Raw genomic sequence first — 57,671 nt, 5'->3', positions numbered from 1 at the left:
CGCGCTGACCTTGGTGTCGGCGGCCGGTGCTTTCACCGTGCATCCTATTGCGGTTCTGGCGATCCTCGCAGGCGTCGTTCTGGTCACGCTGGTGTTTCAGGCGGCGGACTGCTATCAAGTCTCCATCATGCGTACGCTGCTGCCGCAGCTGACGCGTATCACGATCGGCCTCTCTCTGATCTTCGGAGCCTTCTTTGGGGTTCCGCTCCTGTTCGATTACACGCCAGCACTCCCTCCGGATTGGCTCGGACTCTGGTTCGGCATGACACTCTTGGCGCTACTCGGCATGCGCCTCGGTCTCGCCTTTCTGCTGCGTCACTGGACCAGAGCCGGCCGTCTGGAGCATCGTGCGGTCATCGTGGGCGGAGGCGAGGCGGCTGCCGATCTAATTCGCGACATCCAGAAGCAGCCGATCCACGCGACACGTATCTGCGGAATCTTCGACGACCGCAAGAACGACCGATCGCCGGCCATCGTCGCGGGATACCCGAAACTCGGCAGCGTCTCCGATTTGGTCGAGTTTGCCCGCATCGCCCATGTCGACATGCTGATCGTGACGATCCCGATCAATGCGGAGCAGCGGCTGCTCGAATTTCTGAAGCAACTCTGGGTACTGCCGGTCGATATCCGTCTCTCGGCACATACCTCCAGTTTGGATTTTCGCGATCGTGCCTCCTCCTTTATCGGGGGTGTACCCTTTGTCGACGTGGTGGACAAGCCGGTCGCGGACTGGGATGCGATCGTCAAGCGGACCCTGGATCTGGTCGTCGCCATCGCCGCCTTGATCCTCTTGTCACCCATCATGCTTGCGACTGCGCTCGCGATCCGGATGGATAGTCCCGGCCCCATTCTCTTTCGGCAGAAGCGCTACGGGTTCAATAATGAAGTGATCGACGTCTTCAAATTCCGGTCGATGTATCACCACCTCTCCGATCCACACGCAAAGCGCGTGGTCTCCAAGGGCGATTCACGGATCACACGGGTAGGTCGTTTCATCCGAAAGGCATCGATCGACGAGCTCCCCCAGCTTTTCAACGTCTTGAGTGGGGAGTTGTCGCTCGTCGGTCCCCGCCCCCATGCAGTGAACGCACACACCGACGAACGTCTCTGGGAGCAGGTCGTGGAAGGCTATTTCGCCCGCCACAAGGTCAAACCGGGCATCACCGGATGGGCGCAGATCAACGGCTGGCGCGGCGAGGTCGACACGCCCGAAAAGATTCATAAGCGGGTCGAGTACGATATCTACTACATCGAGAACTGGTCGATCCTATTCGATATCTACATCATGGCCAAGACGCCTTTAGCGCTCTTCAACACCGAAAACGCTTATTGACCTTGCACCGGGGCTCTACCGGAAACCCAGGGCACGAGACTGAGGTGCGGATTTTCGGGAGCCGATACCGGGACTGGCTCGGGTCACACCCAGCTCAGCCAATCTCTGCCATCATCGCCCCCACCTTCAGAGCCGACGCGCCTCGGCGGTATCCACTGTCTGGAGTGTTTTGGCCAATCCCGCCACTGCTGCACCGATATTGCTGAGCTCCGCCGGCAAGATCAGGGTGGTCCCGGACTGGGCGATGCGTCCGAACTCGCGTACGTACTGCTCGGCGATGCGCAGACTCACGGCATCCTTCCCGCCGGGCTTCTCGATCGCGGCGGCGATCCGTTCGATCCCGATCGCGGTCGCCTCGGCGAGCATCTGAATCTCACGCGCCTTGCCCTCGGCCTCGTTGATCTGCTTCTCCTTTTCGGCTTCCGAGAGATTGATGACCTGGATCTTCTGGCCCTCGGAGATATTGATCTTCTCTTGACGCTCGCCTTCCGAGCGGGCCACCACCGCCCGGCGCTCGCGCTCGGCACGCATCTGCTGCTCAAGTGCGTCGGTAATGGTGCCCGGCATCACGATGTCCGCGATCTCGTAGCGCATGACCTTCACGCCCCAGGGCTGCGCGGCCTCGTCGAGGGCGCTGACGACCTCTACGTTCAACCTGCTGCGTTCCTCGAAGGTTCGGTCCAGCTCGATCTGACCGATGATGGAGCGCAGCGTTGTCTGCGCCAGGCTCATGGATGCGAATCGATAGTCCGTGATGCCGTAGCTCGCCGACTGGGGGTCGATCACCTGAAGGTAGAGGACCCCGTCCACGCTTACGGCGATGTTGTCCTTGGTGATGCACTGCTGCTTGGGGACATCGAGCGCCTCCTCCTTCAGGGTGTGCCGGTAGGCGACCCGATCGACGAAGGGGATCAGGATATGGAATCCAGCATCCAGGGTGCGCGAATAGCGCCCCAAACGCTCGATGATATAAGCCGAGCGCTGGGGGACGATCTGTGCCGTCTTGGCCAACGCGATCACGATCACCGCCACCGCGACGAGCGAGATCAGGGTGCTGATGCTGAAGTACATGTCGTCCATCGTGCCGTTTCTCCTCTAAACCGCAAGCCGCGCTCGCGGATACTGCGAAGCGTCTGTCGGCGCTATTTCGACGAGACAGGAAGACCGACCTCGCCGTAACGACGCGCCTCACTCCTAGACTCAGGGCTCGGTCGTGCTCGGAGGCTTTGCGCTGACGTGCAGGACAAGTCCTCGCCGGCCGGTGAGCCAGACCGGGTCGCCCGCACGGATAGGATCCACCGACTCGGCATTCCATCGAACACCATTGAGGGTCACGAGACCCGCGCCCTGCGCGAAATCGGTCTGCGCCCGTGCTTGCGTGCCGTCGGGCAGCACCTCGCTGCCGCTCCCGCCGGTCTCCACCTGCCCCCGGAACCAGGGCTTGAGGCGATGACGCGCGAGCAACAAAAGCCCGGCGCCCAGCACACCGAAGAGCAGGATCTGAGCGGGCGGAGCGATCGGGACATCAAGAAACAGCAGCAGTCCGACCAGCAGTGCTGCGATACCGAAGAACACGGCAATCACGCCGGGCAGCGCGAGCTCGGACAAGATCAGCAGGACACCGACCAGGATCCAAAGGGAGGCGGGGGTAAAGGTCCAGTCGATCATGGGTAAGGCTCGGGCCGTTTGCTCCATCCGTTATACCGAGCGAACTCTACCATCCGAACGAGCGATTGGCATACGTCGATTCCTCCCGATCGCAGATCAATCGAGATCCGGTGTGTGGCCTGTCGCGATGAAGACGACACGCTCGGCGAGATTGGTTGCCCGATCCGCAACCCGCTCGTAGTTGTGGGCGATCGACAGGAGCGAAACGCCGACTCGCGCGTCCTCCGGGTTGGTTCGAATCCAGGCGAGGATCTCTTCGATCAGAACCCGTTCCGCGCTGTCGATCGCAGCGTCGCGCGCGGCGGCGGCGCGTGCCATCGCCTCATCGGCGTCAAGAGCATAGGCGTTCATCGCCGCGACGAACATCGCAGTCGCCGCGTCGCCGAGATCCACACATAGCTCCACCGGCCCCCTGGGAAGCGAGCGAGGCTCGCAGCGCACCAGAATACGCGCGATGTCGGCGGCATAATCGGCGATCCGCTCCATCTCCGAGATCATCTCCAAAGATGCGCCGATCAAGCGTAGATCCGATCCTGCCGGTCGGTAGGCCGCCAACACGACGAGCGCCTGCTGCTCGAGTACACGGCGCTCGTGATTAATCTCGGCATCCCCGGAAACAATCCTGCGTGCCAAATCGAGGTCATGTCGACGCAGGACGTCGAGCGAGCGCTGCAGGGCCTCTCGGACCTGCTCGCCGAGGGCGAGGATGCCCGCCTTCAAAGCCTCGCGTTTCTTGTCCAACAACAGGTTGAAATTCGACATGGTCACTTCTCCGTCAGGGTTCGATCGGGTCGGGACTGCACTGGCGCTCCTCGAATCTAACCGGAAAATCTGACGATTTCGTGACCGGTAACTTCTCAAAATGTAGTGGCAACAGTTCCAGTAAGCTACGACAATAAGCTACCGTACAGCACGCAATTCGACTCCTGACATCATCACCTGTCGAGCATGACCGACCCGAATCCACTGCCGGTGATTGGCGAAGCAGAGCGTACGCCGCTGGTCGAGTCGTTGCTGGGGCGGATCGAGCAGCTGCTTGACGAACAGCGCCGGCAGGCCGAGCTCATCGGGCAGTTGCGCGACGAGGTCGCGGACTTCATCGTTCAGGAACTGCGCTTCACCCCGCACAACACCCGCTGTCGTCTGGACGTGTGGCAGACCCCGGGCAGTTCGCGATCCTGCTGCGTGCCCTGTGTCGGGTACACGCCGAACGGCTGGTGCACAAGCTCATCCCCCTCAACGACCACCAGCGTGCCGACCAGGCGCGGGTGCCCGGCGAGATTTGGGCTCTCTTTGCCGACCTCAAAGCCTATCTCCGCAACCCCGATCCGGCCCTGCGCCCCACGCTGGAGGCGCGCTTCGATGCGATCTTCACCCAGCGCACCGCCGATACCACCCTCGACCGCACCCTCAAGCGCGAGCGGGCGCTGGCCGCTTCGGCGACGCCATGAGTTTTTGAGAAGTTACCGGGCTCGGCAGTAACCTGCTGATCGAGAAAGAACTCACAGTAGGAGGCCAAGACCCCCCGGCATTATTCGCCACCCCGGATTGTGCCGCAGGGTATGCGGTGTGATTTGGAGCAAGCCGAGCACATCGCGGCAGCCGAAGCACGGCTGTCGGCGAACGATTGCTCGAACACCTGCGTGGCAACGACCAATCGGCCACCTCGGGTCGCGGCTGAGCTGTCTGGTCCGAAGCGGTGCTTGATCGTCTCGGCGATTTCCAGCCGATCGCCGAGCGCAAAGCGGGCATGAAACAGGGTGGCCTGGGCGTCGGGATGGTTGGCGTTCCAGGTCTGCCAGGCGGCCATCGCATCCGCCACGGTGTTGCCCACCCAGACCGCGCAACCGCCGCCCTGGATGGTCGCTTCCAATCGTTGAAAGACGGCGGCTTCATCCGTTAGCGGATCGATCGACCGCATTGTCGGAGCGCGCCGGGAACGCCCAATCCTCCGGAAGAAATAGCCGACGCATCTCAAGGGCAAACTGTTCCGCGTCATGCCGCACGGGATCAGCGGGAAAATGGTGCAAGACGCTTGCTTTGAGGCCGTCATTCCCCGAATTTACCGATGTCATGGATGGCGAGGAGAAACGTGAGGCACTGCGACAGGACGCCGGGGTCGATGCCGGACAGGACGGCCATTTTTTCCAGCCAAGCCGGCTGATGCCGCAGAAGCACTTGTCCGCAGGCGGCCACGTCCAGACAGTGGTAGACCAGGGGATGCCACTTCGGCTCTCCGTCGAAATGCCGGTCCGCTTTCCCCCAATACCGAAAATAGGTGTCTGAGGATTCCATCGGCAGCACTCCCTACTGTTACGCCGGGTCAGATTACCCCTGCACAGGCTCATTTCGTGAGCCTGCCGCGTCAATTGTCCTTTTTTCCGGAACGGTAGTAGGTCTCGGGCAGGGGCGGCGTACGACCCATGTGGGTCGATGTTGTCGAAAGGCCCCGTGCGGTCGGTCGATGGTACCTGACGAAGCCGAGATGGCACATGCAGTTCCGGCTCGGATCTTATCGAAGGCGCCTGACTCAACCGGTGCATCGCGATGACGGGGGATCCGGCGTGCGTCGCCCGGTGGGTCCCCGATGCGGGACAGGTCGATCAATGGATCTGTATCCGCGCCGATCTCTTCAGCTGAAGGTTTCAATCTCCTGCTCCAATTCGCCGCGGCCCGGACGGGCGACGGGGAGCTTCAGGCAGCTCAGGAGCTCCATAAACTCGGCCACATCCATCCCTGCGAGTCGTGCTGCTTGTCCGAGGGAGATCGTTTCCTCGTCGAACAGGCGCGTCGCAAGTCTTATCGCCAGTCCGCCACAAAGGAGCGACTCATCGAAAGGGACCGCAATGAAGATCGGCTCTCCGTGCTTGGTCACGACGAACAGACGCCCGGATTTGGCTTCGCGGACTAGATTATCGGCATGCTCCCGCAGATCGCGGATCGATAAAATTCTCAAGGATGAGTGCCTCCGGGTATGCTCCGAACATTGATGAAGGGCTAGACGCGGCAGGGCACCATATTCCAGCAGCCCTGCCGAATGGAACGCTATGGCCTCACGAATCTCGGCCTGCAGCCCGGAATATCGGATGGGCGCATCGGGGCAGACGGAAGGGTATGCGCCACGTGCCGGCGTTGTCCGCAAGGCGCTCGCACAGTACGAGGTGTTGGCGCCAATCTGCAGACGTTCCGGGATGCACATGCCCGGCAGACCTGTAGGGGCGAATGAATTCGCCCCTTGGCAGGGAGATCCTTTCCCGGAGAACACCTTAGTCGTCATCGTTCTGCTGCTCCTCGTCCTTGGTCAATGAGCCGATCAATCTGGCGTCTTCATGGTTGAGGCTCACCGCGTTGCGGTCAGCAGTCCCTGAAATATCTCGAAATGTTCCGTTTCTCTCGGGCGAGCGATCTCTCGATCGATGCAGGAACTCCTCCAGCATCTTCTCGTCGACGGGCTCGCCCTCGAATGCCATGCTCCGCGCCACCTTGCGCGGGATTTGGCTCAGCCGAATCCGACGTTGTTCCTCTGCGGTCAGCTTGTGCCACGCGGCAACAATCGCTTTCCAATGGTTCGATGCCACTGGATTCCTCCATCAAATGGTCCGGGAGAACGCATGCACCCTCTGGGCGCCGACGCACCCCGGCTCAACCGGTGCATCCTGATGACAGGGCGATCCGACGTGCGTCGCTCGTTGGGTCGCCGATGTCGGATATGGCGATGAAGCGCTGGGCAAATCCGCTCATGTCGGCCGCCTCTTGGGCGTTCCGTTTTGTGTATAGAATGCGTTCATTCTCATCCAGTGCGACGTAGATGTCGATAAGGAACGAGTCAGAAATAAGGTAAACAACGAGTAGAGTCGTTTGTCGTTGTCGTAGAAACGATGCAATTCGGCGTGCGAGAGCACCCAGGGCGCTACGATAACCCCGACAACGACAACGACAACGACAACGACGCGACAAGCATTCCCTAATGGACTCGTTTAACTTATGAGTGAACCTTTCCTAAAATCCAATTGGAGAGAGAAGCGCTTAGGCTCCGTCTCTTCCTCGAACACGAACAGTAGGGCGTTGCCCCGAACCGCGTAGACTTGAGCGCGTGATCCTTCACCCGTCACGGGAGGCATCGATGCTCGGAGAGTTGCTGGAGCCGCTGAGAGGCGAGGGGGTCTGTCTGAGGCCGTTCGTCCCTGCCGACGCAGAGGAATTCGCCTGCGCTGCGCGCGAATCCGCAAGCTCGGTCGGGCGCTGGATGTCCTGGTGCCACGAGGGTTTCTGTGTCGGCGAGGCGCATTCCTGGTTCGCGATCTGCGCAGCGGAGCTCGCGGCCTGCTCGGCGGTGGAGCTGGGGATCTTCGCGGTGGATGGCGGCGAGGTGCTCGGGGGCATCGGTCTGAATCATTTCATCGTCGAGCACAACCTCTGCAACCTGGGGTATTGGGTGCGCGCGTCGCGGCAGCGGGAAGGGATCGCGACACGCGCGGTGCGCACGATGGCGAGGTTCGGCTTTGCGGATCTGGGGTTGATGCGGATCGAGATCGTCGTTGCCGAGGGGAATGTGTCGAGTGTCGGCGTTGCGCGCAAGGCGGGTGCGCATTACGAGGGGTTGGCACGCAACCGGCTGGTCGTCGGCGGGGTCTCGGTTCCGGCCTGGATGTTTTCGATGGTGCCGGATTCTGTCGGTTGCTCGCAATGACCGACGGGGTCCGCTGCGCGTCGGTTGTGGTGTTGACGCTCTGGTTGGCCGCCTCGGCGCTGTCGGCGGGGGCAGCTCAGGATGTCGTTTCGATCCGTTCGGGCGATCGTCTCTGGGGGATCGCGGACCGGATCGCGGCCGAGGCGGGGTTCAGTCGCGATCAAGTGATGATCGCCCTGCTGGAGTCGAACCCGGACGCCTTCTCGCCCGCGTGCAATGTCAACGGGGTCCTGCGTGTCGGAGCAGTGCTGCGGGTGCCGTCTGCGGAGCGCATGGGTGCGCTGGATGCGGCGGCGGCCCGACGGAGCATCGAGCGTCAGGCGCGCGAGTGGGCGGAGCATCGCCGCAGCGGACGGGCGTTGGTGTGTTCGGCGGTTGTCGAGCAGCCTGTGCCGGAGTCGTCGTCGCCCGCGCCCGTGGATGGTCCTGGACAGCCGGACGTGGCGACACCGAGGGATGTGATCGACGAGCCGGATCGGTCGCCTTCGCACTCACCGACAGGATCCGATCGCTCTCCCGCGGTTCCGCAACCGACACAGGCGCCGGAACAAGTGCCTGCGACGGCGACGATAAACCCGATGCACGCGATCGAGCCCCGCCGAACCGGCGACGACACCTGCCCCTGCCCGTCGGATCCTGTCGGAGCCGAGCCGCCGGATCAGGCTGGATCGGCGCGATTGCCGCTTGCCGAGTCCACCCGCGTCGTCGGCGGTGAGCCGCCGCCGCACTTGCCGGAGGGGCCGCTGGCGTCGTTTTGGGTTCTGATTCCGCTGGTGCTGGGGTTGCTGGCGATGTCGCTGGTCCGACGCAGGCCGCGCGTTGCTGCGCCGCTGCTCGATCGATCCGGCATGGCGGCCGTCGCGGGCGCCGGCCTGCCCGGCGACGCAGCGGCCTTGCCGCCACGCCGTCTGCCTTTCCTGCTCGCCTTGAAGGACGGCGATCTCGTCTTTCTGCTGCTGGCGGCGCTGGCCGGACTCCTCGGTGCGCTGGTCACGGTCGTGTTTCGCGAGGGGATCCATGGTTTGGAATGGCTGCTGGTCGGCCACAGCGGCAGCCTGGTCGAGATGGCGCTCGGTTTGCCGCCATGGCAGCGTCTGCTGCTGCCGGCGATCGGCGGTTTGGTCGCCGGCTTGATCCTGGAGCAGATCGGCGGGCGACTGCGCGGGCGGACGACGACCGATTATATGGAGGCGGTTGCGGTCGGCGACGGCTGGATCAGTGTCCGACAGAGTCTGGTGAAGTCGGCCTCGTCGCTGGTGACGGTAGCCTCGGGTGGCTCCATCGGGCGCGAGGGTGCGATGGTGCAGCTCTCCGCCATGGTCGCCTCGACCATCGGGCGGGTCGCACGCTTTCCGCGTGATCGCATGCGTCTGCTGGTGGCGGCCGGGGCGGCGGCGGGTCTGGCCGCGGCCTACAACGCACCGATCGCGGCGACCCTGTTCGTCGCGGAGATCGTGCTGGGCTCCATCGCGATCCAGCACATCGGCCCGCTGATCGTCGCCGCGGTCATCGCGAGCGTCACCGTCCACGACATCATGGGGTACGCGCCCATCTACGAGATCCCGGCCTTCAGTCTGGTGAGCGACTGGGAGCTCGGTCTCTATGTGCTGCTGGGGATCGTCGCGGGCCATATGGCGCCGATTTTTCTGGGTCTGTTGGGGCATTCCCATCGGGCCTTCGCCAGGTTGCCGATGCCGCTCTCCGGGCGAATGGCGCTCGGCGGGCTCGTCGTCGGGGCCATCTCGATGTACGAGCCCGCGGTCTGGGGCAATGGTTACAGCGTCGTGAACACGGTGCTGCACGAGCCCTGGGTCTGGCAGGCGCTGCTGACCGTGATGGTGCTGAAGATGATCGCGACCGCGGCGACGCATGGCTCGGGCGCCGTCGGCGGGGCATTCACGCCGACGCTCTTCGTCGGTGCGCTGCTCGGCGTGCTCTTCGGTACCGCGGTCCACGCGGTCCTGCCGGTCGGCACTGGACCGTCGAGTGCCTACGCGGTGGTCGGCATGGGGGCGATGCTCGCGGCGACGACGCATGCCCCGTTGATGTCGATCCTGATGGTCTTCGAGATGACGATGGATTACGAGATCGTTCTGCCGTTGATGCTCGCCGTGGTCACGGCCCATTACACCGTGCGGCGGTATGTGGATGTGGCCCCGATGTATGCCGAGTCGCTGCTGCCGCGCGAGGCGGATGCGCGTGGAGGATGAATGGCCCCGCCGATTGGGGGCGGTTTCAGCCGGGGCTCTCGGCGCGGAGCGCCAATCGATGCGTGACACCGCCGGAGCGGCGTCACGAGTATTCTCCAGCGAATTGAATGAAGACGATGTCCGGAAAATCCCACACCCGTAGGTTGTGCTGACGATAGGAAGCACAACTTGCGCCGACGGTTGGTTGTGCCTCGCACGGCTCGGCACAACCTGCGGTGCTCACAGCATGAAGCGCTCCGATGCCCAACTTGGCATCCGGTTTCCGGACCTTGCCTAAATCGCCTAAACCGCGTCGACTCCGAGGTTCGTTGGTTGGCCCGAGACCGATTCGAGCCGCAAACCCTACCTATAGAAGCCGGACGCGGTTTAGTCAGGTCACCACCAAGGCCCCCAGCCGCCCCAAGAGTCCCAATCCATCGAGGCCATCTCGTTCTCCTCGGCGATCTCCTGTTGGATACCGATCGCCCGATAGCGGTCATACGCCGCCTCGGTGCCGACATAGAGGCACTGGCAGTCGGTCGCGTCGGCCCAGAGGAAGCGCAGGGCGCCGTCCGGGCCCGTCGTGCGGGTGAGCTTGCGTTGGGGCAGCGCCGTGACCTTGGCCATCTGATCCGGTGTCTTGGCTAACTGCATCTGGAAGCCGGCGGCGGCCAGCGTTCGCTCCGTGCTCTGGGTCTCCGATTGCTGGATCGCGGCGCAGCCGCCCATGGTCAAGAGTGCGGAGATCGCCAAAGCTCCGCCTGTATTGATCATGCTGGTTCTTCCGAAACCGAGTTTGTCTGCGTTCATTCTCGGACCAATGCTCCTTGTCGATGAAAGGGTGTTTCCTCGCCGGAGACGAAACCGGCTTGGCAGCCGGCGGGGAATACGCGAGCCGTTGTTCGCAAAAGAGGTCAACAACGGTGCCCTTCGGGCCGCCGAGGGTGCTGTCGGGAAGGGTCTCGGCGGCCAAACGACGCTAGTCCCCGAGGTCGCTTCTTGTCAATCGCGGGAAAGACCGGGCGATTTGATGAGGTGCAGTTTCGGCTTGCTGTCGGTGAGGCTGATCGAGACGCTGAACGGCTGAATCACGGCGGAGAGCTCGCCGTTGAGCAGCGATTCCTGCATCTTCAGGTCGGCGAAGAGGACGAGCGGGCCGGCGCTGAGCCGCGCATTCCAGAGATGGATACTCTCCTCGCGCAGCCGCACCCTGGCCGTGCCTTTGACGTCGGGCACGGTGAGCAGACGTCCGAGCCAGTCGCGCTCGCGGGCTTGGGCGACGAAGATTCGGGCCAGCAGGCCGGTGTCGCGCATGCCGAGTGCCAGCCGGGATTCGAGCCCGAGCGGCTCGGTCCAGACCAAGCGGGCCTCGTCGAGCCGCAGCTCTGCCCACCAATCGGCGGTCTCGCTGCCGTCGGGCTCGGTCAGCGTCATCCCGTCGAGCCGGATGCGCGAGCCGGAGGCATCGAAGGTCATGGACGCGATGTCGCCCTCGCGTAGCCGGGCCTCCAGCACGAGGTTGCCGCCGAGCTCTTGCATGTCCATGCGCAGGCGCGTGTCGCGGCTCTGCAGGTTGATCTCGCCGTCGGCTTTTTGACCGTCGAGATTGAAGAGCATGCTCAGGTCCGCGCTGCCGGAGAGCAGCGCGAGGCCGGCGTCTTTCGGAAGCATCGATCCGCCCTTCGCCGCGGACCCGCACGCCGTGCTCGCGCGGCAGAAAGTTGTCCAGAAAGCCGAGTTGGGTGACGCGTCCGTCGAGCGCGATCCGGCCTTGCAAGGCCCGGTTGGGCTTGTTCGCCGCATCCAGCCAGTCGGTGAAGCGGGCTTCCTTGATGTCCAGAATGGTGCGCAGTCGCTCCTTGCGGGCATCCCCGGTGGCGTGCAGCTCGACGCGGGAGCCGGAGAGGTCGAGTGCGCTGCTGTCCAGGCGCAGGTTCTTCAGTTCAAGGTCGAGGCGCAGGCCGCCCTCGACCGTGGTCTCGAAAAGCTCGCCGCCGATGCCCTCGCCCGTGAGCTGCAGCCTGCCGCTGGTCTGCTGCGCGTCGAGTCGGACCAAGCCCTCGCTCAGGGCGCTGCCGCCGCGAAATCGAAAGGGCGCCTGTTCCGGAAGATAGCGGTCGAGTACGCCGACATCCGGCATCCGGGCGCCGTCCCAGCGCAAGGTCACGCGGGCGGAATCGGTCGAGAGGTCGGCCAAGGCTTGTCCGGACGGCGCGGGTGTTTCGATCTCCAATGCGATGCGCGCCGAATCGAGCAGAGGTCGGGGCTCGTCGCGGTGCCGGAGGCTGGCTTCGGTAAAGCGGGTCTCCAGCGTCAGCCTCTCGCCCGCGTCCCCGTCCAGCCACCGGGCATCGAGTGCGCCGGCGCCGCCGATCTCGAAGTCCAGAAGACGGGCGCTCAGCGCACCGGCCTCGACCGTCAGACGGCTGCCGCTCGCCGGTTGACTGTCGATGATGTTCAGCTCGGTGAGCAGGGTGCCGCTGCCGTCGAGTCGGATGCCGCGGCCCCCCAGCGTTTGGCCCAGAAAGGCGTCGAAAAAGCCGAGGTGATTGATCTCGCCCGAGAGTCGGAGCCGCCCATCGACGGGGAGCGGATCCGGGAGGCGATCCATGGCCCGCAACTCGGCGACGGGGCGTGTGAGCCTGAATCTGGCCTCGTCGAGGCTGAATCGGGTGATCAAGGGGGCCGACTCCTGCGGTTGCGCGCCGGCGATCGCCTCCAGGTACAGCCGAGTGCCCGAGAGATCCAGTGTCTGATCGGTCGGGTTCAGACCGTTGATGCGCAGGTCGAGATCGAGCTTGCCCGCGACGTCGGTCTCCAGCAGGGTGAGTCGGACGTCGTCGCCATGCAGGTCGAGCGCGCCTTGCAGCCGGTCGTCCTCCCAGGTGAGGACGGCATCGAGTCCGGCCAGCCCGCCGCGCTCGGCCACCGGGCTGCCCGGCGGGAGATAGCGCGAGAAGACGGCGATATCCGGCACGACGGCCGAGGTCCACGTCAGCCTGGTCTGCTCGGGCAGGTCCGGGGGTTGGAGGAGGTCGGCCCCGGCGATGCGAGACTCCAGGCGAAACGCTCGGCTGTCGAGGAATCGCGTGTCCTCGCCTTGGTCGCGCATCTCTACGTCGGCGAGGTTGATGCCGAGGATCGTCTCGGTTTGGCCCGCCGTGGTCGACACCACCTGAAGCTCGACGCGACCGGCGCCGGCGAGTCGGTAGAGGTTGGGGTCGCCGATCCGGCTTGATGCACCATCGGAATCCGCCCCCGAGTGTGCGCCGGGATTGAGGGTCACGCCGAGCGCGGGCGAGTCGAGCCGCAGCCGGCTACCGGATTCCAAGTGGCCCCGATCGATCGACAGCGCGGCCGTGAGATCGCCATACCCGGACAGGCTCAACCAGGGGATGTCTTGTAGATAATCGTTGAAGAGGTCCCAGGCATCGGCCTTCGCCGAGAGGTTCCGATCGCCGGAGATGAAGCGCAGGATCTGCGCGCCCGGGTTGTCGGCGAGGGTGAGCGGCGTGAGCTGCAGGCGTGCACCGATCGCCAGATCACGCGACAAGACCTCGTCTTCGCGCAGTACGCGGGCCTTTTCCAGGTCGAAACGCAGGCTGTCGATGTCGATGTAATCGCGGCGTAACCCGGCACCTTCAATCGCCAGGTCGCCGTCGCCCTCCAGCCGGTAATCCCCGAAGCGCAGCGAGCGTATGCCCTCGGCATCGAGCCTCAGGACCCGAAGCTCTCGGTGCAGGAGCGCGGGCAGGTCCAGTTGCACGGCCGCTTGATGCAGGGCGAGGGCGACGGGCCAGTCCGGGTCGTCGCGCGCGATGCGCAAGTCCCGGAGCCGGACCTGTCCGCTCGGGCGAAGGCGTGCCGACTCCCAGGCGATGCTCAGGCCGATGTGCTCGGAAAGACGGTCCTGAAACCAACGGCTGTTCAGCAGGGGATGGACCGACAGCGCGAGTGCCGCGGTTAGTCCGAGGAGGATCGCCGAGACGAGGAGCGCCCGGCGTCTTGTCGGTCGGGGCGAGCCGACGCGGTGGTCCTTTGAATTCGACAATCGATCAGGGCTCAGGGAAGAAGGTCTCGTCGAGCACCTGCGAAAGCGAGAACGGGCAATCGGCAGAAAAGTGATCGGGCGGAAGACCGGTTTCCCGAACGGCGAGCGCGATGGCCTTCGGATAGGCCTTGTCGGCGGCGTCCGCGAGCATGCCGCGCAACGAAGGGCTGTCTTCGAGCTGCCCGGCGATCTGCAGACGTTGCTCGGCGATCGATCCGACCCATCCCGAGCTTCGCGCCTCGGGTTGATGCCGCCATTTCAGCAGGTGGGCCAGGAGAATGATGAGTCGGTTCGCGAGCTCGCGCTTGTCTCGTTTACCCATGCTCTCGAGCTCGTCGATCAGGACGTCGCGATCGATCTCCTCGAAGCGACCCTCGCGCACAAGGTCGGTGGTGTGCTCCAGCCATTGATAGAAATCCTTTTCGTAAAGTGGTGTCGACATCGGCGGGTCATCAGCAGATCGGGACAAGGCCCAAGTTTAAACCAGTCTCCGCGCTTGACGCGGCTCGATCGCAGCGCCTAGCCTTGAGCCAGCTCCAATGTCCGCCGATGGCCGAGGTCGAGACCTTGACGAAGCACGTGTCCTTTGTCCTCTGTACGCCGCAGCACTTCCGACACGAGGCCGGCCGATGAGCATCGTCGCCGTTGTCGGCAACAAAGGCGGCACCGGCAAGACCACCTTGTCCTTGAATCTGGCGGCGGGTCTGGCGCGGCGGGGATCAGTCGTCATCGTCGATGCCGATCCACAGCAGTCCGCCTATCAATGGCGTCTGATCGGGGATGAGAATGGCGCGCTGCCCGCCGTGGTGGCCGCAGCCTTCGGGCTCGAGAAAACGGTTCAGGCCCTGCGCGATGTCCACGACCATGTCGTCATCGACTGTCCTCCGTCCATCAAGGCACCGCAGACCGAGCACGCACTGCGCCTGGCCGACCATGCGTTGATCCCGCTCCAACCCTCGCCGATGGATCTTTGGGCGACGAGTCATCTCGCCCGCATCATCGAAAAGATTCGCCCCGAGAACCCGCGACTGCGCGCCTTGATCGTGATGAGCCAGATGGAGCCGCGCACGACCCTCTCGCGCCTGATGCCCGAGGCCGTCGCGGAGTTGGATCTGCCGGTCGCGCGAACCTCGTTGCAGCGCCGCTCCATCCATCGCCTCTGTGTGCTCGAGGGGCGCAGCGTCTTCCAAGCCGGCCGTCGCGGTGCTGCCGCGGCGGCCGAGATCAACGACCTGATCGCGGAGATCTTCGACCATGACAACGCCTCCCAAGAGCACGTCTAGCAGTACGCAGACGGAACGCCGATTAGTTGCCTCCATTCGCAAGGCCAAGAGCGGGGCGGATCAGCCGGGCGATGCCGAGCCGGCAGGCGCACAAGCGTCGGCGGGTGCGGCGGCAGCGGCCCCGGCGCAGCGTGCGATATCGACCGGGGCGGGCGCCGCCGCGCGGCCTGTTGCGCGGAAACGTCCGGCTTCCGGAGCTGCCGCTGTCTCATCGGAGGGGGGTTATCAGAGTCGGCGGAGGGTGTGGCCGGATTGAAGGGGCGTTTTGCTCGGGGGCTGCGTGGGGAGGATGGGTTTCGCCGCCCTCTACCCACAGCGCTCCGGGATGGTCGGAGCTTGTAGGATGGGTTTCGCTGCGCTCTACCCATCCTACGTTTCTGGTTGCTCAGACCCCGTAGCGACCTTGATGCGCGCCGTGATCCGACGCCGGAAGGACGAGGCAGTCGTGCGCGCGCCGCCTGGCGACGCACCCAGTCGATCATGGGCGAGAGGGTATGCACCTTGCCGTTGACGAAGTCGCACACGGAGGTGCGATGCGCGGGCTCGCAGATACCGAGGCGGGTCGATGATCGACGAGCAGTCGGACGGATCCGACATGCGCGTGTCGGTCAGGCATAGGCCGGTGCGAAGGCGGCGGCCGGATCGGAGACGGGGCCGGTCTCGGACCAATAGGGCGAGAGCTTGCGCAGTTTGGCGACGATCGGCGGTACAGCCTCGATGACGCGGTCGACCTCATCCATGCGGTTGTAGCGCGAGAGCGAGAAGCGGGTGGTGCCGTGGGCGGCGGTAAAGGGGATCCCCATCGCGCGCATCACGTGCGAGGGCTCAAGCGAGCCGGAGGTGCAGGCGGAGCCGCTCGATGCCGCGATGCCGAGCTTGTTCAGCAGCAGCAGGATCGCCTCGCCCTCGATGTATTCGAAGGCGATGTTGCTGGTGTTGGGCAGGCGGTTGCTCGGATCACCCGTCACGAAGCAGTTGGGGACGGCGGCGAGGATGCCTTTCTCGAGCCGATCACGCATGGCCCTCACCGCGGTTTTCTCGTCGTCCATGTGCTCCAACGCCATCTCGCAGGCCTTACCGAGCCCGACGATGGAGGCACTGTTCTCGGTGCCGGCACGCCGGCCGCGTTCCTGATGCCCGCCGCGCAACATGGGGCGAAAGCGCGTGTTGCGCCTTAGATAGAGCACACCGATGCCCTTGGGTGCGTGCAGCTTGTGTCCGGACACCGAGAGCATGTCAATCGCGGTGTCCTTCAGATCGATGGGGAGCTTGCCGACGGCCTGGACCGCATCCGTGTGAAAGAGAACGCCGGCCGATTTGGCCAGCTCCGCCATCTCCTGCACCGGAAAGAGTGTCCCGGACTCGTTGTTCGCCCACATCACCGAGACGATCGCGACGCGGTCCGAAAGCAGGTCCATGTATTGCTGGATATCGAGTCGGCCTTTGCCGTCGACCGGGAGGTAATGGACCTTGTAGCCCTCGGTCTCCAAGTGCTGACAGAGCGCGAGGATCGCCGGATGCTCCACGACCGTCGTGATGATCTCCTTGCGCTCCGGATGGGCCTTGATGGCCGAGAGGATGGCGGTGGAGTCCGACTCGGTCCCGCAGGAGGTGAAGACGATCTCCGAGTCCTGCGCGGCCCCGAGCAGTGCCTGAACCTGCTGCCGCGCCTGCTTGATGGCGTGGCCGACCCGGTTGCCGTAGGCATGGATCGAGGAGGCGTTGCCGAACTGCTCCGTGAAGAAGGGCAGCATGGCCTCGACCACCTCGGGCGCGACCATGGTGGTGGCGTTGTTGTCGAGATAGATGCCTTGGGTATCGGGTGGAGTGGTCATGGATTGATGGCCTCGTGGAACGTGCGGATGAGTGTGGGGTTCGGCGATCAGCCTGCTGCCTCCTGCTATCAGCTATCAGCTATCAGCCTCCGGCCTTTTACCGCGTTTCGCGCCGCATGGGCTCGTTCATCAACTCTGCCATGGCGGTGCAGGTCTCGTTGGACTTCGCTTAGGCTCGTCCACCTCGACGGCCGATATCGTGAGCAACGTTTGCCGCACGGTTATCGGCCATCGGCTACCCTCTCGCTGACGGCTGACGGCTGACGGCTGACGGCTGACGGCTGACGGCTGACGGCTCCCTGTGATGCCGGCGCGGGTTGGGCACACTGCGCTTTGCCCAACCTACGGCTAGCGGCTCTTACGCGCTCTTGCGCATCGCCTTCGCCGGCAGCACCCGCACGAACTCGCCGAGATCCTCGACGATGCGCTGCTGAATCCCGTCGAGCGTCGTCGAGGCCATCTGGCAGCCCACGCAGGCGCCGGTCATGTTCACATAGACGTTCTTGCCGTCGATATCGATCAGCTCCACATCGCCGTGGTCGCGCTGAAGGTTCGGACGGATGGCCTCGATGGAGCGTTCGATGCGGCGGATCCGCTCCAGGTTGCCGAGCTTGCGCCCGCCGGTCGAGGGCGCCGCCTCGGGCGCCCTGGCGTAGGGGTCGAACGCCTTCCCTTGCTCGGCGAGGACGCGGCTCAGGATGGCCTCGATCCCTTCGTGACAGGCCGAGCAGCCGCCGCCTGCTTTGGTGTAGTTGGCGACCTCTTCGACCGTGGACAGCCCGTTGGCGCGGATGGTGTTTTCGATCAGGACCGAATCCACGGCAAAGCACTTACAGACCAGTGCGCCTTCCTCGTGATCGTCCTTCCACTCCTCGCCACGGTAGTTCGCGATCGCCGCATGCAGCGCCTCGCGACCCATCACCGAGCAGTGCATCTTCTCGGCCGGCAGTCCGTCGAGATAGTCGGCGATGTCCTGATTGGTGACCTTGAGTGCCTCGTTGAGCGTCATGCCCTTGATGATCTCGGTCAGCGCCGAGCTGGAGGCGATGGCGGAGCCGCAGCCGAAGGTCTGGAAGCCGGCATCGAGGATGATCTCGCTCGCCGGGTCGACCTTGAGGGTTAGGCGCAGTGCATCGCCGCAGGACAAGGAGCCCACGTCACCCGTCGCATTGGCCTCCGAGACCGCGCCCGCGTTGCGGGGATTGAAGAAGTGCTCCTGGACCTTTTCCGAATAATCCCACATGGCGTGTCTCCGGTTGCTGTAGCAATGAGCGAGTGAGTCGGGACGGATGCTCAAGCCGTGGCTTGAGTCTTGCGTCTGTGTTGGCGACTCATTCAGCAAACCGTGTGCCACGCCGGAGTTATCATCTATCTCATTGATTTTTATTTAGTCGAAAGCCTTCCTACTGACATCGATGTCGGCTCTCGAACGACAGCCCGCCTGCGTCGGGTCGTGAATCCCACAACACATCTCAACAACAGGAGTCTTTGATGGATCTCAGTCAATTGGAGCTTGGTCAGTTGGGGCCGGGCGATCTGGTCTACGCCGCCGCGGATATCTACAACGACGGCGGTATCCCGGATCTCGCCGAGGATGCCTTGATCGCGGCGGCCGGGACCCGCGGCGTCATCCTCAACATCGGACACCTCGAAGAGGATCCCGAACGCGAGCTGTATCTGGTGCGGTTCGAAGGGGAGGGCGCCGAGCTCGGGCCGCCTGCCGGCTGTTGGCCGGAGGAGCTCAGCACGGCGTCGCATCGTGCGGCCGCAGAGGCGGGTTAGGCCCGGGCCGTCTCGTCACCGCGCCGTCAAGTCCGCGGCCTAAGCTCGCCGCTTCACCAACCCACCGACATCGCACCGAACAAGCGACAGGAGACAGCATGACCCCACGCATTCAATCCATCGACGCCCTGGAAATCCTCGACTCGCGCGGCAACCCGACCGTGCGCGTGAATGTCCGGCTCGACAACGGCATCCTCGCCGCCTCTTCGGTCCCGTCCGGGGCCTCGACCGGCGAGAACGAGGCCGTCGAGCTGCGCGACGGCGACGCGGATCGCTACGGCGGCAAGGGCGTTCGCAAGGCCGTCGCCAACGTCAACGAGCTGATTGCCCCGGCCCTGATCGGAGCCGATCCACGCGAGCAGGCGAAGATCGACCATACGATGCTCGAGCTCGACGGGACCGAGAACAAGGCCAAGCTCGGCGCCAACGCGATCCTCGGTGTCTCGCAGGCGGTTGCACGCGTCGCCGCCGCAGCCTGCAACCTCCCGCTTTACGCCTACCTGGGGGGTGCCGGCGCGGTGCGTCTTCCCGTCCCCATGATGAACGTGCTCAACGGCGGCAAGCACGCCGACTCCGGCATGGATTTCCAGGAGTTCATGGTCTTTCCCGTCGGCGCGCCGACCTTCGCCGAGGCGCTGCGCTACGGCACCGAGACCTTTCACGCATTGCATCGACTGCTTCAATCCAAGGGCTATGCCACGAGCGTCGGGGACGAGGGCGGTTTCGCACCCAAGCTCAAGAGCAACGAAGAGGCCTGCGATCTGATCGTCAAGGCCATCCTCGCCGCGGGCTACGAGCCCGGCGAGGACATCGCCATCGCCCTGGATCCCGCCGCCAGCTCCTTCTACGAAGACGGCAAGTACCGGCTCAGCCGCAGCGGTCAGGGCGAGAAGACCGCCACGGAGATGACGGCCTTGTTCAAGGACTGGGTCACCGAGTACCCCATCGTCTCGATCGAGGACAGTCACAACGAGAACGATTGGGAGGGCTTCAAAGGGATCACGGCCGCCTTGGGCGACAAGGTTCAGATCGTCGGAGACGATCTTTTGGTGACCAACACCAAATTCATCGCCCGCGCCGTCGAAGAGCAGGCGTGCAACGCCGTGCTCATCAAGCTCAACCAAATCGGCACGGTCACCGAGACCATCGCCGCCATCGACCTCTGCCGCAAGGCCGGCTGGGGCTATGTCATCTCCCATCGCTCCGGAGAGACCGAGGACAGCTTCATGGCCGACTTCGCGGTCGCCATGGGTGGCGGTCAGATCAAGACCGGCTCGGCCTGCCGATCGGAGCGTATCGCCAAGTACAACCGGCTGCTCGAGATCGAGCGCGAGCTGGGGTCGGCGGCGGTGCTCGGTCGCTGAGGGAGGCGGGGTCGTCGCGGTCGCCGGGCTGCGGGGCCGGCGGTCTCCTCGGAACCGCGGCCGGCACCGCCAGCCCGAGCCTGGTCGGTGTCTCCCGAAGGCCGACGCCCGTCAAGAGTGTGCTCAGCGACGGCTCGACGGGGATTGCCGACACTGACAGACGGCCGAGAACGGACCGGTTATGAGGTCTTTGCCGTCATCAACGTTTGACAACGCCTAAGATTGTTGTCATGTTTACAACAAGCCAGCCGCCCTGCTCCTGAGATCGCGCGTCACGCTGTGCGAAAACCGCTTTGCAGATATCGTGATCTGGCAGCTTCCCGAACCCGCACCCGGCAGTCGACATTCCTCCAAGTACCGCCTGGCCTTGGTGATTGACGAGGTCTGTGTACTGCGCTACGACAACGAGAGCGGCAAAGGAGACCACAAACACGTGGGCGCTCGTGAAGTTTCTTATCCCTTCACGACACTCGATCAATTGGTCGATGATTTCTGGGCCGATGTCGCTCCGCTGTGAGGCACCTCATGACCACCGTCACGATCGAAGTCGCCGACATCGAAGCGACCAAGCGGCGCACCAAGGCCGCTTTTCGCGGCGAGCCGCAGGGCTGTTTCATCACGTTCCCGAGCCATGAGGATCTATGGGCGACGTTGACAGCCAACCGTTGGGGGATTCTCAAGGTGATGACCGGAGCCGGACCGCTCGGCGTGCGCGAGCTCGCGCGGCGCGTCGGGCGCGATGTCAAAGGCGTACACACCGATGCACAGGCGCTGGTGGCCTGCGGTGTGCTCGACAAGACCGATGACGGCAAACTGGTATTTCCTTACGACGAGGTGCGCATGGAGATCGTGCTGAAAGCGGCGTAGGACGCGCCGGCTGGTTCGGCGAGTCCATTTTCTGATTCATCACGGCCGACCATGCCGGCGCTGAAGCATTCCTGGCTCAACTCCCGGCACGCGCACCAAACCATGCTGTGATCAAGGGCAATCTGGCTGCGATTTGTTCCGCCCAAGGTCTGCACCTGGAGGCGGAGCAACTGTTGAGGGAGGTCTTTGCTGAGGTATCCCCACGAAATCATCCCCCGCAAAGCCCGTTGGCGAGGCCGGGCACGTGATTGACCGCGGAAAGAGCTGGCCGACACTGATCTGCTCGGTCTGCCAATATGGCTCAGAAAACGTGGTCTGTCCCTGGTATTTTCCAGGCGTGCAGCTCCGTGGGTCGACCGTGCTCCAGTCAAGACTGGCACAGAGATCGTGCCCTGACTAGCGCACAATGAAACGACGCATCTCGCTCTAGACGCGGTTTAAGCCCTCAAGCACTGGTCATGATGACGAAATCCTGACCGGATCGGCGATCCGGGTGCAGCGGGTTGTCGGTCACGATCATGACCATGCCCGGATGCATGCTCTTCTTCATGGCGCGCTGGAACGCATCGTCCGCCTTGAGCCTGGACACCACGGACTCTTCCGATCCGCTGCCGCCCGAGACCATTGCGCCTGCGTTCTCATGATGGCTGATGGCCTGCCAGGAGAGACCCTTTGCGGCATCGTGGGTCCCCTTGAGGATGAAGACGTGCGACCCGAGCGTGCCGCCCGAGCCCTTCACGGAGACGCGACCTTCGGCGACGACGCGGCCGTTTTCGATCAGGTCGATCCTGCCGTCCGCCGTCGAAGCGATCACGGTGGTCACCGGATACTCGGATGCCGCCTGCCAGTCGGAGGGATGACGTTTTCCGTCCAAACCCGCGACGGCATCCTCGAACTCCTGCTCCGCATAGGCACCGAGCACCAAACCCGGATGCGTCAATTCCCAGGGATCCGAGTGTGATCCGGCGATGATCACCGGCGTGCCCGGATGCGTCACCGTCCAGAGCTTCTCCGAGAAGGCGTAAGGCAGTCGCACGCACCCGTGCGATGCCGGATACCCGGGCAGCTTGCCGGCATGCAGCGCGATCCCGTCCCAGGTCAGGCGGTTCATGTTCGGCATGGGCGCGTTGTTGTAGGTCGAGGACTGATGGTCCTTGTCCTTTTCCAGCACCGTGAACACCCCGGTCGGTGTCTCATGGCCTGGCTTCCCGGTCGAGCAGGTCGCCACGCCGATCCGGATCCCGTTGCGGTAGACGTGCGTCAGCTGCTCCGGGAGCGAGACGACTACGGCGACGGATCCCTTCGGCGAGCGCTCGGGATGCCAGGTGAACTCGCCGGGCTGCAGGGCGTGAATCTCCTTCACCACCGCAGCGGCCGAGGCCATCTCGGCGAGACAGAGGGGCGTGAGGCCGAGCGCGGCCAGTCTACAGAGTGCGGTACGTCGATCGATCGGCTGCATCGTTGGATCTCGGTAAAAAAGGATAATTTTTTCATGGGTATTTGGGGTCAAGCTCACGCTATATCTTAAAGACTAAGCCCGGGAGACGGAATCAGGGAATTCCCGTCGGGGATCTCCCGACACGGCTTTGATGTGCGAGGTCGTGCCACTCCAGCGGCGCGATCCCGGCGCGGATCGCGAACTTGACGAGACCGGCCAGGTTGTCGATTCCGAGCTTGGCCATGAGGCGACCGCGATAGGTCTCGACCGTCTTGGTGCTGATGCCGAGCTCCGCGGCGATCTCCCTGGTGCGTCTGCCGCGGGCCAGAAGTTCCAACACCTCGCGCTCGCGCCCGGTCAGCGCAGCCTGATCCAGATCGGGACAGCGCTCTGACTGAAGTGCATCCCGACCCTGGCTCGGGGATGCCAGCGAGGGGCTGATGAAGGTTTCGCCCCGCAGGACGGCCTGAATCGCGGCGATCAGATCGGCGCCTGCCTCGTTCTTGAGGACATAGGCGGCGGCACCGGCGGCGAGCATCCGTTTGCGATAAAGAGCATCGCTATACATCGAAACGGCGACGATCCGCGTTCGGGGGGATCGGACGCGAATCGCCTCTGCCGCCTCGATACCGCCGAGACCCGGCATCGCCACGTCCAGCACGGCCAGGTCCGGCTCGAGCTCGCCGGCGAGTCGAATCGCCTCCTCGCCGTCGCCGACCTGGGCAACCACCGTCCAGCCCGGCTCTTGTTGCAGCAGTCCGGCCAGTCCCTCGCGGAAGAGACGATGGTCGTCGCAGAGGAGCAGGGTCAGCGTCATGAAATCAGTCCATTCGGTCGGCGGGCAAGCGAATGCGCACACGGGTACCGGGTGCGGACGGCTCGACGATGAGGTCGCTCCCGATCAAGGCCAAGCGCTCGCGGACACTGTGAAGTCCGAAGCCTCCGTCGTGGCGCGGACCCGGCTGCGGTGCGTTCGGGTCGAAACCGATCCCGTCGTCTTCCACGATCAGCTCAAGGCAACCCTCTCGGGCCTGCAATCGGATGGCGCCCTGGCTGGCCCGCGCGTGTTTGATGAGGTTGTAGACCAGCTCCCGGGCGCACTGGAAGAGGATGACGGACGCCTCATGCCCGGGTTGAGGCAGATCGGGATCCACCGCACATGTCATCCGGACTCCCCAGCGGGCTTGGGTGCATTCGGCGAGCCATGCCAGCGCCGCGGCCAGACCCTGACGCGCCAGCACCGGCGGACTCAGATCGAACTGCAGCGTGCGCAGCTCAGCGATCGCCTCACGCAGGAGCGTCTTTCCGGCGCCGAGCAGTTGCGTGGTCTCCGGGTCATCGGGGTCCCGGGCGGCGGCCTCGACCTGCATCTGCGCCAGGGCGAGCTTCTGCATCGGGCTGTCGTGCAGCTCGCCGGCCAAGCGCGCCCGCGCAGCCTCGTCCGACATCGACAGATCCAGCGCCGACCGGCGCAGCCAGGCGTTGGCGTCGGCAAGCTCGCAGGTGCGCTCCGCGAGCGCCTGATCCAGACCTTGGGACAGCTCGGCGAGCGCGGCCTCGGCCCGGCGACGGCGGCGCACCTCGCGGGCGAGACTGAACGCCCACCAACCGATGATCGCAAGCAGCAGCGCAGCACCCGCAACGACCCGCAACAAGAGACCCCAGTCCGCCTCGACGTGATATCGGATCGAGATCCAGTCGTGGTAGATCGCATCCCTCTCGTGACGCGGGATTGCATCCAGGCCCTTTTGCAGGATGGCCGCCAGCAAGGGCTCGTCCCGATGCACCGCCATCCCCAAGCGATAGACGAACGGGGTCTCCCCGAGCACCTTGATCTCGGTGAGGCCGGACGCGCCGATGTAGTAGCTGGTCGCCGCCAGATTGCCGACAAAGGCGAAGGCATCGCCCCGCGCGACCGCTCGCAGGGCCGCGGTCGTATCCGCCAGGGGCAGCAACGGGATCTCCGGCGCGTGCTCGCGCAGCCAATCCTGCACCGCCTCGCCCTCGATCACGGCGACGACCTTCCCCCGTAACGCCTCGATCCCGCCCAAATAGGCGACATCGGTCGCCGCGAAGATCGCCGCAGGAAAGGACACATAGGGCTCGGTCAGGTCGAAGCGCCGGCGGCGCGAAGGTGTCGCCGCCACCGCCGGCAGAAGGTCCAGTTGCCGTCGGTCGAACTGCGCAAAGGCTACTGCCCAGGACGGGGCTTCGACGAACTGAAGCCGCATCCCGAAACGCTCTGCGATCAGCCGCAAATAGGCGACCGAGATCCCCTGTGGTCGGCGCTGCTCGTCGAAGAACTCGATCGGCGCCCAAGTCGGATCGATGCCGACCCGGAGTACGGGATGATCGGCGATCCAAGCCTGCTCTTCGGCGCTCAGACCGGTCGGCGGCGGACCGGCCGAGAAGACATCGTCGCGCCCGTACCAACGTCGCTGGAGGGCAGCCGCTTCCTCGGCGGTGATGGCCGCCACACCCTTGTTCAGGACGCCGACCAGCTCCGGCCAATCCGTCCGGATCGAGATCCCCAACCGCGCCTGGCCCTCCGGCATCATCCGCTTCAACCCGAAACCGAGCACGCCGTTGCTCGCCCGCCAGAACTCCAAGGCATAAGGCCCGATGGCCGCATCCACCGCTCCCGTCAGCAGTGCCTCGGCCAGCGCCGCCTGGCTCGCCAGCGGAACCGCTTCGATCGACGGCTCGGAGGCCAGCAGTTTGCGCTCGCGCAAGACCTCCTGCAGATAGCCCACCCGCCGGCCGGCCAAACCCGCGAGCCCTTGTGGCGGCAGAGAGTCGCCGTCGCGAAGGTAGAGAAACAGGCGAACGGTGTGGAAGTCCTCGGTGAACAGGAAGCGATCGCGCCGCTCGGGCAACGGCGCGGCCAGCATCAGACCATCGATCCGGCGGCTCTCGGCCGCAGCGACCATCTCATGCCAAGGACCGGCCTCGAGCCCGATCTCGATGCCGAGCTTGTCGTTGAGCAGCCGCAGATAGTCCACGGCAAACCCGGCGATACGCCCCTCTCCGACCGGAATCACGTCGGGCGCCCACTCCGCCCCGACACCGAGCAGGATCCGCGGGTGGGCGTCGAGCCAGGCACGCTCGGCCGGGGTCAGGAGGTCCGCAGGGGTGTCGTCGGCGACGACGATTCGGGCCACGAACAGCCACAGGAGACCAATGACGAGAAGCGCCCTGATCAAGCGTCGGAGATCGCGTGCTGAGCTCTGAAACGGCGTGTCTCGTTCGGTCGTCATGGCGGCATTCTCTGCGGTGCAGAGAAGCAAATCCATGGTGGCCGGAGAAAATCCTGCCAAATCGCCGGATCTCCGCCGAGAATCAAGGAAACAGAACCTGCTCGGCGCGTGCGCGGAATCAGGCCCGAGACGGCGCCGTGCAGCAGCGCCGCTCCCGAGCCCCGTCAGTTTCCGGAGACCTCGCACACACCGTTGGCGCCGTACTTGCCGGTATAGCTGAGCGAGACCGTCTCGTCCGGGTTGATAGAGATGGAGAGCGTGATCTCGGCACCCGTGGCTTCGAAATATTGCAAGGCCTGTCCGCGGGCTTTCGGGTCGCGAAGGTTACCATGGTACGTCCCCTATTTCTCCCAGTTTTGAGGTGACTCACGGCGCGTCAGGTCCGCTCCGGGTTAAACTGGCGCTTCGATGTCGTATTCGCCCAGAGCCCGTGACAAAACCCTTTCATTTCCCGGCGGGCAAGCGTGCCGCTGATGTGCGGATCCTATCTTCGTGGTGGAGAAAGGACATGACCCTGCGAAGCCCGCCTGATGGGGAATCGAACCCATGACAGCGTCCGGAAAGTCATTGCCGCTGGTTCTTGCCGGCCCGATGCTGCGCCGGTCCTCGCCGCAGCGGCTGGTTCTCTGGCTGGCCGTTCGCGAGCCTGTCCGCGCGCGGATTACGATTGCTCCCGACGAGGGTCAACCGCTTGACCGGGTGCTCGCACCCGGCCAGGCTGGCCTGCGCTGTCTGACGGTCGGTGCGCATTTGTACTACCTGTTGGTCGATCTGCAGTTCGACGAGCCGTTGCCGCAGGATCGCTGGATCAGCTATGTGGTGAACCTGCAATCCCTGGCGGCACCCGAGGGCCGCTGGTCGGACTGCGCCGAACTGGCCCCTGACCTCTGCTATCCGGGAAAGACCTCGCCCGGTTTCGTGCTGCCGTCGCGGGTCGGTAGCCTGCTGCACGGGTCGTGCCGTAAACCGCACTACTCCGGGGGCGACGGTCTGGTCGAGGCCGATCGCCTGCTGAACCGCTGCCTCGAGCAGGGCGCTCTGCCGACTGGACGGGAAACCGCAGAGACGGTCGCCCCGGATGAGCTGCCTGCTTGGCCTTCGGTGTTGGTGCTGACCGGGGATCAGGTCTATGCGGACGATGTTGCCGGTCCGATGCTACAGGCGATTCACCAAATGGTCGCGATGCTGGACCTGCCCGACGAGCCATTGGCCGGCGCCGACCTGACCCGGCTGGACAGTGCACAGACCCTCTACCGTCATCCGGCCGGTTTCTACCGGCGCGAGACGCTGCTGCCGCGCCGCAAGCGCAACGACGCCCTCATCGAGGTGCTGTTCGGCGGGGTCGAGAAACCGGTCTTCACGACCAACAGCGCGCACAATCACCTGATCACGCTCGGGGAGGCGCTGGCGATGTACCTGCTGGTCTGGTCACCGGCGCTGTGGCCGCTGATCGACCTGGATCCGCCGCCCGGGTTGGATGTCGCCTCCCGGTCCCTGTACCGGAGCGAACGCCTGGCAATCGAAGAGTTCGTCGCCGGGCTGCCGGAGGTCCGCCGCCTTTTCGCACATGTGCCGACGGCGATGATCTTCGATGATCACGACATCACCGACGACTGGAACCTGAGCCGCGAATGGGAGGAGGTGGCCTATGGCCATCCGTTCTCCAAGCGGGTGATCGGCAACGCCCTGTTCGGCTACCTGCTCAACCAGGCGTGGGGTAACAGCCCGGATGCCTTCGACGAAGACATCCTTGACCAGGTCCAGGCCAGTCTCGACGCACCCGGCGGCAAGGCGCACGACGACCTGATCGACCGCCTGCTGCGCTTCGACCACTGGCATTACAGCTGGCCGACCACGCCGCCGCTGGTGGTCGTCGACACCCGGACCCACCGCTGGCGCTCGGAATCGGCGGCCCGCAAACCCTCCGGGTTGATGGATTGGGAGGCCCTGACCGACCTGCAGCAGACGCTGCGCGGGCAGCCGGCCGTGCTGCTCGTCTCGCCGACACCGATCTTCGGCGTCAAGCTGATCGAGACCATCCAGCGGATCTTCACCTGGTTCGGTCAACCGTTGATGGTGGATGCCGAGAACTGGATGGCCCATCCGGGCGCCGCCCACGCGATCCTCAACATCTTCCGCCACCCGAAGACCCCGCAGCACTTCGTGGTCCTCTCGGGCGATGTCCACTATTCGTTCGTTTACGACGTCGAGCTGCGCGGTCGAGTACGTGGGCCGGACATCTGGCAGATCTGCAGCAGCGCGATACGCAACGCGTTTCCGGCGCGTCTGCTGGATGTGCTCGACCGTGCCAACCGATGGCTCTATTCGCCGCGCTCGCCGTTGAATTGGCTGACGCGCCGGCGGCACATGCGGGTCATTCCGCGTAAACCCGAGGGCAGCCCGCACGGCCGCCGCCTGCTCAACGGCAGCGGTATCGGTCTGGTCGAGATCGACGAGGAGGGGGTACCATGGCGCATCCGCGAGCTGTTGACCGATGGGCGGATGGTCACCTTCTCGCGGCGGGAGGCGGAGTCACGCTGGGATTGAGCCTTGCCCGGTGTCACCGCCCGACCGACGACATGGCAGCAACAACCTTTGTCGAACCCTTGGCGAAAGCAGCGCGTAGGGTGCGGTGAGGGACGAACCGCACCCTGATCCACCGTTGGCGCCAGACAAGGTGCGGTTCCTGCGTCACCGCACCCTACGGGTTCGACACGACCCGATTTTGCCCAAACAGCTCTATAAGGTAGCTTAGTGCACCGACGATCAATCGGGGCCTGCCCATGTCTCGTTGGTCTGATGCGAAGCCTCGCTAACTGTTAGCCGACAAGAGAGCAGTTACACGTGATCGAACCAAAAAGCTCATTCCCTGTTTTCATCGTCAAAGATCTCGATGTGGCGAAGTCCTTCTACACAGAGAATCTTGACTTTGACGTTGTCTTTTCAGGCGACTGGTACGTTCATCTAGTTTCGAAGTCCGGAGTTCAAATTGGCTTTCTATTGCCCGACCAACCTACTCAACCGCCAATGTTTCATAGGCCATACTCTGGCGATGGCGTCATTTTCAGCTTGGAGGTGGAAGACGCTGATGCCGCTTATGCAGCAGCCAAGTCAAAATCGCTAACAATCGTGCTTGACTTGAGGTCCGAAGATTGGGGGCAGCGGCACTTCTGTATTCAAGATCCGAACGGGGTTTATTTGGACATCGTCCAGTCTTTCGAGCCAACCGAAGAGTACCGGAGTGACTATGTCACAGAATCTGCCTATCTCGCCTGACCGACACTCTGTCTGATCAACTGTTCGACGGCATCACATCACCAACATTAAAGGAAACGAGAGACGAAGATGAGACACATGAACCCATACACGACGATGAAGACTGTGGTCAGCACCTTGGTCATCGCGACCATCGCATTCGGCCCTTTGCACAACGCACAGGCTTGCACGCGTCTCGTGTATGAGACGGGCGATCAGTCCTACATCACCGGACGGTCCATGGATTGGATGGATACTTCCGCCAAGACCGCGCTGTGGGTCTTTCCCACAGGGATGAAGCGCGATGGAACGGTCGGTGCCAACCCGATCAAATGGACCGCGAAGTATGGCTCAATTGCTGTCTCTTTCTATGATGCCGGAACGGCCGATGGCATGAACGAGAAAGGACTCGTTGCCAACCTGCTTTATCTGAAGGAAGCCGAATGGGGTGATGCAGCCAAGTCAGGAAAGCCCACTCTGACCGCTGGCGCTTGGGCACAGTACTTCCTCGACAACTTCGCAACAGTGGGGGAGGCGGTTGCCGCTATGGCCAATCCCCCATTTGCCATCATTGCTCCTCCACTGCCGAATGGTCACGCAGCGGGCCTGCATCTTTCGCTTTCTGATGCGACGGGCGACTCTGCGATCCTTGAATACATCAATGGCGAACTCGTGATTCACCATGGCTCGCAGTACAGGGTGATGACCAACTCACCAACGTTCGACCAACAGCTCGCCCTGAACGTCTACTGGGATAAGGTTGGAGGCGACCGTTTCCTTCCGGGCACAATCAGTGCCGCCGACCGCTTCGTTCGCACGACCCACTATCTCAAATTATCACCGAAGTACAAGGATCCCGAGCTAGCGCTCGCATCAGTGTTTTCGCAGGTACGCATGATCAGTGTTCCACTCGGCATGGCCGATGCGAGTAACCCGAACATCGCGATGACACTGTGGCGGACCGTGGCGGATCATCGGGCCAAGATCTACTACTTCGAATCCGCGATCTTCCCCGCCGTGTCGTGGATCGATATCAACAAGGTTGATCTGACTGAAGGTGCTGCACCAAAGGTCGTCAGGATTGAGCGTGGCCAGCCTCTCGCGGGCGAGCTTTCGGCAGCGCTCAAGCCAGCTGAGCCCTTCAAGTGGCTTGGGGCAGAATGATCGGGTGCGTTGAGGCTGGCAACGCAACACGCGACTCGTTAACTCGGTGCAATTTCGGGGACAGTATCTTAATTCAGTTCGAGGCCAGTTTCGATTGAGTAAACTGTCCCCGGAATTCGGAAAATTCGGAATTCGCAAAGCCATGAGCGAAAATAGGCACATGTCAAGACCTGACCCCGTTTGGACCCCGTTTGGACCCTGAAGATAGAGGGCGTTGTGAATGATTTCGTTTGCGATAACGATTCATTGTGCATCTCCAGACGACTTGGATTATAAGAGATACTTATATCGTACGAAGCCCTCGTCGTCGAAAGACGATTATTCTTCGAACGCGTAAGGCCATTGACATGCAGGTCGGCCTGGACTATCTTTTTTGTCGTAGGGCTATCAATAGAGATACCTACAAGCAGCGATATAGTGTCTTCAAACGCAAAAGGAATCTGTGAGGGATACTCGTGAATAAGTATTTGTTGAGTTCTGTGACCGCCGCGATCGCGGCATCCTGTCTGTTGGTTTCTGCGGTTCAGGCGTCCGGCGGCGGGAACGAGGATATCACTACGGTCGATCCGATCGACAGGTACGGTATTGTGACGGATGTCACAATCCAGAATTTTCCCGGAGCCATTGCTCATAAGATAACCTGGCTTGAGCTCGAATGCGGTGTGGAAGAAGGTCAGGGCCACGTGTCAGTCGGAGATCCGGTAGAATGCACGACGGTCAACCCAGCTATCATTCAAGCAGCCACCGCTGCAGCACTGATGAACGGCGGCGGTAATGGGTATGTCAATCTTGAAGTCGTCAGAGGTCGGTGCATTTCGATCGCGCCGACGAAGAAATACAATAACAGGTATGAATGCGTTGATGATTGACTTTTGAGCGATCAAGACTCGGCATTTTGACTTGTGCGAATTTCGGGGACAGTATACTTAATTCAGTTCGAGGCCAGTTTCGATTGAGGAAACTGTCCCCGGAATTCGTCCCGTCCCCGGAATTCAACGGTGCCGACGCCGGCCTCGCATTCAGATTGCCGCAGATCCGCTAGGCAGTAGCCCACTCGGCCGACAGCAGCGCCGCCTGCTCCAGGACGGTCTGCGTCGCCTTCTCCTGCTTGTCCGGCGGATAGCCGTACTTGCGTAAGATGCGCTTGACCAGTACGCGCAACTGCGCGCGAACGTTCTCACGCAGCGTCCAGTCGATGGTCACGTTGGCGCGCACGGTCTTCACCAACTCCTGTGCAATGGTGCGCAGAGTATCGTCGCCGAGAACTTTCACCGCGCTGTCGTTGGTCTCCAGCGCGTCGTAGAAGGCCAGCTCGTCCTCTGACAGCTTCAGCGCGTCGCCGCGAGCGTGCGCCTCCCGCATCTCCTTGGCCAGACCGATCAGCTCCTCGATCACCTGCGCCGCCTCGATCGAGCGGTTCTGGTAGCGGCGGATCGTCTGCTCCAACATCTCGGCGAAGGAGCGCGCCTGCACCAGGTTTTTGCGCCGGCGGGTCGCCAATTCGCCCTTGAGCAGCTTCTCCAGCAGCTCCACCGCCAGGTTGCGCTGGGGCATGCCGCGCACCTCGGAAAGGAACTCTTCGGAGAGGATCGAGATGTCGGGCTTGGCCAGCCCGGCCGCGGCGAAGATGTCGATCACCCCCTCGGGCGCCACCGCACGCGAGATGATCTGTCGCACGGCGTGCTCGATGTCATCCTCTGGCCGTGCGTCGCCGGGGGCGCGCTTGGCGAGCACCGCCTGCACGGCCTGGAAGAACGCCACGTCGTCGCGGATGCGCAGCGCCTCGGCGTGCGGCACGGCCAGCGCGAAGGCCTGCGACAGCTCGCGCACAGCGCCCACGCAGCGGTCCTTGCCGTTCTCCTGCGCCAGGATGTGCTCCTGCGCCGCCGGCAGCAGGCCGAGCCGCTCCGGCGGCGTGCCGGTCGTCCACTTCGACCAATCGAAGCCCCCAACGACGCCGTCAGGCGTCGTGATGGAGTCGAAAAGGCCGCAGCAGACCTCGTACTTCTCCAGCATGACGGCGACCGCCTCGTCCTGATCGAGCGCCGTGCGCCCGGTGCCGCCGCTCTCGGTGTAGGTGGCCAGCGCCGCTTTCAGCTCCTGCGCTAGCCCTAAGTAGTCCACCACCAGCCCGCCGGGCTTGTCCTTGAACACACGGTTCACGCGCGCGATCGCCTGCATCAGCCCGTGCCCGCGCATCGGCTTGTCGACGTACATGGTGTGCAGGCTCGGCGCATCGAAGCCCGTGAGCCACATGTCGCGCACGATTACGAGCCGGAACGGGTCCTTCGGGTCGCGGAAGCGTTTAGCCAGCGCCTCGCGCCGCGGCTTGCTACGGATGTGCTGTTGCCAGTCGGCCGGGTCGGAGGCCGAGCCGGTCATCACCACCTTGAGCGCGCCCCCCGCATCAGACGATCCGTCGTCGGTGCCGTCCCCGTGGTTTCCCCAATGGGGCCGCAGCTTGGCGATCTCGCGGTACAGTTCCACGCAGATGCGCCGGCTCATGCAGACGATCATCGCCTTGCCGTCCATCGCTTCGAGCCGCTTTTCGAAGTGCTCGACGATGTCCCTGGCCACCAGATCCAACCGCTTCTCGGCGCCGACCACCGCTTCGAGCTGCGCCCACTTGGTCTTGAGCTTCTCCTTGCGCTCGACCTCCTCGCCCTTGTCCGCGCTGCGCTCGCTCGCGCGGACCCTCGTCGAACCCGGGGTCGATCTTGGGCCGCTCCGCCTCGTCGAGCGCCAGCTTGGCCAGCCGGCTTTCGTAGTAGATCGGCACCGTGGCGCCGTCCTGCACCGCGCGCTGGATGTCGTAGACGCTGATGTAGTTGCCGAACACCGCGCGCGTGTTGGCGTCCTGCAGCTCGATCGGCGTGCCGGTGAAGCCGATGAACGAGGCGTGCGGCAGCGCGTCGCGCATGTGGCGCGCGTAGCCGTCGATGAAGTCGTATTGGCTGCGGTGGGCCTCGTCGGCGATCACCACGATGTTGCGACGGTCGGACAGCGTCGGGTGCCGGTCGCCCTTCTCTTCTGGGAAGAACTTATGGGTGGTGGTGAACACCACCCCGCCCGCCGCCACGTTAAGCAGCTCGCTCAGGTGCGCGCGGCTCTCGGCCTGCACCGGCGGCTGGCGCAGCAGGTCGCGGCAGCGTGCGAAGGTGGCGAAGAGCTGGTCGTCGAGATCGTTGCGGTCCGTGAGCACGACGAGGGTTGGATTCTCCATCGCCGGCTCGCGGATGATGCGGCCGGCGTAGAAGACCATCGTCAGGCTCTTGCCCGAGCCCTGGGTGTGCCACACCACTCCCACGCGCCGGTCCCCCGGATGACCACCGGGTTTGCGGCCCGACTCGTAGCGCCCATCCGCCGTATCGCGTGCCCGATCCAGATCTGCCGCCCGCAGCGTCTCGCCCACCGCCACCTGCACCGCATGGAACTGGTGATAACCGGCCATCTTCTTGACGATGCGGCCGCCGTCATCCTCGAACACGATGAAGTCGCGCAGCAGGTCGAGAAAGCGCCGCGGCGCGCACAGGCCCTCGATCGCCACCTGCAGCTCCGGCATGTGCGCGCTGGCCAGGGTCTCGCCGGTGATGGTGCGCCAGGGCTTGAACCACTCCCGCCCGGCGCCGAGCGTGCCCACGCGCGCGTCCATCCCGTCGGAGACAGCGAGCAGCGCGTTCGGTGCAAAGAGCGTGGGCAGCTCGGCCTGGTAGGTCTGAAGCTGCTGGAAGGCACTCCAGATCGTCGCGTTCTCGGCCGCAGCGTTCTTGAGCTCCAACACCGCCAGCAGCAGACCATTGACGAATAGCACGACATCCAGCCGGCGCGCGTGCTTGTTCTCGACCACGCTGAACTGGCTCACCGCCAGCCAGTCGTTGTTGGCGGGGTGCTCGAAGTCGATCACCCGTGCCTGCGCGCCGCGGATGCTGCCGTCGGTGTCGCGGTACTCGACCGACACACCATCCGCCAGCAGGCGGTGCAGGGCGCGGTTGCGCACGATGAGGTCTGCACCTTCGGGCCGCGTCAGCTTGCGGAAGGCGTCTTCCAGCGCCTCGGCGGGCAGCGCCGGGTTGAGCCGCCAGAGGGCATCGCGGAGGCGCTGTGCGAGGACAACCTGCGCGTAGTCGTCGCGTTCGGCGGCGGGCTCGCCGGGGGCGATCTCGGCGCCGTTGCGGACCTGCCATCCAACGGATTCCAGCCAGGCGAGGGCTGCCTGCTCAACGACGGATTCGGTGAAAGCGGTCATAACACGGGTTCGGCCAGCATGTTCATTACCAGGCGGATCATGACATCCTTGTCCTTCGGCGCCGATTCGGCCACCAGCAGCGCGAGCGCGGCCAGACCGACATCGTTGATCACCGCCTCGCCATTGCGAATCAGCCGGCCGTTTCGGTGCAGAAGCTCGACGAACAGGAAGGACCCGATGCGTTTGTTGCCGTCGGAGAAGGGGTGATTCTTGATGACGAAATACAGCAGGTGCGCGGCCTTCGACTCGACGGTCGGGTACGCCGGCTCGCCGAACACGCTCTGGTCGAGGTTGCCGAGCAGGGCGGCCAGCCCCTCCTCCCGCTCGCGGCCGAACAGGTCGGTCGCCTCGCCGCGCGCCAGCAGGTCCTGCTTGAGGCGCGCGATGGCGATCCGTGCCTCGGCAACCAGCGGCAGCACGCCGCCCGCGACGCCCTCGGGCTCGACCAGCAGCCCTTCGTCGTAGCGCTGCAAGAGCAGGAAGGTCTGCGTGTACCGGGCGATGACATCGACCAGCCCGCGGCCCTGGTCGGTGCTCAGCGCTTCTCCGGCCGCGGCCTTGCGCACCAGGGCCAGTGCGGCCTCCAACTCGCGCGCGTTATGCTCGAAGCGCTGGCGGTTGAGGGTGTAACCCTGCACCAGGTGCTCGCGCAGTGTGCGCGTGGCCCATTGGCGGAAGCGGGTACCTTGCGGCGATTTTACCCGGTAGCCTACCGAGATGATGACGTCCAGGTTGTAGTGGTCGACGTCGCGGGCAACGGTCCTCTGGCCCTCTCTTTGAACCTGTGCAAATTTTGCACAGGTTGCGCTGGCCTCAAGCTCACCCTCCTTAAACACATTGCCGATATGCTTGGTGATGACCGAGCGCTCCCGCCCGAAAAGCTCGGTCATCTGCTGCTGAGTCAGCCACACAGTCTCCCGTTCCAGCCGCACGTCCACGCGCACGCCGCCGTCCGGGGCCTCGTAGACCAGGATCTCGCCACCTGGCATCGCCGAAAGCTCGGTCATTGAATCCGCTCCGAGACGCGGGTGAGGGTCGCGAAGGTTATCGTGGTACGTCCCCTATTGCTCACTTCCGTTGTTTGCCTGACGGGAATGCGTAGAATCGAAGCCATTCATCGCATCGCCCGCAAGAGCTCCTGCAAACTCAGCACTCGCGGATCGGGTGAACGCCGATGCAACGTGTTCACTTGGCGGTAAGACCTGCGCGATTCGAACGCCTTAATCTGCTTCGTCACTTCTGGCTCATCCCACTTCCGCCCCGCGTAGGCTGCATCCGGTTCCACTTCAAAGACTGCGTAAATCTCGCCACCAGTCGCACCGGGGTATCCTTTCGCCGTGAGGTCGTTCGCCGAATAGACCTTGTAGCCCGGCTTCGTGAGACGGAACAAACCGGGTGCCACCTTGCCGCTGTGGGTCCGCAGGAGAACATGCCGCGCCGACGCCATCTCTGGCGGGATGTGCCACGTTCCCGGTCGGTTACCCAGCCGCACGTTCGCGATGCCCTTCTCCAGCGTCCATGCGAGTTGTTCCGGCGTGTTATACCAAGCCACCACCACATGATGCTCGGACGGTGGCAGCGCCCGCGTCGTGTCGCTCAACTCATCCCGCTCCGCCAGCACCAGCGATCCATACTGCACCGGTTCCTCCTTCAACGTGTAGCTCTCGGCGATGTGATAGCTCACGCGCTCCTGAGCCGTCGTCCTGTTGCCTAGATGCGCCAGCACTTCATCCAAGAACTTCTCAAGCGCCTCCAAGCCCTGTGCCATCCCGTTCTCGTCGGGTGCGACTCCGAACGCGCCCAGCCCCGGCAAGATTTCGTGAAAGCCTTTCAACTTCACCGCCGCGTTCGCACGCCCCGGATAAAGGACATACGCACCTTGCGAGCGTTTGATGGCGTCACGGTAGGCGTGCATCTTCAGCAAATCCTGCCGCTTGTAGTTACCCTCCACCTCGTCATCGGCGTCATCTGCTCCCTCCGCGCCAAACAAGCCCTCGATGTCCTCCACGCGATACTTCGCGTCGAAATGCACATGCACCAGCAACTCCTGCCGCTCTGCGTCCGCCTCGCTCAAATCTTCCGGCCAAAACGTCAGCGTGTAATCGGGATGCAACCTCCGCGTCCAGCTGCCGCCCGCGTGCCGGTCCTGCGTCACCTCAAAGCGCCGGTTGTAGGCAAAGCGTGCATTCAATCGGCGACTCTGCCCCGCAAACGTGCCGACAAACGGCCCCAACTCCATCCGCTTTCGCAGCCGAAGATTCGGCGAACCTTCCTCCAGCCCTTCAATCAACTCCTCCACCGACGGACGATTTCCACCCCGGCACTTCTGGCAGAACCAGCCTAGCAACTCGAAGAACAGCCAATACTCGTAGAGACTCGCCACGTCGCGTTGCCCCGCGTGAAACAACGCCTCCCCGCCTTCCCACGAAAGCTCCGCTGCCGTGCGAAACCGCAGCCACCAGCGCAGTACCTCGCGATAGCCCGCCTTGCGCTGCAACACCGGACTGCCCAGCGGCGCGAATCGCATCTCGCCCACTTCACGGAACAAGCTGCGCCCCAGCCAATCCTCCACCGTCGCCGCCAGCCGACGCGACAACGCCGCCGATGCGCCCCAGCCCGCACACGACTCAAACACGCCCTGCGCGTGTGTGAGGAATGCCCGGAACTCGCCCAGTGCGAACTTCACAAACCGGTTCTCCAGCGTGTCCAGGTCTCGCGACTTGCGCGGCACCAGAACCCGCTCGGCGACCGACTCCAAACCCAGTTGCGAGCGCAACGGATGCGAAGTCGGAACCTCGCGGCGTGGATTGCCCGTCACCAGTTGCCGCACTGCCGACGGAGTCCAGCGAATCGGTCGGTCGGTGGAAACGGAATCGCTCACCGTGGACAGCCGCTCATGGGGAAAGCTCAGGATGCGTTGCAGCGCGGCGGAGAAATCGGAGCTGTCCAGCGTTTCGCGCAGAAGCTCCAGTTGGATTTGCAACCAGCCCGCATCCGTCCGGTCTTCAAACGTTGAACGGAAGCCTGCCTTTGCCGATGACCGGGCATCCGCCACCAGCCCCGCGATTTCATCCGATAGCCGCCGCAACATCCCCCGGTATTCCGTCCGGTAGTCCAGCTTGAGCGAGCGCACGTCCAGCAATGCCGTCGCCACCGCAGCCTTCACACTGTCCACCTCGCCCTCGACCAATTCCAGCAGCAGCGTGCCGCAGAAGGACCGCGTCTCGATGAGCCCCGCATCCGGTTTTCCTACACCGCTGCCAAGACTGCGGCGACGGCTCGAAAGACTGCAACGCAGCCGCAAGTCGGCGCCGTTGGCGGGAACGACCTCATATTCATACCGCTCCGATTCGCGCAACTGAACGGTTGTCTCCCCATGTTCACGGGCGTCTTCCTCGTCCGTCTCCGCCAGCGGAGCCGTGGATGCGCTCTCCGCATCCTTCACGGGCATCAGGGTGACGTAGGCCACCACTGCGCCGGATGGCGAGCGAAACGGAACGCTGGTATCAGGAAGAACGCGCATGACCTCATGCCTCGGTGAAGGAGGCGAATCCGTTTTCGATCAACAGCCGCCACATCCGGCCAATCTTCTCTGCGCTCAATGGATAAGGCGAACCTGTCGGGACGATGACCGATGGCTCGGCCTTTTTGTCCGTCGAACGCGCTGCTTCTTCTGCCGCCTCGAGCGCATCCGCCCCACGGCCAACCGAGTCGTGCACGCACAGGAACCACAGCTTCTTGAGCACCGGCCCCAACTTGGACCGCGAGCCGTGCAGCTTCGGCAGCAGCTTTTGGAAGACCACACAGTCAAATGCACGGGGGAACCAAGCGGTGTCACCGTCAGCATAATTGCCGAGCAGATTGTAGAAGTGGATGAAGCGCGCCGTCTCGTAGGCCGTGCGGTAGCCAAACTCCGCCCCATGGGCTTGCAGCGTTTTGAAGAACAGCAGCATTTCGGCATCGTAAGCCGCCTTCACATCAGCCGGAACCGCTACTGGGTTCTTGGCCGCATCCACGAACGCCTTTCCAAACGACGCGCCTTTGCCATCGAGCTTGGACAAGTCCGGCTTTGCCGGATTGTCGAGGAAGCCCTCCAACTCCTTAGCGTCCATTCGGAACTCGATGACGTTCGCTCGGTCCAGCACCTTCGGCGAGAACATGTAGGTTGTCTCGTCCACGTTCACCGTGCCGATAATGAAGAGATTTTTCGAGAGCTCGACTGCACTTGGAATTGGTTTCCCGTTTGCTTGGCGGGCCGCTCCATCATAGAGTTGGATTTCCTCCTCGGACTCGATGACCGAAAGAATATCCGCAAAATACCTTTCGACATGGGACAGGTTCATCTCGTCGAGGATGAGGAAGTGCGGGACGTCCGGGCAGTCTTTCGCATGAATAACCAAATCAAGCGCCGGTTTGGAAACGTAGGTTTCCTTGTCCAGGCCGTTCGGATATCCCAGGACGTTTTCATTGCCGGTCCAGTCAGCTCCCACAGGAACCACTTCGTAGCTTCCATCTGTTGAGAAAAGCCACCGTGCGAAAGCCTGAGCGAGTTTAGTCTTGCCTGCTCCGGCTAAGCCGGTTGCTATAAGGAATCTCTTTGACAAAAGGCTTGAGATAAACCGTTGAGCCACAGCCTGTTCAACGTGAAGAAACGAATCTGCAGCGTCCTGTTGAAATAGTCTAACCAATTCCCCGAGTTCTTCTGAACTGGACTTGAGTTCTGATGTCGCGCCTTCTATAGTTGAGCTGGCAATTGAAGGGAGGCTCTCCGTTCGTAACTCAGGCCACCATGTTCGGTATGGAATGAGGTCGGGTTTATCAGATCGTGTTACCAACAGCACAGGCCTCACCTCCGCGTTAGTAGGGGCTACCATAATTAGGCATGAGGCGCAGTTAGGATGCTCGTCTTGCAAGGCCTGAACAATTTGTTCTTCATAGTGCGCCGGGGCGCTTTCGTAACCGGAGATAGTGTCGCCACCGATCACAAACACGGAATGGTTCGCAACGTCGCGGGTGGTGTGGCCATTATGCTGTTTGGAGGTGGCCAACTGTCTTACTCGTGTGGTTCGATCTGCTCCGCCCCCATTGTTTATAGCGCCATTCCCTCTAAGGCCCTCTTCCGCGAACAACTTTTCCAAAGAATGCCATTTTGTTCCGCTTTTGGAAGGAGCATTTACGGCGGCCTGAACCGCGTCGATGAACTGCTGTTTCGTGATGCTCATAACGCCTTTGAGTATCTGGTTAAAGCTTCGATGAAGCCGTCCGGGTATTTTAGATTGCCCTTCAAAGCACGGACGAGAAACCCAGTAATCGCACGGTTAGAGAGTGGTTTTGTCGGGTATTGCAAAAAGGACGATAGTGATGCATGGTTAAAGGGGCCATACGCTCCATCAACGCGCCATACTTTCCCTCTTTCGCCAAATGCCGCATCTGGCCATCGCTGTGTATTGTGGGGATGAAACACTTTTGGACCAATGTCAGATGGAGACAGGAGTCCTTCCGCAATCCATTGGCAAACATTTACCGTAACTGCATTTCCAACTAACTTCCAACGAAAGGAGGGCTTAACCACTTGTTCTGCCGCACTCGTCCAATTCTCGGAGAACCCTTGCATTCTCTCTGCGTCCCGAAGATCGGGTGTCCCAACCAATCCGGAGGGAAATAGAATCGCAGGCGCGGAGGGTATTCCAATTGTTGAGCCGCCTTTCAATGGCGGCAATGCATCGGCAGCCAGCCCAGTTGCATAGGTTCCCTCAGTCCAATAAAAGCCCACCGGTGCTGAGATATCGGTTGGTTTATCTATTGTTGGCGGCGCATCAACCGGTTCGCGGAACAAGACCCCGGCTGGGTTGAGCTTCTTTGAGGCAAGAATGTAAACTCGCTCCCTCCTCTGCGGCACGCCAAAGTTCTGTGAATTCATCACTCGGTAAGCCCACCGGTAGCCAAGATCCTCCAATGCCTCAGTAATATGTTTCATTGCCTCACCACCACCAAGATGAAGCATAAACCTGACGTTCTCCAAGAGGATCCAGTCGCATGTCTTCCTCGCGAGAAGGCGAAACACCTCACCAACCAAGCTGGAACGCAACCCAGCTATTCCGCGTTTATGCCCCGAAGAACTCAAGTCCTGACAAGGAAATCCTGCACAAATAAGTGATATGTCGCTTGGGATGGATCTTATCGTCTTCACATCAGGGCGAATATCAACGCCTGGGAAGCGTTCACGTAATACTGCTTGTGCCTCAGGTAGAATTTCGCAAAGCAACGCGGGCTGAAATCCACCAGCGTGCATTCCAAGTTCCATCCCGCCTATTCCTGCGAAAAGCCCAACGCACTTATTCATGGTGTGGGCTCCAAAGTTGAGATGATTGACCGAGCAACTGCGTAGGCACCCTTTGGGGGGACGGCATTCCCGATGATCTCTGCCAATTTGGTTCTCGATTTTGCTGGTGAGAAATCAAAAAAGTCAGGGAAAAACTGAAGCCTCGCTGCTTCATGGGCTGTTAAGGTGCGGCGCTGCTCAGGGTGGACATAACGCCCCATACACATGCAGTAAAAGCCACTTGTAATCGTTTGCGCGAGTCTGTCCCAACGCAGGCGACCATAGACGGTGTCGTAGCTGTGTGACTTGTCCCGATGGCATGCAGGGCGCTGTTCGTTTGGAAGTTCGTAAAGCTGGTTATCGAAGAGGAAATCGATCCGGTTTTTCGTCTGAGACTGGGGGACTGCGACGCGGTCCACAAGAAGGTCTCGGGGTTTATCCGCAATGTCTTTTATGGCCCATTCGACCGTCTTTTCTGCGATGGAATACTTGAGCTGTATTTCTTCCACACGCACTTCTGCGCCTTTTGTGGCGATCATGATCATGCGCCGTCGACGTTGAGGGACGCCCAATGCAGCGAAATCCAGTATGCCTATATTTACTCGGTAGCCAAGCTCTCGAAATATGGATTCGACTGAATGAACTATGCCGGCGCTATCCCTGAGCGAACCCACAACGTTTTCTACAATTACCGACTGTGGTTTGAATACAACTGCGGCCCGGGCCATGAATTGCATGAGCTGGTTTTTCGGATCACGCCTTCGCGTATAGTTGTTCAAATCTGAATGGCCCTGACAGGGTGGGCCACCGACGAGGATGTCGACTCTTCCGACACCCTTTCGAAGCCCCACCTCAGCGCGTGTAAGCTTCGCCTGCCAATCGCTTTCCAACATCGTTGTTATGTCGGTGCACCGTGCGTCAGCCTGTGGAAAGTTGGCCTTGTAGCAGTCAACCGCCGCAGCATCAAAATCCACAGCCAACGGAATCTCGACGTTGCGCCCAAGATCGTGTGCTGCGAGGACGCAACCTAGAGTAATGCCACCACAGCCACAAAACAGATCGACAATGCGAACTGGATCATTGAAAGAGGCGAAAACAGGCATTTTGCCGAGTCGCAGGAAATCCTTGTCACTGCCTAGTATTTGAATGTCTTTGGTTGATTTAGCCATGAAGTAGTCGCGTGTCGGTGTCTTGTTATGCGGCGAGGCTTAGCTCATTTTCTCCAGACAAACCAGCCCGCGTAGGGCGTATTAGCGACAGCGTAATACGCCGGATGGCAGGGGGACACGCCGAAGTGCTCTAAATTTCGCACCGACAAACTCAACCAAAACGCGCCCGCCAATAGCCCGGCTCGCGATGCAGGTGCATGACGGCGACGACGTATATCTCACGGGCCTCCGCGGCGTACAAAATTCCGTAGGAAGTTCCGGGGACAGTATACTCAATTCGCAGGGTATTCCGGGCAAGAGAGCGCGAAGTTCCTGGGACAGTATACTCAATTCGCAGGGTATTCCGGGCAAGAGAGAAGGGGTCACCATTTAGCTGACCCCGATCAATGGCACGACCTTTTTTCTCGCACCGAAGCACGCTTGTGTCGGTCGGGAAGTGCCACTTTGGTACCGCCAACGCGCCCGCGGTTCTCGTTGAAAGGTCGCGGATTCACTCCGATCCGCGCCAGTCACCCTTCTGGATCAAGGCGGTGGGGCTGCTCCGTCGGGAGTAGACACCCGGCCCCTGGCTCGCTGAGCCCCAGAAAATCGTCGGTGCCCCACCAAAGTCCAAGTAGACCACGGAGGTGGGTGCGGGGCGGGGGCGCGGATCCCTAAAAATCCAGGCGTCCCCGCCCCGCACCCACCCGACCGAGGGATCACAGATCGCTGGCTCGGTGCCATGTTGGCACCGCCCAACCCCGTGCTGGCTCGATGGCGGAGGCGTCTCGGTCACAAGCGTTGCTCCCTGACGAATGTCGGCGGGAGATGTGCCGGCGGCCAATCAGGTCTGGAGGCTGTCCACCAACCCCTTGTCCTGGCTCACCGGCGCATCGCCCATAGCCCTTCAGGCGAAGGCCCGATCGACGTCGAAGTCGGTGCCCTCGCGCAGCATGAAGTAACAGGCCCGTGCCAGCTTGTGCGCCACCGTCTTGATGGCGACCACGCCATTGGTCTTGGCGCGCTTGCGCTGGTCGTAGCGCTTGATCGCGGGGTTGTAGCGCACCGCGAAGTTCGCCGCCTCCAGATAGGCCCAAGCCAGATATTTGTTGCCGTTCTTGGTGTTGCCCCGGCCCTTGCGTTTGCCGTTGGAGAGCCGCTCGCTGCCGACGAGGCGACAGTAGGAGGCATAGTTGCCGACGCGGGCAAAGCGCTCGATCGGTCCGGTCTCCAACAGGATCGTCAACCCCAGCACCTGACCGATGCCGCTGGTGCCGAGCAGATGCCGGTACTCGGGCCGGCCTTTGAGCTGCGCGCAGGCCTCGTGCTCCAACAGATCGATCGCCGCCTCTTGGCCACGCATGGCCAGCAGGGTGCTCTGCACTGCCAGGGCCAAGTGCACATCCGGCAGCAACTCGCCCACGGTCTCGGGCGTCAGGCGCCGGATCGCATTGGCGCTCAGCGAGCGCCCGCGGTTGCGCGAGAACAGGTTCTGCACCGCCAGGACGTTGGCCGTATGCTGCTGGACCAGGCGACTGCGCCGTCGCAGCAGATCGCGCACGGCGCGCTGTTCCTTGGGGTAGATATAACCCTCCGGCAACAGCCCAAGACGCAGCAGCTTGGCCAGCCAGGCGGCGTCGGAATCGTCGTCGCTGTACTTCAGCCCGCTGTACTGCACGATTGCCGCGGTGTTGGCCAAGTGCACCCGATAGCCCGCATCCATCAAGGCGTCGACCAGCCAGTACCAGTTGTACGTCGATTCCACGACCAATCCCGTGATCGCCTCGCGATACGGTGCCAGGGATTCCAGCACCAACGCCGCGTCGTTCGCCAATCGCTTGCGATACACCACGAGGTCCTCTTCGTCCAAAAGGGCCACGACACTATTGTTGGAATGCAGATCGATTCCGCCGTAGAGTTTCATCGTCGACTCCTCCTGCCGGGTCTCCAGCTCAGATGATCTCTTCTACCTTAACTGTAGGCCCGCGGGCGGGGTCGGCTAGATGTTTATCAGATCTTGCCTGTTGCCTCGCGCAATAAGTAAGCGATGGATCTGGCACCCCATCGTTTTCCGTCTTGCACTGCAAACTTCATGAAAGACAGAAGGCAAGCCCCTGCTTTCGCCTTACCCTGCTTTCGACGGTTCGCGTTTAGACTAACGCCCAACTGCGCTGGTAAATATCTCCGACGCCCATTGATCGGCGCTCTTTCCCGCCGCCCTGGCGGCGGCTAGCACTGCGCCATGCACTTCGGGCGCAATGTGGAGAATGAGGTCGCCGCTTAACGGTCTCTCCGGGGCGCGTCCGGTCTTCGCGCAATCCGCAAGATAGAAGTCAATGCCATTGTGGAAATCCTCCGTGAGTTCGCGCACGGTTTCGCCTTCGAAGGTGATGCTATCGACGAGTCCCAGCACCTTCCCCCAGAAGACATTGTCTCGGGCGTCGAATTCCACACCGGCTACATAGCCGCGGTAGCTCAAGGTATTCGGAGTCATGGTACTTTCCCCTGGTCAGCTAACCAGGCGCGAATCTCTTCGACCTGATACTTTTTTGCTTCTTTGCCCGGATGGGGGCGGTGTGCGTGCATTACGGCGGTACCTAACTGTAATGCCACCCGGGAGCCGGAACCTTCGCGCACTTCCCCACCGAGGCCCAGCACCAGCGCTTCGATATCGGAGAACTTCACCGACCCTGACGTGGGCCTGGCGAAGATGGCTTCCAGCGTCTTGCGGTGTCTCGCGTTCATTCAATTATCGCGTTGATGGTCATCCGGGGTTTCCTTCTGGTCGAAGTGACCGTTCGGACGGGGTCCACCCGTGTTCCGACCATGTTCGTCAAGAGGGATAGAAACCCGAACGCGCGGCGGCTGGGGTCAGCGGGAAGCTAGCATCGAAGGAGTTGGCACTGCAAGGGCCAGGTGCGAGCGGCAGGTGGCCGACGGGGGCGAAGCGGGGAGCAATCCGCTTCTTCCCAGGCCCCAGGTAGCGGCCCCGCGTTGGGGTCAAGGGCCTGGCGAGGCATCGCCTCCGACCGGCTCGGCTGGGCCTGGCTGCGTCGCGGGCCAGCCCGCGCCCACGACCTATGGCCCCCGTGGTGTGCGTCGACCGATGCCGACCAGCCAGCGCCCGAATGCGGTTGCGTTGGGTAGGTGTCTGTGGTTCAAAGCGCAAAGCGAGGGAACGCAAAGCGCAGAGCGAGGGAACGACGGAACGGGGTCAAGCGGGAGTTCCGGGGACCGTATACTTAATCCCTTGGAGTTGGGAGTTGCACGCGAAGTAGGCGACGTACTAAGGATATGTCGCCGGTGATGCGCGCCCGGCAACGGGTCATGCGTCGCCGAGAGTTTCCTTCGGCAAACGGCATCGGCAAGTCCTCCGCGCAATCTTCTTGCGCGGCCAGCAAGGCACGGACACACGCCTCCAGCGGTCCCGGATGCCGGTCGATGACGGCGAGCACAGTCGCCGGGTCGATGTCACCCAGATCATTGTGCACGAGCAGGTTGCGAAAGCCGCTGATTTCACGCCATGGAATAGATGGGCACAGCGATGTCTTGCGCTCCGGCAGGAGTTGAGTCGCCTCCGACAGCGTTTGCAGGTTGCGCAGCGCCGCGTCGTCAAGTACCTTGTCCCGGGTCAGGTCGCCGCGCGCACGGATGCGCGCGATCTTGGCAATCGCATCGAGTCTGTGCAGCCCATGAGCCTGCCAGGGCTTGTTCATAGATCGATGGCCTCGTTCAGGACGCGGTCGCGGATATGTCGATTAAGCTTGTGCTCGGGTACCAGATCGACGCGGCGATGGAGCAGATCGGCCAGACCCTCCGTCAGGGGGAGACGCTGGCTGAACATGTCGTACCCGCACGGGAAATCGACTAGAAAGTCCACGTCGCTATCGGGACGCTCCTCGCGCCGGGCGACGGAGCCGAAGACGCGGATCCGGCGTGCGCCGTATCGCTTGCCGAGGGCGAGGACTTGCGTCTTATTGGCGGCGATCTCGTCGAGCAGCATCATCATACCGTCGGGGAAAGAGGGAACGTCACAAGGATATCTCGCGGGTCTCGATTCAATCCACGCGTCGCCGAATCCCGCGGGCCTCTGCGTCGTGCCGGCCTATGCGGCTGCTTGGTCCTTGTCCCTAATTAGTGTGCTAATGAGTGCGACTAGATGCCACCGAATCGTGTCGCTCGGCGGGAGTCTGCGTGGGGCAGTGGTTCCCGGCGGTAGGCTATCCGCCATACCCAAGCCCCCTCCGGGTCACGGGCAACCGCGCCATGAACGACCTTCGCGACCCCGGCAGCGCTCCGAACTCGATGCGGCGATAGTATGATCCCCATCACAACGGCTCTGCCCCCTCGTTCAGGATCGTGAGGTACGCATCGTAGGCAAAGACGCGGTCGCGGCTGCGGCCGGTGATCTCGCGGACGATGCCGAGCCGCTCCAGCGCCTCGATGGCGCGGGCGGCGGTGGGATAGGGCACCGCGGTGCGGGCGGTGAGGTCGTTGATGGTCGCCAAGGGCCGGGGGCGCAGGGCATCGAAGACGCGCAGGGCATTGGCGGCGGCGCGGCCGAGGCACTGAATGCGCTCGGCATCTTGCCGAAACCGCTCGAGCAGCCGGTGCGCGGTGTCCACCGCACCGGTCGCCGTGGCGCGCACGCCGTCAAGGAAGAAGTCGAGCCAGGCATCCCAGTCGCCGTCGCGCCGGGTGGCGTCGAGCAGCCGGTAGTACTCGGTGCGGTGCTGCTTGAAGTAGAGGCTCGCATAGAGCAAGGGCTGCCGCAGCACGCCCTGCTGATGCAGGATCAGGGCGATCAGCAACCGGCCGATGCGGCCGTTGCCGTCGAGGAAGGGGTGGATGGTCTCGAACTGCACGTGGGCCAGCGCCGCCCTTGTCAGCGCGGAGACGGGCAGACGGTCGTCGTTCAGGAAGCGCTCGAGGTCCGCCATGCAGGCTTCGACCAGCGGCGGCGGCGGGGGAACGAAGGCGGCGTTGCCGGGCCGGGTGCCACCGATCCAGTTCTGCGTTCGACGAAATTCGCCGGGTTGCTTGTCCGCTCCGCGCCCTCGGGCCAGCAACCGGTGGTGCATCTCGCGCAGCAGCCGGTTGCAGAGCGGGAACCCGTCCCGCAGCCGCTGTAGCCCGTGCTCCAGGGCGGCAACGTAGCTGGAAACCTCTACCACGTCGTCGAACGGCGCACCCGGGGCCTCCGCGAGTTCGAAGAGCAACAAGTCGGACAGGGATGACTGGGTGCCCTCGATCTGGCTGGAGAGCACGGCCTCTCGCCGGACGTACGCGTAAAGAAACAAGTCCGGCTCAGGCAGTAGGGTGGTGATGGCATCGAGCCGCCCGCAGGCCAGCAGTGCCTGGTCGTGCAGCCGGGCGCGCGCACCGGTGATGTCCAGGGGCGGCGCCGGCGGCAACGATGCCGGAACGAAGGCGCGGACAGTCTCGCCGCCGGCTATGCTGGTCTCGTAGTGCCCTGTCAAGCTTCGCTTCATCGGCTGCTGTTTTCACTGGTGAGAATAGCCGCGGGGCTATTCTCACATAAGCGCCCAGGCGTTAATAGCAGGGCAGGCAACTGATCCCTCACTCGCCAAAGCCGAGCGCCCGCAGGTTGGCGGCGATCGCGGCATCCAGCCTCGCGGCCTCGGCCTGCTGCCCACGCAGGGTCGCGGTGAGCCGCTGCATCTTCTGCGCGAACGACGAGGTCGATGGTGAGACGCCCGGCGGACTGAAAGTCGTACCTATACCGCCACGTCCCGGCACTGTTCGGGGCCTGCGCCTGTCCCGCCATGCCCGCCAAATTGGTCTGGGTGCGCGCCGGATCAATGTGACGCAGGATGTCGTTGCCGCCCTCCCGCTAAAGTGCCTGGACGACACGGTCGCGCCCGTTCAGTGTCGCGCGATACAAGGCGGCATCGACCCGCGTCAGCAGACCTTCACGGGACTCGCCGGCACAATAGCTTGCCACCCCCAAACTGGCCGTCTGCGGTTGCTCCAGACCTGAAAAGGCATGGGTACGCACCGCCGCGCGCAGGTGCTCGGCGCGTTCGACGGCCGCCTCCAGTGTCATACCGGGACAGATGACGAGGAACTCCTCGCCACCCCAACGGCCCAGCAGATCCGAGGCACGGATCGCCGCCGACAGGATATTGGACAATTCGACCAGGACACGATCACCCTGAAGATGACCATAAGTATCGTTGATACGCTTGAAGTGATCGAGATCCAGCATGATCAGCGCGAGTGGATAGGCCGCGTCCTGAGCCCGTTGGATGGCTGCGTCCAGATACTCATCGATCTTGAGCCGATTGGAGAGTCCCGTGAGCGTGTCGGTCGCGGCGAGGCGGGCGAGTTCCGATAGGGCGTGCTGAAGTTCCTGGGTCTTTTTAGTGACCAACCGTTCGAGCACCTGATTACGGGCTTCGAGTTCTTTGATCGGATAGGCTTCGTCCTCACCGTGCGCCTGGGTCGGCAGCGAAAGGTGCTTGTATTCGATCAGCCAGTCGGAGCCATGCCGCGTGAAGATCAGGGTCAATCGCAGGTGACTCAACGTCAGCGTCTGATCGAGCACGGTGGTGTGCAGATCGAGTTCGGCAGAGACAAGGCCAACATGAACCGACAGGATCTGAACATGCGGTGGTCTTTGGAAGCGGTAGGCAATGGGGTTTGGGGCCTGCTCGATATCGCGCCGATAGAGCTGTTCTACTGCAGAGAACGTCGTAGCCGTTTCGTCGCGACCGGTTCCAAAGCCGGTGACTGTCGGGCTGAACAGGGCCAGGGTTCCAGCCAGATCCCGATGGGTGAAATAGGTGTCGAGATAGCGTTGCAACGCCTGCTCGATGGCTTCGCTCGTCGCGGCGGCGCCGTTCGTGGGCGTGATGGGCAACATCGCTGGCTTTAAGAGGGGAACTCGGGAGTTCCGGGAGTCGGGAGTTCCGGGAACAGTATACTCAATTCGCAGGGTGTTCCGGGGAGAGCGCACAGGATGCGGCGAGCGGGAGCGAACCACACCGATTGCCAGCCGCTCAAGAGATCCGGCTCCTTTGTCTTTTGTCACCAAATCCTCCGGGCCGTCGCGTCATCAGCGTCAGTCCAAGCTATTTGAGCATCGCATGGAGGATTCCGGTCTTGAGCACAAGAGATCCGGGGGCTAACGGGCCGCTGCGCCCTCGGCCGAAAGATCCTTCAGCCGATACAGCAGCTCCAAGGCCGCTCGGGGCGTCAAGCTGTCGGGCTCGATTGCCTCCATGGCCCCCAGAAGCGGATGCGGCGGGGCAGGTTCGGGATCCGGCGGGAAGAGTGAGAGCTGGACGGCATCGCGTTCGGCGTGTCGCCGCGCCCCGCTTCCAGTCCGCGTGGCCAGCTCCACCGCGCAGGACCAGGCGAGCGAAAGACCGTCGAAGGTGCTGGTGCCGCGTCCGACCTCGTCCATCAACACCAGGCTCTGAGCGGTTGCGTTGTTGCGCGGAAACAGGGGACGTACCACGGATATGAATGCCGCGTTTCTGCCAAAACGTGCCGCCGATCCGCAGCCATTGCTGACCTTGTCGGCGATGTCCGCTTCCAGGGTCTCACCGGTGCTCCAGCGCGTACGCAGTCGATAGGGCTCCAGGGCTTGCACCTCTTGGAGCTCGGGAAAGAAGTAGCGGCTTATGGGTGGTACTTCCTCGATTCGGCTATGAGCAACTGCCGGTGCTCGGCTGCCCGGGCGAGGATCGGGGCTCGCTCTCGGGCCTGAATCGGGCCGCGCATGGCGAGGGTCTCGAATTCGACGTGCTCTGCAATGGCGCGTCTCGTTCGGTCGTCATGACGGCATTCTCTGCCGCGCAGAGAAGCAAATCCATGGTGGCCGGAAAAGGTTCCAGCCAAATCGCCGAATGTCCGGCCGGAATCAAGGAAACAGGGCCTGCTCGGCGCGTGCGCCGAAGCAGGCCCTAGACGGCGCCATGCAGCAGCGCCGCTGCGGAGGTCGCGTCAGTCTCCGGAGACCTCGCACACACCATTGGCGCCGTGCTTGCCGGTATAGCTGAGCGAGACCGTCTCGTCCGGGTTGATGGAGATGGAGAGCGTGATCCCCGCACCCGTGGCTTCGAAATAGTTGTCGTTGAACTTCTTGAGCTTCGCCTCCTTGCCGTTGAAGTAAACGGGTCCTCCCGCGTCGGCGTGCACCTCGATGTCGCCCGGACAGGTGCCGTTGAAGAGCGGGACACCTGCGTTGGCTGCTCCGGCCAGGGACAAGGCGGCGATGGTGACGGCAATCTTCTTCATGGTCGCTAACCTCTTTGCTGTTCTGTTCGACGATATGAGCAAACCGCCGGACATGGCCGTGCCAGCCGAGCGGGGTGTTTTTCGCGGATCCTGATGCTGTTCGCCGCTGCCGCGATGTCATTGGCGCAGGACAAGGATGACGCCCGTTGGACAAGCCCGGGCGGCGTTGGGTCAGAGCGCGCCTTCGCTGCCGGTATACATCACATTGTTGACCCGCCCGGAACGATCCGCGTAGCAGCGCCAGGGTGCCTCGGCACCCGCCACGGTTGCCTCGACGGTGATCCCGGCCTCGGACTCCGCGACGTCGAAGACGGCGACATCGCTTGCGGATTTTCCGGTTTGTTTGGCGATCGCCGTTCGACAGGCGCGGGCCGGGGCCCCGGTGAGGTCGCCGCCGGTGACGGCCGGGGTTGCGGTGGATGTGGTGGAGCTGCTCTCGACGCAGCCGGCGACGACGAACGACCCGAGCAGCAGCGAGACCGCCAATGGTTTGATCATGTTCTTAAGTCCTCGGTTGTTGACGCGCCCCCTCGGGGGCTTGGAAAAACGGGTCGGCGAATGACCCGAATGGGTGAGCGAGCCACCACCGCGGATGGGGCGGGATCGCCCGATCCGGCACCCGGGCTCGGAGTCGAGGTGCCGCCATGCCGATGCGATGCGCGACTGGAGCATTCGCATCGACTCAATCCTCGGGCCGCGCATGGGTGCGGCCCACATGCCGTAGTAGCCACAGGGCATAGATGGCGTTTGGCAGCACCAGCAGTAGCGGAAAGAGCATCTGGAAGGTGGTTTGGGCCATCTGCGGGTCCGCCGGCGCTCCACCTGAGGCGCCCATGGTGAAGGTGCCGAAATCCCACAGACCATGGGTGATGATGGCGGGCCAGAGGGAACCGGTACGCAGGCGGATCGCGATGAACAGGAGCCCGCTCAGCAGAGCCGCGCCCGATTGGATCACCGAGGTCAGCAGGTGACCGGTGGTGAAGACGTTCAGGCTGTGAATCCCCCCGAACAGGAGCGCGGTGAGCAGGATCGCGGGCCAGATGGCCATGCGGTGGCGGAACGCCTGCAGGAGGATGCCGCGAAACATCAACTCCTCCGACAGCCCGACGAACAAGGAATTGACGAGGACGAAGAAGATCACAGCGATTGGCGGCAGTCCCAGAAGGACCGCTATCGCCAGGAAACCGGCGATATAGAGGGCGGGCAGCCAGAGCAGGCGCAGACTGCCGGCTGCGGGCGCACTCGTGAGTCCCACGTCATCCCAACGCTGCCAGGCGACGACGGCCAGCAGAAAGGCCGCGGCAAGCAGATAGGTCCAGTTGAACCCGTGGGTCACTGCTTCCACCAATTCGGCCTCGCCGCCGGCGCGCAGACGTCCGACGATCAGGGTGATGGCGGTCCAGATGACGAAGGCGCCGAGCGCCAGCAGGATGCGTCGGCTCATGATCACTCGAATCCGTAGCTGTAGGCGGCAGTTTCGCCGCGGGGATCGACAATGGCCCATTGGAGCGAAGGCCATCCGGATGGAGCGACGATGCGAAAGACCCAGTGCGTCGCAATGTCCTCCCCGTATTCGGGCAAGAACCGATAAGAGGGCTCCTGGATGGTCGTAGCGCTCAGCAGCACGATACATGCCTGTGGATCCTCGGCCAGCATCCGCCGCAGAGCCTCCGAGATAGCCGCGTCGGTCGGGGCCGGATCCAGTCTATAGGCATCGGGTGCGGCGCGGACCAGGTCCAGCGCCGAATCATGCCCTTGCCCGGGGCTGCCACGCCCATCCCGGAGGAATGCCTCGAGCGCGAGGCGCAACGCCGCGGCGAATCCGATCCGGCATCCGGCGGTCTGCTCCAGCGCGGCCACATCGCCGGGATCGGCGACGACCGCGAGGTCGGGAAGACCGAGGGCGGCAAGGGCCTCGCACACGGCTGCGGCGGTGGATGTCATCGGAGCTCTCCTCGAAAAAAAGCGACGCGGAATAATCGGGGCCGACCCCGCCCGAGGTTCGGACGGCCCCGAGCGGGCCAGGGGTGAGTCCCGGTCGAGAGGACGTCGCGCCCCGCGCCGTCGAGTCAGCCGATGCGCTCCCCGTCGCCGGCCGTGAGCTGCGCTGCGGCGCTCATTGGGGGCCCCCGCCAGCGGGCCCATTCGGCTGTCCCTCGGGCAGCACGAAGGTCGGGGTCAGAGAGGCCACGCAGGACTTGTCCAGGGGCACCTCGGGATTCTCGATGAAGGCCACGCCCAGATCCCGGGCGAATTGGGAGAAGGCGAGTACCCCGTGCCCGGCCTCGGGGACGACGATGGCCTGGCTGCGGGGCAGGTGGCGGGCCGTCTCCTGGCCCCAGCTGGTGGCGGTCTGGGTGTCCATCTTGCCGGAGAAGACCAGGGTCGGGATGTCCGCCGTCACCGGGTCGTGGAAGCCGGGCCTGAAGTGCTTGGGAAAGAGCTCGCAACTGGTGTAGAAGCCGCCGATCAAGGCCTCCGCCGGCTGGATGGCCTCCGCCGGCCAGAGGTAGTCCTTCTTCAGCCGTGCGCTCATGGCCGCGGCACCGGCGGGGGAGTTGAAGTCCATGTCCTCCTGGCAGGCGTACATCAGGGTCTGGAAGCCCTCCACCAGCATGTAGTCGAGCTTGCGGTTGTCCTTGGAGATGCGGGCGAAGGTGTCGGCCAGGTTCTGCGGCGTCATCATCTCGACGAGGGCGTCGAGGCGCTGGCGGTCGGCCCCCGCGAAGTGCCGGTCGATCATGGCCCGTAGGGCCTCGCCCGTGGGCGCCCCAGTGCGCAGGCGCAGGTAGTCCGAAGCGAAGGCGAGCCGCGCCTGCTCGGTGGGCAGGGCCTTGGCGGCCACCGCCAGCGCGGACTCGAATTGCTCCGTCAGCCCTGCACCGGCGGCCACGGCGGCGCGGTCTGTCTCCAGGCGCTCCAGCACCGTCTTGACGGCATCCGCTTGGATCTGACCCTGCTGGGCGAGGCGGAGCGCCGTCTGGGCGAAGGCCAGGGAGTCGGCATCGAGCCCCTTGAGCCCGGCCAGGGCCGCCTCCGGGGTCTGGGGCGGGGGCAGCTTGCCCTGCATCACGGCGTCGTAGGTGGTGGTCACCCCCTGCTCCAGCTCCGCCACCAGCTTAGGCACGTAGCCCGTCAGGCCCTGGGCTTGGTTCTTGTAGTCGTTGCGCCAGTCCGCCAGGTTCACCAGGGCCTCCCCGTCCACCTTGCCGGCGGGGCCTTCGACCGGCGTCTTGGTGAGCTTGGAGTACAGGGCCCAAAAGCGCACCTTGAGGTTCGGATAGGCGGCGGCGCAACCGGGGTCGGCAGCGCACTGGTCGAAGATGGCCTCGAAGGACTCGGCGGACGGCAGGGCAATGGTGTCGTAGGTCGGCACATGGGGCGGGGCCACCGAGTCCAGGACCACCGAACGCAGCCCTTCGGGGGCGGTGCGCATCACCTCCAGCCCCAGCTTGGTGCCGTAGGAGAGCCCGTAGGCGTTGTAGACCGGGTAGCCCAGGGCGCGCATCACCGCCTGGACGTCACGGGCGTTCTGCTCGGTGTTGATCTTGGAGATGTCGGCGCCGGACGCCGCCAGCTCGTCGAGACAGGCCCGGGTGACCTCGGGTGGCAGTGCCGCACCCTTGCCCCCGGCCTTGGCCGCCGCGGCCAGTTCCCCGGCGTGGTCGGCCAGGGTGGCGAGGCAGCGGGTCTCACGCCCGGCGGAGGCGTCCACCCCGCGCTGATCGAAGGCGACCAGATCGCGCCGCGCCCGTAGGCCCTCGAAATAGGTCGAGGTCAGGGCGACGTTCTCGACGATGCCGATGCCGGGCCCGCCGTGCAGGTGCACCACAGCGTCCGGTGCTGGCACCAGGGAGCGGGACTTGAAGATCATGAAGGTCAGCGGGATGCGCCGGCCCTCGGGCTTGGCGTGGTCCTCGGGGACCGAGACGGTGCCGCAGGCGACGGTCTTGCCCTCGATCTCGAAGGGGGCCAGGGGCCGCGGGCAGGGCGCCGCCTTGACCGGGAAGCGGGCGTCCGCGCCGCCCGCGGCGATGACGGGGAAGGCCGAGGTGGCGGGCTCCGGCGAGGTCAGCGCCAGTACGAATGCAAGGATCTGGTCGGGGGTCATCGTCTACGCCTCGGTTTCAGCGGTGCCCGGTAATGGCCAGCTTAAAGAAGGGTGTCATGGGTCTGGAGGTCGCCACCGTCCCCCGTGCGTCGCGTTCGCGGGGACACAGAGGCGGGGTACTGCTGTGGCGCGGGACCATTTCGCGCACAGCACCTTCCATGGCCCGGGTTCGCCCTCCAGCAGGGTCAACAGGCCGGTTCAAGGCTGATAGGCCGACTCGCGCAGATAACTTCCGGCGACCCAGCCGCTGGCGCCCGAGCCCCCCAGAGGCGCGACCCGGCACCAGCGGTGCCCACCCGACATGCGACAACCGAGGTTACGCAGCAGGGTCCCGTTGTCGACCTCGTCGAGGACCGTCTCGTGCGACGAGGGTCCGGCGCGCACATTCAGGGTGTCGCCCCGCGGGACGCCCGTCACCTCCCAATAGTCCGGCCCGCCGGACAGACCGTCCGCGAAGTCCCCCGTCGGCGCGGCGGAGCTTTGGTGATGGTCGCCGCCGATGTGGATGCTCAGTCTGTAGCTGGCCTGCTCGTCACGCCGGGCGGCGGCGCGCATCAGGTAGACTCGGATCCGGTAGTCGCCGCTGTCGGGCAGGGTTCCGTCGAAGCGGTTGCCGGAGCTGCTGCCGACAAAGATCGCTTCGTCGCTGCTGCCCGGCGGCAAAATGTTGAAGTAGTTCTGCGGATTGTCCGTGTGCAGCTCGACGGTCATGTGCTGTCCGGCCTTGGCACCGAGCACGTAGTCCAGGGTATCCCGACCACGCAGGTTGCCCTTGAGCGTGGTTCCCGAGGTGCCGGCCTTGAATTGCACCCGCTCCTCGCGGATCTCGTCGCCAGCCAGGACGGGCAGCGAGCAGAAGAAGAGCAGAAGCGACAGGCCGAGCGTTTTCATTTCGGGGCTCCGAATGGTGAGTCTGGGGTCGGGAGTGTAAAGATCGTGCACGGAGAGCAACATCGGGGAAATTCCGTCGGGAATTTCCTGACAGCGGCGGCTTCAGTGACCGCAAGGCGGCGGGACGCGTTCATCACGATGACGAGCGGCTTGCGTCGGGCAGGATGAAGGCGGGGGTCAACGCCTCGGCGCACGAGGAGTCTAAGCTGGCCTCGGGGTTATCGATGAAGGCCGCGCCGATGTCGCGCGCGCATTGGGAAAAGGCCAGCGTGCCGTGCCCGGTTTCGGGGAAAAACACCAGCCGGCCCTTCGGCAGCGAGGACACCATCAGAGCCCCCCAGGAGGGCGCCGTCTGGGTGTCGAGCGCGCCCTGCATCACGAGCGTCGGGATCGGCGCGGTGACCGGATCGTGAAAACCCGGGCGCGGGTGCGGCTCGAACTCCTCGCAGAGGTCGAAGAAGCCGGTGTTGATGACGGTCTCGAACCTGCCTGCCAGTCTGTCGGGCCAGCCGTACTCGGCCTTCAGACGGGCGCTGACCGCCGCGGCGCCTTCGCGCGAGTTGATGTCCATGTCCTCCTGACAGGCGAACATGTCGGTCTGGAAGCCTTCGAGCAGGACCATGTCCAGCGCCGAGTTGTCGGCGCCGATCCGGTCGAACACCTGCGCAAGCTGGCCGGCATCCATCATGCGGGAGAGTGCGGCGAGGCGCTGGAATGTCTCGCCGTCGAAGTGCTGCGTAAGCACCGCCCCCAGCGCCTCGCGCGTCCGTGCCCCCGTCCGCAGACGCAGGTAATCGGTTGCGAAGGCCACGCGCCCGCTTTGGTCGGGCAGCGCCCGGGCGGCGGCAAGTAGTGCGGCCTCGAATTCCTCGACCAGCCCGGTCCCCGCGGCGGCGGCACGATCGGCTTCGAGCCGTTCGAGCGCAAGCCGCATCGCCTGTTCGTTGAGCTTGCCCATCTGCACGAGCTTCAGCGCGCCTTGCGCGAAAGCCAAGATATCGCCGTCGAGCCCGGTCAGCCCCGCCATGACGGATTCGTGCGTCGAGTACAGCCGGATACGGTCGGCCTGCAGATCGAGAAGGGTTCGGGGATTGCCGTCCTCCAGTTCCGCAATGATCTTCGGGATGTAGCCGGTCAGACCCTGAATCTGGGCCTTCCAGTCATTCCGGCCGGCGAACAGCTCGAAGAGGGCGTCGGAGCCGATGGTGGCGTCGGGCGTTTCGATCGGCGTGGCTTCGAGCTTTGCCCAAAGCGCCCAGAAGCGGTTGCGTAGGTCGGGATAGGCCGCTTTGCATTGCGGATCGGCCGTGCAGGCGTCGAAGACAAGCTGGATCGACTCGGCATGAGGAACGGCAAGCATGTCGTAGATCGGCACCTGCACCGGCGCCACGCTGTCGAGCACGACCGCGCGCAGCCCCTCGGGCGCGGTGCGCATCACCTCCTGCGCCAGCTTCGTGCCGTAGGAGATGCCGTAGGCGTTGTAGGTCGGGTAGCCCAGCGTGTGCATCACCGCGCGCACGTCCATGGCGTTTTGCTCGGTGTTGATCTTGGAGATGTCGGCGCCGGAGGCCTTGATCTCGTCGAGACAGGCGCGAGTCAGGGTGCGGGTCAGCGCCACTCGGTCGCCGATGCCGCGGGTCGCCTGTACCAGGCCCTCGGGGTTCGAGGCGAGCGTCGCGAAACAGCGCGACTCGGCCGAGGCCGAGACATCCAGGCCCCGCTGATCGAAGGCCACCACATGGCGCCGCGCCCGCAAATGTTCGAAGAAGGTCGAGGTCAACGAGACGCGATTCACGATCCCCGAGCCCGGCCCGCCGTGCAGGTGCACCACGGCATCGGGCGCGGGCGCGAGCGAACGGGACTTGAAGATCATGAAGGTCAGATCGATCCGCCGCCCGTCCGGTTTGGCGTGATCCTCGGGCACGCTGACCTTGCCGCAGGCAACCGTCCGGCCTTCGACCTCGAACGGGGCCAACGGACGCGGACAGGGTGCGGCAACGACAGGATAGCGGGCATCTGCACCACCCGCGGCAATCACCGGAAACAGCGGTTCGGTGGGGGGCGGCGAAGTCAGCGCCAGAACCAATGCGACGATCTGATCGGGGGTCATGGGGGTGCCTCGTTCGTTCTTGTGCAGTCTGCTTCGCGTTCGGCACGACGGACCGGATGCAGAGAGCCGGGAAGATGGCGCGCGTCGCCAAGGGCAGGTGGGGTGATGCACCGCTCGGGGTCGGCCCGGCGTTGGCGGGCGAGACCGGCACCGTTCGGCCGGCCTTGCCGCAGGTCCAGGGTCTCAAGATGGGGGCTGAATCACAGACGGGTCAGTACGCGAGCACCTGGTCCACGACCAGCCGCCAACCCGCCTCGCCGGGCTCCAGGCGGTATTGCAGCTGCCGCATACCGCCGGTGGGCTCGGTGTCGCTGTCCCCGTCCCGATAGATCGGAAAGCGGCGCAGGAGTCGGCCTTCACCCACGGCGAAGGCGTCCCGGCCCCGGTAGCCGACCGTTGCCC

The 57,671-nt window shown here is 63.5% G+C and carries 51 protein-coding genes and 1 pseudogene (1 of these 52 running past the window's edge); 13 read left to right on the top strand and 39 right to left on the bottom strand.

Annotated elements, in window-relative coordinates:
* On the top strand, positions 1-1,333 hold the 3' portion of the coding sequence (locus AADX97_RS04090) for an undecaprenyl-phosphate glucose phosphotransferase (protein ID WP_374232132.1). 50 nt of this gene lie to the left of the window's left edge; 1,333 of the gene's 1,383 nt are visible here — the last part of the coding sequence; its start codon lies off the left edge, out of view; the stop codon is at positions 1,331-1,333.
* Between the two features lie 126 nt (positions 1,334-1,459).
* On the opposite strand, the gene AADX97_RS04085 is transcribed toward AADX97_RS04090, so the two are convergent.
* From AADX97_RS04085 to AADX97_RS04070, 4 genes are all read right to left on the bottom strand, one after another.
* Positions 1,460-2,413 (bottom strand): SPFH domain-containing protein, encoded by a 954-nt coding sequence (locus AADX97_RS04085; protein ID WP_374232131.1) that lies wholly within the window; start codon positions 2,411-2,413, stop codon positions 1,460-1,462.
* Positions 2,414-2,533: 120 nt separating this feature from the next.
* Positions 2,534-3,001: an NfeD family protein gene (locus tag AADX97_RS04080; protein ID WP_374232130.1), complete on the bottom strand. Its 468-nt coding sequence runs from the start codon at positions 2,999-3,001 to the stop codon at positions 2,534-2,536.
* 96 nt (positions 3,002-3,097) lie between these two features.
* A complete protein-coding gene (phoU, locus tag AADX97_RS04075) occupies positions 3,098-3,763 on the bottom strand; it encodes a phosphate signaling complex protein PhoU (protein ID WP_374232129.1) in 666 nt (221 codons plus the stop codon).
* A 138-nt stretch (positions 3,764-3,901) separates the two neighbouring features.
* Entirely contained in the window at positions 3,902-4,129 is a 228-nt protein-coding gene (locus tag AADX97_RS04070) for a hypothetical protein (protein WP_374232128.1), read from the bottom strand.
* A 23-nt stretch (positions 4,130-4,152) separates the two neighbouring features.
* On the opposite strand from AADX97_RS04070, the gene AADX97_RS04065 reads away from it, so the two are divergent.
* Positions 4,153-4,452: a hypothetical protein gene (locus AADX97_RS04065; protein WP_374232127.1), complete on the top strand. Its 300-nt coding sequence runs from the start codon at positions 4,153-4,155 to the stop codon at positions 4,450-4,452.
* A gap of 80 nt (positions 4,453-4,532) precedes the next feature.
* On the opposite strand, the gene AADX97_RS04060 is transcribed toward AADX97_RS04065, so the two are convergent.
* The 4 genes from AADX97_RS04060 to AADX97_RS04045 all read right to left on the bottom strand — a co-directional run bounded on the left by AADX97_RS04060 (position 4,533) and on the right by AADX97_RS04045 (position 6,579).
* On the bottom strand, positions 4,533-4,922 hold the full coding sequence (locus AADX97_RS04060; RefSeq protein WP_374232126.1) for a hypothetical protein: 390 nt from the start codon (positions 4,920-4,922) through the stop codon (positions 4,533-4,535).
* A gap of 128 nt (positions 4,923-5,050) precedes the next feature.
* Positions 5,051-5,296, bottom strand: a complete 246-nt coding sequence (locus AADX97_RS04055; RefSeq protein ID WP_374232125.1) for an HD domain-containing protein — start codon at positions 5,294-5,296, stop codon at positions 5,051-5,053.
* Between the two features lie 337 nt (positions 5,297-5,633).
* Entirely contained in the window at positions 5,634-6,278 is a 645-nt protein-coding gene (locus tag AADX97_RS04050) for a UPF0175 family protein (RefSeq protein ID WP_374232124.1), read from the bottom strand.
* Positions 6,268-6,579 carry a hypothetical protein gene (locus AADX97_RS04045; RefSeq protein WP_374232123.1) on the bottom strand — a complete coding sequence of 104 codons (312 nt, stop codon included), beginning with the start codon at positions 6,577-6,579 and terminating at the stop codon, positions 6,268-6,270. The genes AADX97_RS04050 and AADX97_RS04045 overlap by 11 nt, the downstream gene beginning before the upstream one ends.
* A gap of 545 nt (positions 6,580-7,124) precedes the next feature.
* Here AADX97_RS04045 and AADX97_RS04040 point away from each other — a divergent pair.
* Complete coding sequence (locus tag AADX97_RS04040) at positions 7,125-7,691, top strand: GNAT family N-acetyltransferase (protein WP_374232122.1); 567 nt, start codon at positions 7,125-7,127, stop codon at positions 7,689-7,691.
* The gene (locus AADX97_RS04035; protein WP_374232121.1) at positions 7,688-9,901 is read left to right on the top strand and encodes a ClcB-like voltage-gated chloride channel protein; all 2,214 of its coding nucleotides are present in this window, start codon (positions 7,688-7,690) and stop codon (positions 9,899-9,901) included. The genes AADX97_RS04040 and AADX97_RS04035 overlap by 4 nt, the downstream gene beginning before the upstream one ends.
* Positions 9,902-10,276: 375 nt before the next feature.
* Here the strand turns inward: AADX97_RS04035 and AADX97_RS04030 are convergent, their stop codons facing one another.
* The 3 genes from AADX97_RS04030 to AADX97_RS04020 form a co-directional block, all read right to left on the bottom strand.
* Positions 10,277-10,654, bottom strand: coding sequence for a hypothetical protein (locus tag AADX97_RS04030; RefSeq protein WP_374238601.1), 378 nt, complete (start codon positions 10,652-10,654; stop codon positions 10,277-10,279).
* Positions 10,655-10,859: 205 nt separating this feature from the next.
* Positions 10,860-13,931, bottom strand: coding sequence for a hypothetical protein (locus AADX97_RS04025; protein ID WP_374232119.1), 3,072 nt, complete (start codon positions 13,929-13,931; stop codon positions 10,860-10,862).
* 4 nt (positions 13,932-13,935) lie between these two features.
* Entirely contained in the window at positions 13,936-14,373 is a 438-nt protein-coding gene (locus tag AADX97_RS04020; protein WP_374232118.1) for a DUF29 domain-containing protein, read from the bottom strand.
* Positions 14,374-14,560: 187 nt separating this feature from the next.
* Between AADX97_RS04020 and parA the strand changes: the two genes are divergently transcribed.
* Positions 14,561-15,214, top strand: coding sequence for a ParA family partition ATPase (gene parA, locus AADX97_RS04015; protein WP_374232117.1), 654 nt, complete (start codon positions 14,561-14,563; stop codon positions 15,212-15,214).
* Positions 15,215-15,822: 608 nt separating this feature from the next.
* Here parA and nifS read toward each other — a convergent pair.
* On the bottom strand, positions 15,823-17,049 hold the full coding sequence (gene nifS / locus AADX97_RS04010; RefSeq protein WP_374232116.1) for a cysteine desulfurase NifS: 1,227 nt from the start codon (positions 17,047-17,049) through the stop codon (positions 15,823-15,825).
* A gap of 358 nt (positions 17,050-17,407) precedes the next feature.
* Positions 17,408-18,292, bottom strand: a complete 885-nt coding sequence (gene nifU, locus AADX97_RS04005) for a Fe-S cluster assembly protein NifU (protein WP_374232115.1) — start codon at positions 18,290-18,292, stop codon at positions 17,408-17,410.
* Positions 18,293-18,540: 248 nt separating this feature from the next.
* On the opposite strand from nifU, the gene AADX97_RS04000 reads away from it, so the two are divergent.
* The 4 genes from AADX97_RS04000 (at position 18,541) to AADX97_RS03985 (ending at position 21,062) form a co-directional block, all read left to right on the top strand.
* A complete protein-coding gene (locus AADX97_RS04000; protein WP_374232114.1) occupies positions 18,541-18,831 on the top strand; it encodes a nitrogen fixation protein NifZ in 291 nt (96 codons plus the stop codon).
* 98 nt (positions 18,832-18,929) lie between these two features.
* Positions 18,930-20,195, top strand: coding sequence for a phosphopyruvate hydratase (eno, locus tag AADX97_RS03995; RefSeq protein WP_374232113.1), 1,266 nt, complete (start codon positions 18,930-18,932; stop codon positions 20,193-20,195).
* Positions 20,196-20,448: 253 nt separating this feature from the next.
* Complete coding sequence (locus tag AADX97_RS03990; RefSeq protein ID WP_374232264.1) at positions 20,449-20,712, top strand: DUF6516 family protein; 264 nt, start codon at positions 20,449-20,451, stop codon at positions 20,710-20,712.
* Positions 20,713-20,720: 8 nt separating this feature from the next.
* On the top strand, positions 20,721-21,062 hold the full coding sequence (locus AADX97_RS03985) for a transcriptional regulator (RefSeq protein ID WP_374232112.1): 342 nt from the start codon (positions 20,721-20,723) through the stop codon (positions 21,060-21,062).
* A gap of 445 nt (positions 21,063-21,507) precedes the next feature.
* On the opposite strand, the gene AADX97_RS03980 is transcribed toward AADX97_RS03985, so the two are convergent.
* The 4 genes from AADX97_RS03980 to AADX97_RS03965 form a co-directional block, all read right to left on the bottom strand.
* Complete coding sequence (locus AADX97_RS03980) at positions 21,508-22,521, bottom strand: L,D-transpeptidase (protein WP_374232111.1); 1,014 nt, start codon at positions 22,519-22,521, stop codon at positions 21,508-21,510.
* Positions 22,522-22,612: 91 nt separating this feature from the next.
* Positions 22,613-23,317 (bottom strand): response regulator, encoded by a 705-nt coding sequence (locus tag AADX97_RS03975; protein WP_374232110.1) that lies wholly within the window; start codon positions 23,315-23,317, stop codon positions 22,613-22,615.
* Between the two features lie 4 nt (positions 23,318-23,321).
* Positions 23,322-25,757 carry a transporter substrate-binding domain-containing protein gene (locus tag AADX97_RS03970; RefSeq protein ID WP_374232109.1) on the bottom strand — a complete coding sequence of 812 codons (2,436 nt, stop codon included), beginning with the start codon at positions 25,755-25,757 and terminating at the stop codon, positions 23,322-23,324.
* Between the two features lie 164 nt (positions 25,758-25,921).
* Entirely contained in the window at positions 25,922-26,050 is a 129-nt protein-coding gene (locus AADX97_RS03965; RefSeq protein WP_374232108.1) for a hypothetical protein, read from the bottom strand.
* 253 nt (positions 26,051-26,303) lie between these two features.
* On the opposite strand from AADX97_RS03965, the gene AADX97_RS03960 reads away from it, so the two are divergent.
* The 4 genes from AADX97_RS03960 (at position 26,304) to AADX97_RS03945 (ending at position 31,045) form a co-directional block, all read left to right on the top strand.
* Positions 26,304-28,304, top strand: a complete 2,001-nt coding sequence (locus AADX97_RS03960) for an alkaline phosphatase D family protein (protein WP_374232107.1) — start codon at positions 26,304-26,306, stop codon at positions 28,302-28,304.
* 297 nt (positions 28,305-28,601) lie between these two features.
* On the top strand, positions 28,602-29,033 hold the full coding sequence (locus AADX97_RS03955; protein WP_374232106.1) for a VOC family protein: 432 nt from the start codon (positions 28,602-28,604) through the stop codon (positions 29,031-29,033).
* Between the two features lie 78 nt (positions 29,034-29,111).
* Complete coding sequence (locus AADX97_RS03950) at positions 29,112-30,176, top strand: linear amide C-N hydrolase (protein WP_374232105.1); 1,065 nt, start codon at positions 29,112-29,114, stop codon at positions 30,174-30,176.
* Positions 30,177-30,631: 455 nt separating this feature from the next.
* Positions 30,632-31,045: a hypothetical protein gene (locus AADX97_RS03945; protein WP_374232104.1), complete on the top strand. Its 414-nt coding sequence runs from the start codon at positions 30,632-30,634 to the stop codon at positions 31,043-31,045.
* Between the two features lie 169 nt (positions 31,046-31,214).
* On the opposite strand, the pseudogene AADX97_RS03940 reads toward AADX97_RS03945, so the two are convergent.
* From AADX97_RS03940 to AADX97_RS03835, 22 genes and pseudogenes are all read right to left on the bottom strand, one after another.
* Positions 31,215-34,422 (bottom strand): annotated as a pseudogene (locus AADX97_RS03940) (type I restriction endonuclease subunit R).
* Entirely contained in the window at positions 34,419-35,429 is a 1,011-nt protein-coding gene (gene rhuM, locus AADX97_RS03935) for a RhuM family protein (protein WP_374232103.1), read from the bottom strand. The pseudogene AADX97_RS03940 and the gene rhuM overlap by 4 nt, the downstream one beginning before the upstream one ends.
* A gap of 107 nt (positions 35,430-35,536) precedes the next feature.
* On the bottom strand, positions 35,537-37,945 hold the full coding sequence (locus AADX97_RS03930; protein ID WP_374232102.1) for a DUF2357 domain-containing protein: 2,409 nt from the start codon (positions 37,943-37,945) through the stop codon (positions 35,537-35,539).
* Between the two features lie 4 nt (positions 37,946-37,949).
* Positions 37,950-39,644 (bottom strand): McrB family protein, encoded by a 1,695-nt coding sequence (locus tag AADX97_RS03925; RefSeq protein ID WP_374232101.1) that lies wholly within the window; start codon positions 39,642-39,644, stop codon positions 37,950-37,952.
* Entirely contained in the window at positions 39,641-40,765 is a 1,125-nt protein-coding gene (locus AADX97_RS03920) for a DNA cytosine methyltransferase (protein WP_374232100.1), read from the bottom strand. Before AADX97_RS03920 ends, AADX97_RS03925 begins: the two co-directional genes overlap by 4 nt.
* The gene (locus tag AADX97_RS03915) at positions 40,762-41,913 is read right to left on the bottom strand and encodes a DNA cytosine methyltransferase (protein ID WP_374232099.1); all 1,152 of its coding nucleotides are present in this window, start codon (positions 41,911-41,913) and stop codon (positions 40,762-40,764) included. Before AADX97_RS03915 ends, AADX97_RS03920 begins: the two co-directional genes overlap by 4 nt.
* 886 nt (positions 41,914-42,799) lie before the next feature.
* Positions 42,800-43,816, bottom strand: coding sequence for an IS110 family transposase (locus AADX97_RS03910; protein ID WP_374232098.1), 1,017 nt, complete (start codon positions 43,814-43,816; stop codon positions 42,800-42,802).
* Between the two features lie 231 nt (positions 43,817-44,047).
* The gene (locus AADX97_RS03905) at positions 44,048-44,386 is read right to left on the bottom strand and encodes a type II toxin-antitoxin system HicB family antitoxin (protein WP_374232097.1); all 339 of its coding nucleotides are present in this window, start codon (positions 44,384-44,386) and stop codon (positions 44,048-44,050) included.
* Positions 44,383-44,637, bottom strand: coding sequence for a type II toxin-antitoxin system HicA family toxin (locus AADX97_RS03900; protein ID WP_374232096.1), 255 nt, complete (start codon positions 44,635-44,637; stop codon positions 44,383-44,385). The genes AADX97_RS03905 and AADX97_RS03900 overlap by 4 nt, the downstream gene beginning before the upstream one ends.
* 497 nt (positions 44,638-45,134) lie before the next feature.
* Positions 45,135-45,608: a DUF86 domain-containing protein gene (locus tag AADX97_RS03895; RefSeq protein ID WP_374232095.1), complete on the bottom strand. Its 474-nt coding sequence runs from the start codon at positions 45,606-45,608 to the stop codon at positions 45,135-45,137.
* Entirely contained in the window at positions 45,605-45,898 is a 294-nt protein-coding gene (locus AADX97_RS03890; protein ID WP_374238730.1) for a nucleotidyltransferase family protein, read from the bottom strand. Before AADX97_RS03890 ends, AADX97_RS03895 begins: the two co-directional genes overlap by 4 nt.
* Before the next feature lie 322 nt (positions 45,899-46,220).
* Positions 46,221-47,384, bottom strand: coding sequence for a Fic family protein (locus AADX97_RS03885; RefSeq protein WP_374232093.1), 1,164 nt, complete (start codon positions 47,382-47,384; stop codon positions 46,221-46,223).
* Positions 47,385-47,746: 362 nt separating this feature from the next.
* A complete protein-coding gene (locus tag AADX97_RS03880) occupies positions 47,747-48,946 on the bottom strand; it encodes a diguanylate cyclase (RefSeq protein WP_374232263.1) in 1,200 nt (399 codons plus the stop codon).
* 93 nt (positions 48,947-49,039) lie between these two features.
* Positions 49,040-49,510 (bottom strand): hypothetical protein, encoded by a 471-nt coding sequence (locus AADX97_RS03875; protein WP_374232092.1) that lies wholly within the window; start codon positions 49,508-49,510, stop codon positions 49,040-49,042.
* 353 nt (positions 49,511-49,863) lie between these two features.
* Complete coding sequence (locus AADX97_RS03870) at positions 49,864-50,157, bottom strand: hypothetical protein (protein WP_374232091.1); 294 nt, start codon at positions 50,155-50,157, stop codon at positions 49,864-49,866.
* 171 nt (positions 50,158-50,328) lie between these two features.
* Positions 50,329-50,655: a hypothetical protein gene (locus tag AADX97_RS03865; protein ID WP_374232090.1), complete on the bottom strand. Its 327-nt coding sequence runs from the start codon at positions 50,653-50,655 to the stop codon at positions 50,329-50,331.
* Between the two features lie 184 nt (positions 50,656-50,839).
* Positions 50,840-51,601: a lysostaphin resistance A-like protein gene (locus AADX97_RS03860; RefSeq protein WP_374232089.1), complete on the bottom strand. Its 762-nt coding sequence runs from the start codon at positions 51,599-51,601 to the stop codon at positions 50,840-50,842.
* A gap of 2 nt (positions 51,602-51,603) precedes the next feature.
* Complete coding sequence (locus AADX97_RS03855; protein WP_374232088.1) at positions 51,604-52,101, bottom strand: hypothetical protein; 498 nt, start codon at positions 52,099-52,101, stop codon at positions 51,604-51,606.
* A gap of 172 nt (positions 52,102-52,273) precedes the next feature.
* Positions 52,274-54,268 (bottom strand): alpha/beta fold hydrolase, encoded by a 1,995-nt coding sequence (locus AADX97_RS03850; protein WP_374232087.1) that lies wholly within the window; start codon positions 54,266-54,268, stop codon positions 52,274-52,276.
* A gap of 198 nt (positions 54,269-54,466) precedes the next feature.
* The gene (locus tag AADX97_RS03845; protein WP_374232086.1) at positions 54,467-55,159 is read right to left on the bottom strand and encodes an SH3 domain-containing protein; all 693 of its coding nucleotides are present in this window, start codon (positions 55,157-55,159) and stop codon (positions 54,467-54,469) included.
* A 133-nt stretch (positions 55,160-55,292) separates the two neighbouring features.
* The gene (locus tag AADX97_RS03840) at positions 55,293-57,269 is read right to left on the bottom strand and encodes an alpha/beta hydrolase (RefSeq protein WP_374232085.1); all 1,977 of its coding nucleotides are present in this window, start codon (positions 57,267-57,269) and stop codon (positions 55,293-55,295) included.
* A gap of 211 nt (positions 57,270-57,480) precedes the next feature.
* The coding region (locus AADX97_RS03835) for a hypothetical protein (protein ID WP_374238600.1) at positions 57,481-57,671 on the bottom strand (191 nt) is incomplete at its 5' end.

Origin of the sequence: Thiocapsa sp. C2-2m (genome assembly GCF_041903745.1) — a bacterium.
GTDB classification, from domain to species: domain Bacteria; phylum Pseudomonadota; class Gammaproteobacteria; order Chromatiales; family Chromatiaceae; genus Thiocapsa; species Thiocapsa roseilacustris.
This window is presented reverse-complemented; position numbering and strand designations above follow the sequence as displayed.

Excerpts from the sequence above, each read along its gene's own strand:
- nifU (WP_374232115.1), bottom strand. The coding sequence starts at position 18,292 with ATGTGGGATTATTCGGAAAAGGTCCAGGAGCACTTCTTCAATCCCCGC.
- AADX97_RS03960 (WP_374232107.1), top strand. The coding sequence starts at position 26,304 with ATGACAGCGTCCGGAAAGTCATTGCCGCTGGTTCTTGCCGGCCCGATG.
- AADX97_RS03980 (WP_374232111.1), bottom strand. The coding sequence starts at position 22,521 with ATGCAGCCGATCGATCGACGTACCGCACTCTGTAGACTGGCCGCGCTC.
- AADX97_RS03890 (WP_374238730.1), bottom strand. The coding sequence starts at position 45,898 with ATGATGCTGCTCGACGAGATCGCCGCCAATAAGACGCAAGTCCTCGCC.
- nifS (WP_374232116.1), bottom strand. The coding sequence starts at position 17,049 with ATGACCACTCCACCCGATACCCAAGGCATCTATCTCGACAACAACGCC.
- parA (WP_374232117.1), top strand. The coding sequence starts at position 14,561 with ATGAGCATCGTCGCCGTTGTCGGCAACAAAGGCGGCACCGGCAAGACC.
- AADX97_RS03950 (WP_374232105.1), top strand. The coding sequence starts at position 29,112 with ATGAACCCATACACGACGATGAAGACTGTGGTCAGCACCTTGGTCATC.
- AADX97_RS03975 (WP_374232110.1), bottom strand. The coding sequence starts at position 23,317 with ATGACGCTGACCCTGCTCCTCTGCGACGACCATCGTCTCTTCCGCGAG.
- AADX97_RS04020 (WP_374232118.1), bottom strand. The coding sequence starts at position 14,373 with ATGTCGACACCACTTTACGAAAAGGATTTCTATCAATGGCTGGAGCAC.
- AADX97_RS03885 (WP_374232093.1), bottom strand. The coding sequence starts at position 47,384 with ATGAAGCGAAGCTTGACAGGGCACTACGAGACCAGCATAGCCGGCGGC.
- AADX97_RS03925 (WP_374232101.1), bottom strand. The coding sequence starts at position 39,644 with ATGAGCATCACGAAACAGCAGTTCATCGACGCGGTTCAGGCCGCCGTA.
- AADX97_RS04000 (WP_374232114.1), top strand. The coding sequence starts at position 18,541 with ATGGATCTCAGTCAATTGGAGCTTGGTCAGTTGGGGCCGGGCGATCTG.
- AADX97_RS03845 (WP_374232086.1), bottom strand. The coding sequence starts at position 55,159 with ATGAAAACGCTCGGCCTGTCGCTTCTGCTCTTCTTCTGCTCGCTGCCC.
- AADX97_RS04030 (WP_374238601.1), bottom strand. The coding sequence starts at position 10,654 with ATGATCAATACAGGCGGAGCTTTGGCGATCTCCGCACTCTTGACCATG.
- AADX97_RS04035 (WP_374232121.1), top strand. The coding sequence starts at position 7,688 with ATGACCGACGGGGTCCGCTGCGCGTCGGTTGTGGTGTTGACGCTCTGG.
- AADX97_RS04085 (WP_374232131.1), bottom strand. The coding sequence starts at position 2,413 with ATGGACGACATGTACTTCAGCATCAGCACCCTGATCTCGCTCGTCGCG.
- AADX97_RS04050 (WP_374232124.1), bottom strand. The coding sequence starts at position 6,278 with ATGACGACTAAGGTGTTCTCCGGGAAAGGATCTCCCTGCCAAGGGGCG.
- AADX97_RS03985 (WP_374232112.1), top strand. The coding sequence starts at position 20,721 with ATGACCACCGTCACGATCGAAGTCGCCGACATCGAAGCGACCAAGCGG.
- AADX97_RS03850 (WP_374232087.1), bottom strand. The coding sequence starts at position 54,268 with ATGACCCCCGACCAGATCCTTGCATTCGTACTGGCGCTGACCTCGCCG.
- rhuM (WP_374232103.1), bottom strand. The coding sequence starts at position 35,429 with ATGACCGAGCTTTCGGCGATGCCAGGTGGCGAGATCCTGGTCTACGAG.
- AADX97_RS03970 (WP_374232109.1), bottom strand. The coding sequence starts at position 25,757 with ATGACGACCGAACGAGACACGCCGTTTCAGAGCTCAGCACGCGATCTC.
- AADX97_RS03910 (WP_374232098.1), bottom strand. The coding sequence starts at position 43,816 with ATGAAACTCTACGGCGGAATCGATCTGCATTCCAACAATAGTGTCGTG.
- AADX97_RS03920 (WP_374232100.1), bottom strand. The coding sequence starts at position 40,765 with ATGAATAAGTGCGTTGGGCTTTTCGCAGGAATAGGCGGGATGGAACTT.
- AADX97_RS04055 (WP_374232125.1), bottom strand. The coding sequence starts at position 5,296 with ATGGAATCCTCAGACACCTATTTTCGGTATTGGGGGAAAGCGGACCGG.
- AADX97_RS03905 (WP_374232097.1), bottom strand. The coding sequence starts at position 44,386 with ATGACTCCGAATACCTTGAGCTACCGCGGCTATGTAGCCGGTGTGGAA.
- AADX97_RS03900 (WP_374232096.1), bottom strand. The coding sequence starts at position 44,637 with ATGAACGCGAGACACCGCAAGACGCTGGAAGCCATCTTCGCCAGGCCC.
- AADX97_RS03855 (WP_374232088.1), bottom strand. The coding sequence starts at position 52,101 with ATGACATCCACCGCCGCAGCCGTGTGCGAGGCCCTTGCCGCCCTCGGT.
- AADX97_RS04080 (WP_374232130.1), bottom strand. The coding sequence starts at position 3,001 with ATGATCGACTGGACCTTTACCCCCGCCTCCCTTTGGATCCTGGTCGGT.
- phoU (WP_374232129.1), bottom strand. The coding sequence starts at position 3,763 with ATGTCGAATTTCAACCTGTTGTTGGACAAGAAACGCGAGGCTTTGAAG.
- AADX97_RS03865 (WP_374232090.1), bottom strand. The coding sequence starts at position 50,655 with ATGATCAAACCATTGGCGGTCTCGCTGCTGCTCGGGTCGTTCGTCGTC.
- AADX97_RS03915 (WP_374232099.1), bottom strand. The coding sequence starts at position 41,913 with ATGGCTAAATCAACCAAAGACATTCAAATACTAGGCAGTGACAAGGAT.
- AADX97_RS03895 (WP_374232095.1), bottom strand. The coding sequence starts at position 45,608 with ATGAACAAGCCCTGGCAGGCTCATGGGCTGCACAGACTCGATGCGATT.
- AADX97_RS03840 (WP_374232085.1), bottom strand. The coding sequence starts at position 57,269 with ATGACCCCCGATCAGATCGTCGCATTGGTTCTGGCGCTGACTTCGCCG.
- AADX97_RS04040 (WP_374232122.1), top strand. The coding sequence starts at position 7,125 with ATGCTCGGAGAGTTGCTGGAGCCGCTGAGAGGCGAGGGGGTCTGTCTG.
- AADX97_RS04060 (WP_374232126.1), bottom strand. The coding sequence starts at position 4,922 with ATGCGGTCGATCGATCCGCTAACGGATGAAGCCGCCGTCTTTCAACGA.
- AADX97_RS03930 (WP_374232102.1), bottom strand. The coding sequence starts at position 37,945 with ATGCGCGTTCTTCCTGATACCAGCGTTCCGTTTCGCTCGCCATCCGGC.
- AADX97_RS03870 (WP_374232091.1), bottom strand. The coding sequence starts at position 50,157 with ATGAAGAAGATTGCCGTCACCATCGCCGCCTTGTCCCTGGCCGGAGCA.
- AADX97_RS03860 (WP_374232089.1), bottom strand. The coding sequence starts at position 51,601 with ATGAGCCGACGCATCCTGCTGGCGCTCGGCGCCTTCGTCATCTGGACC.
- eno (WP_374232113.1), top strand. The coding sequence starts at position 18,930 with ATGACCCCACGCATTCAATCCATCGACGCCCTGGAAATCCTCGACTCG.